Here is a 57,671-nt window from a genome sequence, read left to right as displayed (position 1 = left end):
CGTCACCGGTGTAGTGGGCGCCGAATTCATCGCCACCATGGACAAGCGCGGCTTTCGCATCAGTAAGCTCAAGGCGCTCGCCAGCGCCCGCTCCGCCGGCAAGACGGTGTCGTTCCGTGGCCAGGCCATCGTCATCGAGGAGCTGACCGAGCGCGCCTTCGAGGGCGTCGATATCGCCCTCTTCTCCGCCGGCGGCAGCATTTCGAAGAAGTACGCCCCGCTCGCAGTCAAGGCCGGCGCCGTCGTGGTCGACAACTCCTCCGCCTTCCGGATGGACCCGAACGTGCCGCTGGTGATCCCCGAGGTCAACGGCAACCGCATCCGCGACCACAAGGGCATCATTGCCAACCCGAACTGCGCGGCGATCACCGCACTGGTGCCGCTCTGGCCGATCCATCAGAACAACCGCATCAAGCGCGTGATCATCTCGACCTATCAGGCTGCCTCCGGCGCCGGCGCCGCTGCGATGGACGAGCTCGTCGAGTCCACCCGCGCCAACCTCAACGGGCAGGTCTATACGCCCAAGGTGATGCCGCACCCCTACGCCTTCAACCTCTTCAATCACAACACCGCCGTCGACCCCGAGACCGGCTACAACGACGAGGAAACCAAGGTCATCAAGGAAACCCGCAAGATCTTCGAGGACGAGAAGATCGCAATCGGTGTCACCTGCGTGCGCGTGCCGGTGTTGCGTGCCCATTGCGAGGCCATCACCTTCGAATGCGAGAAGCCCATCACCGAGGACCAGGTTCGCGCCATCATGGCGCAGGCCCCGGGCGTGAAAGTCGTCGACGATCGCGTGAAGAACTACTTTCCGATGCCGATCGACGCCTCGGGCCAGAACAACGTCCTGGTCGGCCGCATCCGCAAGGATCTCAGCGATCCCTCAGGGCATTCGATCTCGATGTTCGTGGCGGCCGATCAGCTGCTCAAGGGCGCCGCGCTGAATGCGGTGCAGATCGCAGAGCTGTTGCTGGGCCTGTAATCAGGCGCAGGCCGAGCCGCTGGGGGCCTGTCGTGCGCTGACCGTTTTACGCGCAAGTTTTGCAGGTTCTTGTCCATAGCTTTGTGCATCGGACATTGCCCTCGTCCGGGGCAGGCGAAGCCCTCGTGCCATCATACTCGGCGCGTCGGCCTCGTGTGCTGGCCACGCGCGAGTTTCATATTGAAAAGGCCGTCGAAACACGAAGCGCTCGATCTCGCCAAGATGCGCCGGCAGATCACGGCCCTGCGGTCCCGGCATGCGGAAAATCTACGCAACACCTACCTGTTGAATTGGCTGCTAATCAAGGTGGCAGATCTCAGTGAACCGGAGAGCGCAGCTCACGCGAAGCAGCTGGGCGAGCGTTCGCCAGAACGATGGCTAAATATCCAGAAGCGCGTCACGAAGAACGCCGGCAAGCCATCGGGTAAGGCTAACAAGTAGATCACCTTGCACAAAGTGGTCGCCGGGTCGACGCCACGTGTTTAGCCGCGGAGGTGCGCATGTATCGCGTAAACGCGGCCCGCGGCTAGGGGCTGCTGCCGTAGCAAGCGGCGGCCCCGCCATGAGAAGCCTAGCCCATCTTATTCGCCAGAGGGCGCCTGAGAGGCTGGCGAGCGTGGTGTAAAGAGCTGATGCGGCGTAGGATTCGGTTGCTGAAGCCAACCCCATCACCTTCAACCGCGAACGCCACGCCCGCCATGACTGATGATACGATTCTGCCGTTCTCGTTTCCAGCCGTTCAGGCCAAGAAAGTCACAGCAGCCTTCGATGGCGGGCGCCTGACCTCGAATGGGGGCGTGATGCTTCTGGCGATCGCCGAGCGGCGTCTCGGCTTGGCCGAAAATTTGGCCCGGGCGGTCCCTGATCGGCGCGATCCGACTTCGCCGCCTGGTACGGCACATCCGCACGCGATGGCACAAGACGCGAATTACGTTCCGTGGCGACGGGCACTATGCTCGGCCGGAGGCGATGAATTGGTGCGAGAACAATGGCATCGACTACATCTTCGGTCTGTCCGGTACCAAGCCGCTCGCCAGAAAAGTCGACGAGGTCGCCGACGACATCCGCACCCGACGCGCCATCGAGAACCTGCCTGTTCTGCGCGGCTATACCGAGACGCGCCACAAGGCAAAGTCCTGGGATCGCGAACGGCGCACCGTCGCCCGTATTGAGGCGACGATGCTCGGCCTCGACATCCGCTTCGTCGTCACCAGCCTCGATGTCGGCTCGGCCGAGTGGATCTACGACAGCCTGTATTGCGCGCGCGGCCAGGCCGAGAATCTGATCAAGCTGCATAAGACGCAGCTTGCCTCCGATCGCACCAGTTGCCGTTCGGCGCTCGCCAACCAGGTCCGTCTCGTCCTCCATACCGCCGCTTATTGGCTGATGCTGACCGTGCGCGACGCCATTCCCAAAGTCCGGGAATTGGCCACTGCCGAGTTCGCGACGCTGCGTCTTCGTCTCCTGAAAATCGCCGCCCGGGTCGTCGAGACCGCGAGCCGCATTCGCCTCGCGTTCGCCGCGGCATGCCGGGAAGCGGACCTGATCCGCTGCTTGCCCAGCGCGCTGCTGCCGCTCGGTCCTTGACCGGCGGGGCCTCCGCCTCCGTTCGCCCAACCCATCCCTCAAGCGCGTTGCAAAGTACGGGTCGTCAGGCGGTGAAAAGCCGAAGGCAATCCTGTGCGCCTCGTCAAAGGAGGTGTTGCAGCCGCATCAATCGGACCAAAAAACCGCACTCTCACGAATAGGACGGGCTAGTAAGCGCGCCGCACTACTCTGCGTACAGAGGGGAAGTCTCCGAGAAAACCGGTGGGCATCTTCGTGCCGATCGGCGATGAAACCCTACCCGCACCTGCTCCAGAGACTCAGCCGGCAGACACAAAATGTCCTAATTGCGCACCTTCGCCGGGTTGAGGGGCTTCCCGGCGTGCGGCAGTGTTGGCCCGGCTGACCGCCAGGAATCAGCAAAGGCCCGGCATGGCTGCCGAGCCTTCTACTGTTGAACTGTGAATGTCGGACTTAGAAGTCCATACCACCCATGCCACCCATGCCACCTCCACCCTGAGGCATGCCAGCCGCACCGGTGTTCTTTTTCGGCACTTCAGCCACCATCGCTTCCGTGGTGATCAGCAGCGCTGCGACCGAGGCCGCGTTCTGGATCGCCACACGCACCACCTTGGTCGGGTCGATGATGCCCTTGGAGACGAGATTGACGTAATCGCCGGTCTGCGAGTCGAAGCCGTACGCGTAGGTCTTGTTCTCGAGGATCTTGCCGACGATCACCGAGCCGTCTTCCCCGGCGTTGATCGCGATCTGGCGGGCTGGGTAAGACAACGCCTTGCGCACGATCTCGACGCCGGTCTTCTGGTCATCGTTCTTGGTGCGCAGGCCCTTGAGCTGATCGGAAGCACGGAGCAGGGCGACGCCGCCGCCCGGGACGATGCCTTCTTCCACAGCCGCGCGGGTCGCATGCATCGCGTCATCAACGCGATCCTTGCGCTCTTTCACCTCGACCTCGGTTGCGCCGCCGACGCGGATCACCGCGACGCCGCCAGCGAGCTTGGCGAGACGCTCCTGGAGCTTCTCACGGTCGTAGTCCGAGGTGGTTTCCTCGATCTGCGCCTTGATCTGGGCCACGCGCGCCTCGATGTCGGCCTTCTTGCCGGCGCCGCTGACAATGGTGGTGTTCTCCTTGTCGATCATCACCTTCTTGGCGCGACCAAGCATGTTGAGCGTGACGTTCTCGAGCTTGATGCCGAGGTCTTCCGAGATCGCCTGGCCACCGGTCAGGATCGCGATGTCCTGCAGCATGGCCTTGCGGCGATCGCCGAAGCCCGGAGCCTTGACGGCCGCGACCTTCAGGCCGCCGCGTAGGCGGTTCACGACCAGGGTCGCGAGCGCCTCGCCTTCAACGTCCTCGGCGATAATCACAAGCGGCTTGCCGCTCTGCACCACGGCTTCCAGCAAGGGAAGTAATTCATTCAAATGGGATAGCTTTTTCTCATTGATCAGGACGTAGGCATCTTCCATTTCAACGCGCATCTTGTCGGCGTTGGTGACGAAGTACGGCGAGATGTAGCCGCGGTCGAACTGCATGCCTTCAACAACCTCGAGTTCTGTTTCGAGCGACTTGGCTTCCTCGACGGTGATGACACCCTCGTTGCCGACTTTCTTCATGGCGTCGGAGATGAACTTGCCGATCTCGGCGTCGCCGTTGGCCGAGATGGTGCCGACCTGGGCGATTTCCTCGTTCGAGGTGACCTTCTTGGAGTTTTTAACGAGGTCGGCGACCACGGCTTCCACAGCCATGTCGATACCGCGCTTCAGGTCCATCGGGTTCATGCCGGCGGCAACCGACTTGGCGCCTTCACGGACGATCGCAGCGGCGAGCACGGTCGCGGTGGTGGTACCGTCGCCCGCCGCATCAGCGGACTTGGAGGCGACTTCGCGCACCATTTGGGCGCCCATGTTCTCGAACTTATCGTCGAGTTCGATCTCCTTGGCGACGGTGACGCCGTCCTTGGTGATGCGAGGGGCGCCGAACGACTTGTCGAGGACGACGTTGCGGCCCTTCGGACCGAGCGTGACCTTCACGGCATTGTGGAGGATGTCGACACCCCGCAGCATGCGGTCGCGGGCGTCGACGCCGAATTTGACTTCTTTGGCTGACATGTTGGTTCCCTGGGTTTGCTTAGTCTCACTCACCCTCGGCAAGGCGCCCGGCAGGCGCTCCTCGGCGGTGAGCGGTACGAGCGGTGATTAGGCGGCCTTCTTCTTGGCCGAAATGTCGGTGAGAACGCCCATGATGTCGCTTTCCTTCATGATCAGCAGCTCCTGGCCGTCGATCTTGACCTCGGTACCCGACCACTTGCCGAACAGCACGCGGTCGCCGACCTGAATGTCGATCGGGATCAGCTTGCCGCTCTCGTCGCGGCCGCCCGGGCCAACGGCGATGACTTCACCCTGGGAAGGCTTTTCCTTGGCCGTGTCCGGAATGATGATGCCGCCAGAGGTCTTCTCTTCTGCGTCGATGCGCTTGACTACGACGCGGTCGTGAAGCGGACGGAATTTCATGCAGTCCTCCTTTGTCGCTTTTATTTTGGATCGAATAGCACTCGAAGCTAGCGAGTGCTAACCATTGTGAACATAAGCCGGCTTGGCCGGCATACAAGACAAAGCCGCGAAGGATTTCGAAAATACCTCGTCCTCATGGCTCCGCGGAGGGCCATTCAGAGCCCACCTAAGGGCCCCCTGGATGAAATCTGGGCTGGTTGGAGCAAGCCGCTGGGAAGGGATCGGCATTTACCGCGCGCCGACGTGTTTGTTTGGCTAGTCATCTGGTCGCTAGTCGGGCCGCTTTGCGTCCTGCGGTTTAGCCCGCTCAGGTATGAGGGGGCCGTTTCCAGCGGCAGTCTTGACCCGCAACGGTACGCGGAGAAGCCGGAGCATCCCGTCCCTCTGGCCTACTGAGAGCATCTGAGATGCAGCGGTGGAGCAAACTTTTTCTCTAGATTCTCTCCTCCATAGAAAACCAGCCTCCATAGAAAACCAGGATCAGAAAAGCTTCCAAGGTTGCGCAACGCAGTCGAATCCGCTTGTCGGGTTTTACGGGTACCGAACTGTGGAATTTGTCCACTGATAAGCTTTGCGACCAAACGTTTCGAAAGCCCCCATAGGACCGCCCTCGATGATCCCGTATGTTTCCGCAGCTCAATGGCACGGGCGATGGTTATGCGAGTGGAGATCTCCGACCGCAGTTATGCCCTGGGCTGCTTTGAAAGCGTCTGGAGCCCGGCTTTGATGGCGGCGATGTCCTGCTCCACCTGAGCGATCCACGACCATCGCGGGATGCAATGGAAATGAGAGCGTGATCGAGGAGCGAGTCCGAGCGACCGCGATTACAATCCAGGCAGCGGTAGCTTGCTAGCCCACCGCTTAGTCGTTCATTCGAATCCGGCCGTCCCAGGGATGACCTGACGAATAAGCCCGGCATTTGCGCCGGGCTTATCGCTAAGTGGTTCAGGTTCTTAGCACCGGACGCATTACAGAAGAGTCCTCGGGTCTCGTCGGTGCGGCTTCTGACATTGCGATGCTTGCTACGAGCTTCGCATATTCGTGTTGGTAGCATTCGAAACTGATATGAAGCCTAAAACCGAGAAGACCGCGTGCCAAACTGGGCAGCAGAGCAGGAGCCGTGAACTAACTCGGCGGCGAGACCGGCGTCTATTCCGGACAGAGCGGTCGCCGATCTCTGTTCGACCTTGCCCCTTGAAAAACAGCAACGAGCCGGCCACCTTCCCAAAGCTCGACGTAGTGCTCGCCGTGTATTTCCTCAACTCGACGTCTAGCCGCCTGCTCGTCAATGCAATCAAGCTTTGCGGCGCAGATCACTCGCCGGCTGCTGTCCATCACGAACACTTTGTACCGCATGATGGCAGTCCGATGCAAAAGGGGACTGTCATCGTAACCGAAAGTCGTTCTAAGGCAGTGCCAAACAAAGTGCAGGCGCGCGGAACCTTTGTACGTGTGGTAGTTCGGCGACACCAGCGTGAACTCATCGATCGCGGTGGCCGCGTCAGGTAACCTGCCCAGTGTAGCGCGGCCTCAGTGGCACAATCTCACCGCGTGCTGGAGCGTGCGGCTCGAGCTTAAGATCGAGATGCCCCCCAGCGTCATCAACAGCACACCTAGCCAGGTTACCGTCCAGGTGCGCGCCTCGTCGCGCACCGCTTCATTGCGCGCGCCCATTGGCATAGCTGGAGGTGACTCGGCTCGCGCGGCTGAGGCAAGCTTCTCCACGTTGACTTGGGGCGGCATGAAGTGCTCGGGCGTGAGCTGGCCGCTGGGAAGAGCCGTAACGGGTGCCGCCGGCATCACGGCCTGCGTGTCGCCGTCGGAAACAGAAGCGGCGTCAGCCACCTTGACTTCGCGTCCCGGCGGCGTCGGCGCTCGGCCGACGAAGAGCCTAGCAACTCCGCGCGCGCATCGATCACCGGGCTCCGCGCTTGCCGCGAGGCCTCGTTCTCGTCGGAACTGGCGGCGCGGTTGGCCACACGACCAGGAACCGGTTTTCGCACCGTTACGATGCCCTCGGCCAAAAACCAGCATTTGCGGTGGCCGTCCCGCCGATACACCCAGTGCTGGCTTGGGCCAGGCGAATTGGCGGGCCGCGGCAAGCATTCCGGCTGCACCGAGAAGGTTGCAGCCGGCTCGTGAGCAGCAATATTGAATAAGTCAGTAAAACGGTTGGAGCACGAAGGTGCCGTCGAAAGACCTCCAACAAGGACCAAACTGGCGAAGTAAAATCGCAAATGACCGGACGTCCAAAACTCCCGGTGTTGCGCCCCACCCGGCACGAACCTTCGCGGCGACATGGGACTCCATGCGACTTAAATCTGGCAGCGTGATGGATTAATTATGCTCCTAGCCATCCGAATTAATGGCCCGTCCAGCACTCTTGGGCGTCAACACGTGACAGCGCACTCAAAATTGATAGAGCGCTCTTCAGTGGTGCAATACTGACGCCGCGATTAGGCTTATCCCGGAGATCGGCCGCGGGTTTGGTTGTAGATCCGGCGATCATTCGAAAAGCCTTTCCAGGCTCTACTGCAAAAACCCGCCGTCCAGATGCGCTCGAGCTAAATGATGCCCTTGTTCGTGACCCGAAGCTACGAACGTAATACCCTTATCGCTGAACGGGTGACTTGATCTCGTCGCTTACTTTGAGAATTCTTCTTCTGCTCTTGCGCCACTTGTTTGCAGCGTAAGCCTCGAGTATCGCGGAGCCTGTGCTTAGAACGAACAGGTCACGCTTTCCATTGCGATAGACATCAAACAATTTTCGCCCGCGCTAATCCTGTCGAAGTAAACACGATATATGTTTTGATCATTCTGATCGAGCAGCTTACTACCTCCGGCGGCTGTGCGGGCTGCAAATGTGCAACGCTCCGCGACTTCTGCTTCGCGACGCGCCAGGCGAGCGAACACTCCGTCGAACATCCTTGCCAACTCAGCAGCGGGCCATTTCTAGGTGTGCTTGAGTTTAGCTTGGTTGTGCCGCTAAGCTAGCACTCGGCACCATCGTAACTTGCATCTTGACGTAGAAGTAGCGAGCTCCGTGCTTGAGCTCATCAAGTTGGGCGAAGAGACCAAGGCCTGTACAGAGATCGCCGCATTGGAGATCGTGTTCACACAGATGCTCCGCCAATATCAGCAAATCTTCGCAGTCGGCTACGGCAGAGGAACTTAGCTCGTCGGGCAACGATTGTGACTGACGGTGCAAGACCGAGCAATAGCCGCGCGAACGGCGCTTGTCGTCGGCGCAGATAAGTTTGATCGGCTCTCCGTGCCGTCCGGCCCGACGAAAGTGGGCGGCGACATCCTCAATGTCTACGCACGAGACAGGGATGCCGCGGCAGAGATGGAAGACGAGTTCACGCTGTACGTTTCTTTGCTTTCAGCAGCCGCGACCGAGTGGTCGAAACTGAAATGCTGCCAGCGGGTCAAACAGGAAAGTGACAGCCAATCCAACCCTTTTCCGTCTGCGCGCTGTGAGCGGACATGATGGAGCTGGTTCGCAGGTTAGCTCCACCAAAAGCCGCCCTCCATCAAATGCAGTTTTCTCCTTCCCGGCTCCGGACGGCATCCAAGACGTGTCGGCGGCGAGATCCTGATGCTAAATTTCCTAGGTCTCATACCGGACAGGAGGACGACATGGCTGATAGCGTCTACAAGGTCATTGAACTGGTCGGTACCAGCAACGACTCATGGGAGAAGGCGGCCGCGAATGCGGTGGAGCAAGCTGCAAAATCTCTCCGAGATCTTCGCATAGCAGAGGTCGTCAAGCTCGATATGCAGCTGGATGACAAGGGAAACGTCGAGGCCTATCGCGCCAAGCTCAACGTATCGTTCAAGTTCGAAGGCTCCTGAGCCTCAGCTCCTCGCCCCGGCTTGCAGGGCGTGGAGGACTCATTGGAAGGCCCGTTGCGCGGTCCGCGCGACCGGACACCGTGGCCCTTCTCGGAAGTTGACCCTAGTCCGACTGGGACCGATATGCTTTGATGCTTTGATGCTTTGATGCTTTGATGCGTTGATGCGTGTGGCGCGTGGTAGCCTCATGTACATGGTTATTCGCAAGTACACCAAGGTTCGTTCGGTAGCGGACGCCGCTCGCCGCGCCAAGAGCGGCGTCGGCCAGATCCTAAGGCAATCGCACGGATTCAGATCTTACCACGTGCTGGATGCGGGCGATGGTGTTGGTATCGCCGTCATGATATTTGACGACCGCGAAAGTGCCAATGCAGCGAACGCCAAGATAGTGGCGTTTGTTCAAGCAAGTCTACATGACCTCGACCTTGGAGTTCCCGAAATCACCACCGGCGAGGTTTTGGTGAACATAGAGCCGAACGAGTCCTCGGGCATAAAGTAGCCGAAAATCGCTGCCATTTGGGTGGCGGATGCCGCCCGTTGCTCATGTCCTCGACCTGATGCCCCCGTCGCGTTTGCAGTGATCGCGCCCTGGACACGCGCCGGCCTTCCGTCAGCAATATGCGAGTGCGCGTAGTTTTCGAGGAGCAGTAGCAACATGAAGCGACACACCTCCGAAGCATTTTCCACCACAACGATCTACTGGACACCGCTCGTGGTTATGGGCACCGCGATGCCGCCAAGAGATCCCGATGAAGACGAGGAGGACGAAGACGACGAAGACGAAGACGAAGATGATGCCGACGAGCCGCCGGTCGTACGCGAGCCGGACGAAGACTAGACTAGCGTGTTCGGCAGTCGACGCTATAATATCTCCCCATGGGCTGGGATGCGAAAGACATTGCGCTCCTCAACAGGCTCTGGTCCGCAGGACAGAGCGCCGCGCAGATAGCGCGTCGTCTCGGGTGCAGTCGTAATGCCGTCTGCGGCATGCTGACCCGTCTGGGCCTGAGGCGCGGCCACAAGCCGCCGACAGCAACGCCCAAGATAAGGCCGCCCCCAAAGCTGAGGCCGACGTCGTCGGCAGCCTGCGCCAGTCCAGTCGCACGGAAGGTGTCGCGGAACACAGCGGAGAGGCGACAGCCCAAGGAATTCAGCAAGCAGCAGCTCTACACCATGCTGGCGGAGGCGGTCAGAAACACTGGCTAAGAGCTCACCGCGAGCGGTTGCGCTCCCGTCAGTGCCTGGCCCGTCATCCGTGGGGCTGAGGCGATGTCGATGCGGCGCTGGATCTGGCGTCGTTGCTTGACCACCTTGACTGCCAGCTCACGGCTCCCAGCGCGCCGCCGGCCTCAGTTCGGCTCCGTGTAGCTGTCATGCGATCGTGCCGGCTCATTTCAGCGATCGGGCCCCTCATATTCCGCCCAACAATCCGTCGTCTCGTAGACCCTCACGATCGAGAGTTGCGCTAGGCGCGCTTTCGTGCGCTCCCAGATCCAGATGGCGATATTTTCCGCTGTCGGATTTTCCAATCCCGGAACTTGGTTCAGGCACTGGTGATCGAGCTTCCTTAGAACGATGCCGAACGATTCTTCTAGGTCGAAGAAATCGGCTACGAACCCGGTGTGCGGATCGACTGGACCGTACAACACGATCTCGATCCGATAGGAGTGACCGTGCATCCGATGACAGCGATGTGTCTGTGGGACACTTGGAAGCCAGTGGGCTGCCTCGAACTTAAATGCCAGGGATATCTTCATCTGATGCCGAGATGCCCTCTTCACGTTGAGCCGCCATTCCGGATGAGCCAGCCAGTACGCGCCGGCTTGCCGCGTGTCCTCGACCACTCGGGGCCGTCCATCAGTGAAGCAGCGAAATCGTTCAAGCGCGTCTCGTCGAACCCGTCCGGCAGGGCTTCCGCTGTGGATACACGAGTTCGTGTTCGTGTCCGCAAGTAATGGCCAGCGCGGCGTTCCATTTCTTGGGCCTTGCAAATCCAACCGATGCCGGCCCGCACCGGCAGCGCGCCTTTCGTCTCGATCGGGGTGCGGAGACCGAGGTGATGGAGCGGTTGCGGGAGATCGTCGCCGACCGGCCGAAATGCGTTCGGCGGACCAAGTCGCGGAGGAGGAACATCGGCCGGGTGAAAGCGATCAGGCGTCGAGATTCTGCAGGCGCTGGCGATTGCGCAGCACGATCTGGCGAGCGCCACAAAAGCCGAGAATGCCCTCGACATGAAGCTGTGAGAGGGCACGCGACACGGTTTCGAGTGTGAGGCCGAGATAGTCACCCACGTCGCGCCGGCACATCGGCAGGGCCATCATGCCGGCGACAGCGAGGCGGCGATCCATTTCGAGCAGGAAGGTTGCAACACGCTCCATTGCGGTTTTGCGTCCGAGCAGCAACATGTGATCTTCGGCGTGACGCAGCTCGCCCGCCGTCATCTCCCAGAGCTTGCGGGCGACCTTTACGTCAGTGCCGGCGGCCCTTTCCAGGCTGGCACGCTTCACGAGGCGCACGCTGGTGTTGATGATCGCTTCGGCCGCAAGGCGATGCGTCTGGCCGGATTCGAGGCCGAATACGTCACCGGGAAGATGGAAGGCGCCGATCTGGCGGCGGCCGTCGGACAACATCCTGTAGCGGCGCACAGCTCCGAATACAACTTGATAGACATATTGGGCGGGCTCCTCCTCGCCATAGATCTCCTCACCCTTGCGATAGGGGAACTCGGTGGCAACGAGGCCGACATGTCCGGCGATCGCGCCGAAGTGGTCACAGACCAGATGCGCGGGGGCGATCTTGCCACCTATTTGGGTGTTGATCGCCTGGGGCTTGAGCGTCTGGATCAGCATCTGCGCCATCTCCGTTATGATGGAGCATTGCTACGCCGGATCGTTCGGTTCGAAAATTTCGAGCGATATCTTAAGGAGGTTTACCTAAGGAGAATCCCGTAGGTCTGTAGCAGCGCCTATCCTGAAGGCGCGGCGGATGCATTTCGCCAGGCTTTCATCGAAGAGCGGCTTGAAAATCACGTGCTTGACGCCGGCCGCCGCCGCCCGTGCCGAGATATTTCCATCCGGATAGCCGGTGATCAGGATCACAGGTATGTCGACGCCGGATTGGCGCAGCCGCCAAGCCAACTCGATGCCGTTGATGTCAGGCATCTTGTAGTCGATCACGTAGCAGTCCGCGCCCGGTGGGGTCGTCGTATTGAGCAGCGCCGTCGCGCTTCTGAAGGTCCGCACGGCAAAGCCCTCGATTTCCAGCAGGAAGCTCAGGGACGCCAGCACAGCGGCGTCGTCATCGACCACGTAGACGGTGGGCTTTGCGGATTCCCGGCTTGAGAGCCGCTGATGGTGCGCGCCGATTTCAATCATGTGGCCTGGCTACCATAGGCCGGCGCAAGCGCATTGACCTGCCTCAATCCTTCAGCATGCCAGTGCGCATCGCCAGACGCAAAAGTTCCGAGAGGCTATTGGCCTGCATCTTGGTCATCACGTTGGCCCGGTAGACCTCGATAGTGCGCGGGCTGATGTCGTATTCGCGGGCGATCAGCTTGTTGGAGAGACCTGCGACCAGCCCCTCCATGACCTGGTGCTCGCGCGAGCTCAAGGAGGCGACACGCGCGGCGATGTCCTGCGCGATGGCCTCTTTCTTGGCGGCTGGCTCCCCCTCGCGAACCGCGGATTCGATCAAGGTGATGAGGCGGTCGTCCTCGAAGGGTTTTTCCAGGAAGTCAACCGCACCAAGCTTAATCGCTCCGACCGCGAGCGGCACGTCGCCGTGACCCGTCATGATCACGATCGGAAACGCACTGTGCCGCGCCTTCATGCGCTTGAGAAGCTCGATTCCGTCAAGGCCCGGCATCCGTATGTCGGAAACGACGCAGCCGAAGGCGAGGTCGGGCAGTGCCTCGAGGAAGCATTGCGCGTTGTCGAATAACGTGACGATGAAGCCGGAGCAATCCAGGAGGAAGTTCAGCGAGTCTCGCATACCCTCGTCGTCGTCGATGACATAGACATGTCCCTTGGTCGTCATGGATCAATTCTCATAGGCTGCTGGCAAGGTGAAACGGAACGTCGCCCCGCCCGATGCATTGCTCGCGGCCCACATGCGGCCGCCGTGAGCCTCGACGATCGAGCGGCTGATGGACAGTCCCACGCCCATGCCGGTTTCTTTGGTTGTGAAGTAGGTCCGAAACAGATTTGGAACGACGCTTTCCTGAAAGCCGGATCCGGTGTCCGACACCTCCACTTCGATCATATCATCGGCGACGCGGCGGTTGGTGAGGACGAGCTCGCGCCGCGGCGACTGCGCCATTGCTTCCAGCGCATTGCGGAACAAATTGACCAGCACCTGCTGGATTTGCACCCGGTCGGCGAGCACCAGATCGGCCCCGGGATTGCAATCAAAGAGGATCTGCACGTTCTGTTCGCGAGCGCCGGCAAGCCCGAGCGCGCTGGCCTCCTCGACCAGCTTGGACAGGCTCTCCATTCGTTTCTCCGACTCGCCGCGGGAGACGAAATCGCGTAAACGCCGTATGATCTGGCCGGCGCGCAATGCCTGCTCGGCGGCGCGGTCCAATGCGCTCTCGATCTTTGGCGTGTTCGGATCGCTGCTGCCGGCGAGCAGCCGTCGCGAGCCCTTCATGTAGTTGCTGATCGCTGCCAGAGGCTGGTTGAGCTCGTGAGCGAGCGCGGAGGCCATTTCGCCCATCGCGGTCAGCCGCGAGACATGGACGAGCTCGGACTGCAATTCCTCGAGTTGCGCTTGGGTCTGCTGATGCTCGGTCAGGTCGCGGACGAAACCGGTGAATAAAGGCTCGCCGGGTGAACGCATTTCGCCGATTGACAGGTGCATCGGAAACGTGGTGCCGTCGCGCCGCTTGCCGGTCACGATGCGGCCGATGCCGATGATGTGCGGATTGCCGCTAGTGCGGTAGCGGACGATGTGGCTGTCGTGGCGGGACCGGTCGGGCTCCGGCATCAAGATGCTGACATTCTGCCCGGTGGCGTCTTGCTCGGACCAGCCGAACAGACGCTCGGCCGCCGTGCTGAAGAGCAGCATCCTGCCACGGCCGTCGATGACGATCATCGCATCGGGGATGGTCTGAAGGATCGAGCGCAGCAGAGTATTGCGACGGCGCAGCGCCTCTTCGACCAGCTTCTCCTCGTCGATGTCGAGCAAGATGCCGCTGAGATGTCGGGCGGCGCCGGCCTCGTCTCGAATGAGACCCGCCCGGGCGCGAATCCAGCCCAGGCCCGAGGCACTGGGGACTCTGAAGGATACGTCGAAGCCGCCGCCGCGCTCGGTAACGTCCTTGATCGCGTTCTCCACTCGCTCGCGGTCCGCGGGCGCAAGGCGCGAGAGAAGGAATTCATAGCTTGCCGGTTGATCCCGTTCGATGCCCAGCAGCACTCTTGCGGTTTCCGACCACTCCAGCTCGCGTGTCCTCAGATCGAGATCCCAGGTGCCAACGCAAAAACCCTCGATACGCTCGTCAAAATGCTTGCCGCGACTGTCGGCTGGCGGATGGGTCACGCGTGTCGGCGCCAAACTATTGCTCCCATTCTCATGCGGTGGGCCCTCTGCTGCGAACGTGGCGGCAATTTCGTCCAAGGCCGGGCCGGAGGCAAGTTCGGATGTCCGGCATTATTGACGGACTTCTTTCGGCCGTTGCGACGAAATTTGATCTACCTCATTCCAGCGTTGCGTCGGCGCAGCTAGATTCTGTCGCATCTCGCTGCCCGGAGGCTCCCGATAACATATGCGACAGTGATGGTCAGCCTGGCGCTCGATCACGCGAACGACGGGTGTCTTCAGGTCCCAGACGGCTCCGGCTATTCGCGGTGCCGCGAGTTGATCCTCGGCCATCAAATAGCATCTGTTGACGCAATCCGCCCCCTGCGTGTTTCTGTCGCACCGACGGCCAGCGAACCCAGACAAAGCGAGGAGAACGCGCCGTGTACAAGTTTCTTGATCAGACCGTCGACGGCTACATGACACGCAAAGTCCAGACGGCCAAGCGAGATTTCGATCTGCTCGAGCTGAGCGCGATGTTCGAGCGCGACGATTTCAACAGCTACCCGGTTGAGGATGATGGGCAGGTGGTCGGCGTCGTCACCAAATTCGACATTTTGAAGTGCTTCGCCTTTACTCCGAGCCAGATGTTGCCGCGTTATCGTGATCTGATGAGCCGCAAGGTTGGCGACGTGATGTCGCCAGAGTTCATCTATGTCAGTCCCGAAACGAGACTGACGCGCGTGCTCCAGATTATTGTCGAGCACCGCATCAGGAGCGTCATTGTGCTCAACAGCCTCCAGAAGCTGGTTGGAATCATCGCCCGCGAGGACGTCATCGCGTCACTCAAGGCCACCGCGCGCGACTGAAAGGAGTTCGCGAGTTTCGCGAGTTCATGGCTCCGTGCGTTACGGAGGTTGCTCCCGTTCGCTTGTCACGCCGGTGGTCAAGGGGAGAGGCACTTGAACTGACGACGTCGAAGACGTTCAGGGGAAAACCAGAAGATGTTCGCCGGATTGGCAGAACTCAACGGCATATTTTGATTTCAATCAATTCCCCGCGAGGGTGAATGTGGTTTCTGGCCTCGTGTTCTTTCGAGAGAGAATCCGCGATGCGCCAGCCCTCGAATTCCAAATCCATGACCATCGGTGAAAGCGGCCTGGCGGCAGTGTTCGCGATCACCGCCTATGTCTGCGTGATCGCCTCGGCGAAGGCGCTCGATGCGCCGTTCGCCCTCCACGCCGCGCTCGGTGCGGCGGGGAGCCTGGCTGCGGTTTTCTGCATCGTCAACCGCTACTTCGACCGCCCGGCGGCGCTGCCGCCGGCCGAGGTGAATGGCCGTCCCAACTACAACATGGGGCCGATCAAGTTCTCCTCCTTCATGGCGGTGTTCTGGGGCATCGCCGGATTTCTCGTGGGCCTCATCATCGCCTCGCAACTGGCCTGGCCCGCGCTGAACTTCGATCTGCCCTGGACTAGCTTCGGCCGCCTACGGCCACTGCACACCTCCGCCGTGATTTTCGCCTTCGGCGGCAACGTCCTGATCGCGACGTCCTTCTACGTTGTACAGAAGAGCTGCCGCGTGCGCCTAGCTGGCGATCTCGCGCCCTGGTTCGTCGTCGTCGGATACAATTTCTTCATCCTGATCGCCGGCACGGGGTATCTGCTCGGCGTCACCCAGTCCAAGGAATATGCCGAACCGGAATGGTACGCCGATTTCTGGCTGACCATCGTCTGGGTCACCTATCTGCTCGTCTTTCTCGGCACCGTTATCAAACGCAAGGAACCGCATATCTTCGTCGCGAACTGGTTCTATCTCGCCTTCATCGTGACCATCGCGGTTCTGCATCTCGGCAATAATCCCGCGCTGCCGGTTTCAGTATTCGGCTCGAAGTCCTACATCGCCTGGGGCGGCATCCAGGATGCCATGTTCCAATGGTGGTACGGCCATAACGCCGTCGGCTTCTTCCTGACCGCCGGCTTCCTCGCCATCATGTACTATTTCATCCCGAAACGGGCCGGGCGGCCGATCTACTCCTACCGGCTGTCGATCATTCACTTCTGGGCGCTGATTTTCCTCTACATCTGGGCCGGCCCGCACCATCTGCATTACACGGCGCTCCCGGACTGGACGCAGACGCTGGGCATGACCTTCTCGATCATGCTGTGGATGCCCTCCTGGGGCGGCATGATCAACGGTCTGATGACGCTGTCCGGTGCCTGGGACAAGCTGCGCACCGATCCCGTGCTGCGCATGCTCGTGGTCTCCGTCGCCTTCTACGGAATGTCGACCTTCGAAGGCCCGATGATGGCGATCAAGGTGGTCAACTCGCTCAGCCACTACACCGACTGGACCATTGGCCACGTGCACTCCGGCGCGCTCGGCTGGGTCGGCTTCGTCTCCTTCGGCGCGCTCTACTGCCTGGTGCCATGGGCCTGGAATCGCAAGCAACTCTACAGCCTGAAGCTCGTCAACTGGCACTTCTGGATCGCCACGCTCGGCATCGTTCTCTACATCTCCGCGATGTGGGTGTCCGGCATCCTTCAGGGCCTGATGTGGCGCGCCTACACCTCGCTCGGCTTCCTCGAATATTCCTTCATCGAAACCGTCGAGGCGATGCATCCCTTCTACATCATCCGTGCCGCCGGCGGGGCGCTGTTCCTGATCGGCGCGCTGATCATGGCCTATAATCTCTGGATGACCGTTCGCGTCGGCGAGGTGGAAGAAGTCCAGATGCCCGTCGCGCTTCAGCCGGCGGAATGAGGAGCTCCAGCATGTCGTTCTGGACACGCCACCAAGTCTTCGAAAAGAACTCGATCATCCTGATCGTTGCCATCCTGCTGGTGATCGCAATCGGTGGTCTCGTCGAGATCACTCCGCTGTTCTACCTCAAAAGCACGATCGAGGTGGTCGATGGCGTCAGGCCCTACACGCCGCTCGAACTCGCCGGACGCAACGTCTACGTTCGCGAGGGCTGCTATCTCTGCCATTCCCAGATGATCCGGCCCTTGCGCGACGAGATCGAGCGCTACGGCCATTTCTCATTGGCGGCCGAGAGCATGTTCGACCATCCGTTCCAGTGGGGTTCGAAGCGCACCGGGCCTGATCTGGCTCGCGTCGGCGCCAAATATTCCGACGACTGGCACGTCACCCATCTGACCAACCCGCGCGCGATCGTGCCGCAATCGGTGATGCCGGGCTATCCGTTTCTGGCGCACACCGAGGTCGATCCCGACACGATCGCCGATCACATGCGCACGTTGAGGACCGTCGGCGTGCCCTATACCGACGACCAGATCGCCAACGCCGGTGCCGACATGAAGGCTCAGGCCGATCCGGACAATGCCGGCTCCGACGCCTTCACCAAGCGCTACGCCAAGGCGGTGGTGCGCAATTTCGACGGCAAGTCCGGGACGCCGACCGAGATGGACGCGCTGATCGCGTACTTGCAGATGCTCGGCACGCTGGTCGACTTCAAGATCTACAACGAGAAAGCCAATCTTCGCTGAGAAGGCATCAACGATGAAAGTCATCCTGACACTCGACAATCTTGCGTCCGGTCTCGTGACCACGATCTGGACGCCGGTCTTCGTCGCGATCTTTCTCGCGATCATCGCCTACGCACTCTGGCCCCGTAACAAGGCTGCTTTCGACGAAGCGGCACAGCTGCCGTTGCGGGAGGAGTAAAAGATGATGAACGATCATCATGACGAAATCGATTCCGTCTCCGGCAGGTCCACGACCGGCCACGAGTGGGACGGCATCAAGGAGCTCAACACGCCGCTGCCGCGCTGGTGGGTGATCACCTTCTACCTCACCATTGTCTGGGCGATCGGCTACTGGATCGTCTATCCGGCCTGGCCGCTGATCTCCAGCAATACCACGGGGCTGTTCGGTTACTCGATACGCGCCGACGTCGCGGTCGAGCTTGCCAAGCTCGAGAAGATCCGCGGAGCCAAGATGGTGGCGCTGGGCGCGGCCTCGCTCGCCGAGATCGAGAAGGACCCGGGGCTGCTGGCGCTTGCACGCGCCAAGGGCAAGACCGTGTTCGGCGACAATTGCGCGCCATGTCACGGCAGCGGCGGCGCCGGCGCCAAGGGCTATCCGAATCTCAACGACGACGATTGGCTGTGGGGCGGGACGCTCGACCAGATCATGCAGACCATCCAGTTCGGCGCGCGCTCCGGCAACGCCAAGACGCATGAGGGCCAGATGCTCGCCTTCGGCAAGGACGGTGTGCTGAAGCCGGACGAGATCGTCACGGTCGCCAACTATGTCCGCTCGTTGTCGGAACTCCCGACGCGGAAGAACTACGATGGCGCCAAGGGCGAAAAGATCTTCGCCGAGAATTGCGTCGGCTGCCACGGCGATGGTGGCAAGGGCAACCAGGAGCTCGGTGCGCCCAACCTGACCGACAAGATCTGGCTCTACGGCTCGGACGAGGCGATCCTGATCGAGACCATCAGCCAGGGCCGCGCCGGCGTCATGCCGGCTTGGGAAGGGCGGCTCGATCCCGCCACCATTAAGGCGATGGCGGTCTACGTCCACTCGCTCGGCGGCGGCAAATAGTCGATTTGGGTGCGGACGGGGGCGAACAAAATGTCCCCGCTTGCGCTGGATCAACCGACGCTTCGGCGCCGGGCCTAGGTTGAATCGCACCTCTCGAAAAACTCCAGGCGATGAACAAGACCGTGAACCCAAGCGAGCTCACATCGGACGACGATCTCGCGCCACTCTACGCCGCCCGCAAGAAGGTCTATCCGCAGAGCGTCTCCGGCGCGTTCCGTCGGATCAAATGGGGCCTCATGGCGTTCTGCCTCACCGTCTACTACTTCCTCTCTTTCGTGCGCTGGAACCGCGGCCTGGGCGCCCCGAGCCAGGCGGTGCTGATCGACCTGCCCAACAGCCGCTTCTATTTCTTCTTCGTCGAGCTGTGGCCGCAGGAGGTCTATTACTTCACGGGCCTGCTGATCGTCGCCGCGGTGGCGCTGTTTCTGATGAATTCGGTCGGTGGCCGCATCTGGTGCGGCTATCTCTGCCCGCAGACGGTCTGGACCGACCTATTCTACGCCGTCGAGCGTCTCATCGAAGGCGACCGACGCGAACGGATGCGCAAGGACAAGGCGGGCGGTGCGCTGACGCTCAAGCGCGTCTCCGAGATCGCCCTCAAGCATGCGATCTGGCTGATGATCGCCTGGTGGACGGGCGGCGCCTGGGTGCTCTATTTCAACGATGCGCCGACGCTGGTGAAGCAGCTTCTCACGTTCCAGGCGCCAATGATCGCCTATATCTGGATCGGCATCCTGACGGCGACGACGTATGTGCTCGCCGGCTTCATGCGCGAGCAGGTCTGCACGTATATGTGCCCTTGGCCCCGCATCCAGGCCGCGCTCACCGATGAGTGGGCGCTCAACGTCACCTACCGCTACGATCGCGGCGAGAAGCGCACCTCGGTGAAGAAGGCCGCGGAGCTGCGCGCACTCGGCGAGCATGTCGGCGACTGCGTCGACTGCTATCAATGCGTCGCGGTCTGCCCGACCGGCATTGACATCCGCAACGGGCCGCAGCTCGAATGCATCCAGTGCGGGCTCTGCATCGACGCCTGCGACAACGTCATGACCAAGATCGGCCGGCCGAAGCGGCTGATCGGTTATGACAACGACATCAACATCCAGCGCCGCCTGGACGGAAAGGCGCCGATCTATCGCATCGTCCGCGCTCGCACCATCGCCTACAGTGCGATCATCGCGGCCGTCGGCGGCATCATGCTCTACGTGCTGGCGACCCGCACTCTGCTCGACCTCAACGTTCTGCACGACCGCAACCCGGTCGCGGTCAAGCTCAGCGACGGTTCGATTCGAAACGCCTATACGGTACGGCTTCTGAACAAGAGCGGATATGATCGCGTCGTCGCGATCGATGCGGACGGCCCGGCCAATCTGACCATACATGTCGTCGGTGCCGATTCCGTGACTCCGGACCGCCCGATGATCGTGATCCCGCGCGACTCCACCAGCGAGCTGCGGCTGCTCGTCACCGCGCCGGCTGACAGCAATCCGGAGAAATCGATCCCCGTGCGCTTCCACGTCACCGATATCGGGCTCGGCGAGGTTGCCACCACCACCGACAATTTCGTCTCGCCGTAACACCAGGAGACTGCGATGGCCACCAAGCCGCTGACCGGAACCAAGGTGTTCCTGATGCTGGTCGCCTTTTTCGGCGTCGTCATCGGAGTCAACGTCACCATGATGAAGCTCGCGATCGCGACGCTGCCCGGCACCGACGTCGACAGCCCCTATGCCGCGGGCCTCACTTACGATCGCGAGATCTCGGCGGCACAGGACCAGGTCGCGCGCAACTGGAAAGTCAGTGCGCATATCGAGCGGCGCGCCGACGGCCATGCCGTGCTTCAGCTCGACGCGCGCGATGCGGCGGGCCAGCCTCTGACCGGATTGAAGTTCGAGGGCCGGCTGGAGCGGCCGACCGATAAGCGCGCGGACCTCGCGGTCGAGCTATCCGAGGCCGGCAGCGGCATCTATCGCGGCGATGCCGCATCGGTCGCGCCGGGTCAGTGGGATCTCGTCATCGAGGGCGATGCCAAGGGCGACCGCGTGTTCCTGTCGCGTAACCGCGTGATCCTGAACTGAGATCCCACCATGCAGATGACACGCGATTTCTCTCACTATGTCCGCGCCGCAGGCGCGGGCCTTCAGCACATCGACCTCGCGGTCGAGGGCGTTCACTGCGCCGGTTGCATGGCCAAGATCGAGCGCAGCCTGTCGGCCATTCCTGATGTCACGCTTGCGCGGCTGAACCTCACCGACCGGCGCGTCGCGCTGGAATGGAAAGAGGGCACGCTCGACCCTGGCCGCTTCATCGATCGGCTCGAGGAGCTCGGCTACAAGGCCTATCCGTACGAGACCGAGAGCGCGGAAGCGAGCGAGGTCGCGGAATCGCGCTTCCTGCTGCGCTGCCTCGGCGTTGCTGCGTTCGCCACCATGAACGTGATGATGCTGTCGATCCCGGTGTGGTCCGGCAACGTCTCGGATATGCTGCCCGAGCAGCGCGACTTCTTCCACTGGCTCTCGGCGCTGGTCGCGCTGCCGGCGGCGGCCTATGCCGGCCAGCCGTTCTTCCGCTCGGCCTGGCGCGCGCTGTCGAACAAGAGCACCAACATGGACGTGCCGATCTCGATCGGCGTGTGCCTCGCGCTCGGCATGTCCGTGGTCGAGACCGTCCACCACGCCGAGCACGCCTATTTCGATGCGGCGATCATGCTGCTGACTTTCCTGCTGGTCGGCCGCTTCCTCGACCAGAACATGCGGCGGCGGACCCGCGCGGTCGCGGGCAATCTCGCGGCGCTAAAGGCAGAGACCGCAGCCAAGTTCGTCGGGCCCGATGAAATCTCGCAGGTGCCGGTCGCCGCGATTCATCCCGGCGACATCGTGCTCTTGCGGCCCGGCGAGCGCTGCGCCGTGGACGGCACCGTGATCGAGGGACGTTCCGAGATCGATCAGAGCCTGATCACCGGCGAGACGCTCTATGTCACGGCGGAGCACGGCACGACGGTCTATGCCGGCTCGATGAACATCTCCGGCACGCTGCGGGTGCGGGTCTCGGCCGCCTCGGAAGCCACGCTGCTCGCCGAGATCACGCGACTGCTCGACAACGCGCTCCAGGCGCGCTCGCGCTACATGCGGCTCGCCGATCGCGCGTCGCGGCTCTACGCACCGGTGGTGCATGCGACCGCGCTCATCACTATTCTCGGCTGGGTCATCGCCGGCGCGAGCTGGCATGATGCGATCGTCACCGGCGTTGCGGTCCTGATCATCACCTGTCCTTGTGCACTCGGGCTTGCGATTCCGACGGTGCAGACGATCGCCTCGGGCGCGATGTTCAAATCCGGCGTGCTGCTCAATTCCGGCGATGCCAACGAGCGCCTGGCCGAAGTCAACCATGTCATCTTCGACAAGACCGGCACGCTGACGCTGCCGGCTCTCGAAGTCACGAACGCGGCCGACATTCCCGCTGATATCTTCCAACTCGCCGGCCGGCTCGCGTTGTCGAGCCATCATCCTGTCGCGGCTGCCGTCGCGCAGGCTGCGGGTGCCAAATCGCCGATCCTCAATGCGGTCGAAGAGGCCGGGCAGGGCGTGCGCGCCACCATCGACGACGTTGAGATCCGCCTCGGCCGTCCAACCTTCTGCAGCGTAGAAGCGTTGGTCAGCGGGAACATCCTCGATCCCGAGGCCTCCATCGTGGCCTTCAGCAGGGGAAGCGAAAAATTCATCTTCTCCGTGCGGCAGGGCCTTCGCCCGGACGCCCGAGCCGTGATCGCGGCGCTGAAGGCTTGCAATATCGGCATCGAGATCCTCTCCGGCGATCGCGAGCCCGCTGTGATTGCGGCAGCCCATGCGCTCGGCATCGCCGAATGGCGGGCCGGCGTCACGCCGGCCGACAAGATCGCGCGGATCGAGGATTTGAAGCAGCGCGGCGCAAAGGTGCTGATGGTCGGTGACGGCATGAACGACGCGCCGTCGCTCGCGGCAGCCCATGTCTCGATGTCGCCGATCTCGGCCGCGCATCTTAGCCAGGCCACCGCCGATCTCGTCTTCCTCGGCCGGCCGCTGGCGCCGGTCGTCGTCGCCATCGATTCGGCACGCAAGGCGTTGCATCTGATGCGGCAAAATCTCTGGCTTGCGATCGGTTACAATGTGCTGGCCGTGCCCGTTGCAATCAGCGGCGTGGTGACGCCTTTGATCGCGGCTGCGGCGATGAGCGGATCCTCAATTCTGGTCATGCTGAACTCGCTGCGGGCGCGCAGCCGCTCGCGGGAGATCGTGTGATGGAAATCCTGGTCATCCTGGTCCCGCTGGCCCTGGCCCTCGGCGGAGCCGGTCTCGTCGCCTTCCTCTGGTCGCTCCGCAGCGGCCAGTACGACGATCTCGACGGCGCCGCCTGGCGCGCAATTGCTGATGACGAGCCGCCGTAGAAAGCGCCGGCTAAGCCCTAGAGCGATAGCCTTCCGCTCGAGCAGCGGTGGCCTCCTCTGAATGGGAGAATCCCTGTCGTCAGCTTTCTTCCGACGGCAGGTTTTTGTCACCGCAGCCGGTGCATTGATGCGAACGAAATCAGCTTAACTGAACGAATGGGCGTGGCGGCAGTCAGGCGTTCGTGTCGCGCAGATGCTTGCGAATACGCAGCACGATCTGGCGCGCTCCAGAGAAGCCGAGAACGCCTTCGATGTGAAGCTGAGACGGGGCGCGCGAAACCGTCTCCAGGGTGAGCCCGAGATAGTCGCCGATGTCCCGGCGGCACATCGGAAGCGCCATCAGCCCGGCGCCGGCGGTCCTGGAATCCATCTCGAGTAGGAAGGTCGCGAATCCTCTCCAGAGCGTTCTTGCGGCCGAGCAGCAGCATGTGGTCCTCCGCGTGCTTCAGCTCGCCGGCTGTCAGGCTCCAGAGCTTGCGCGCGACCTGAATGTCGGCGTTGGCTGCCTTGTCCAGGCTTGCCCGGTTCACTAGGCGCCCCCAGGTGTGAATGATCGCTTCGGCGCTGAGACGATGGGCGGCGCCGGATTCAAGCCCGAACACGTCGCCCGGCAGAGCGAAGGCACCGATCTGACGACGGCCAAGGACAGGAGCTTGTAGCTCCGGACGGCGCCGGAGACGACCTGATAGATATATTCGGAGGGCTCGCCCTCGCCGAAGATCTCTTCGTCCTTGCCCTATGCGAATTCGCTGGCGACGAGCGCCGGCTGGCCGACCAACCCGCCGAATGCACTGGACGGCACAGACGGGCAGCGGTTCGAGGAAGCCCGGGTGGCGTTGAGTGTGGCCGCAAGCATCTTCCATCTCCTTTTCGATGGCTCGATGATGCGGGAAACTGCGACACCATAGAATTCGGTATCTTCGCTTAGGGGAACTTACGTACCGTAGATCTACGGAATCCCAGTCACTCGGGTCGGTCGCTCTCCAGGTCGCTTCAAAGCGCTTGCATTGTCGCAGCGTTGAGGCAGTAACCTTCCAAGTCTCTGGTCTCCACCCCGATCTCAATATCGTTGTTGCACTGAACCTTCCGTTCGCATTGGCTGCAGACCCGCTCCATGTCGCGCATCACTGCCGGCTTCGATCGCGAGACGTCCGCCTCGTCGATGCCGAGAACCTTCAGTAGGCTGGACAATTCGTCAGCCGCATGCGTTCCTTGATGGACCAGCGTATCGAGGTCTGCAGGCGCGACGCGCAGATCGCGCGCTATTTTATCCAATGTGCCGCTATCGAGTTGACGCAACTCAAGGATTTCACGGCGACCTGAGCCAGTCGGCGAAAATGTCCAGCCGAGCATCGAGTATGGGGTCGGTCTTCTCAACGTTCTATGTGATCCGCTCGCAATTCGGGTGTCCTGCTGTCGTATCAAGCCATCGGCGGAAGTTGTTGCGCCAGCGAAATATCCTTCGAGCGAGTCTCAGCCCTCCGCGATCGTAAGATTTCTGCGCCCGGCCATGGAGCGCATGGAACCAAAATGTCGCCCAACGCTTGCCTCGGGCTCACCTTCCCCCGATAGACGAAAGCCGATCGGACCTCCTGATCGGCCGCATCCGCAAGCTCCCGCTGCAACGGTCTGCCGCATCCCCGAGGAAGCAAAGGCCGGCAGCCCGGTCACAAGGGCCTGCATGGCCTTGCTGAACGCTTCGTCATAGGAATCGACCCCACGACAGTGTGCATCACTTCTTGCAGCATGTAGCCGCGAACGAGGCTCCTCAGCATGATAAGGCGTTCTCGACGGCTTCGCCGCACAGCCCGCATTCGGCGAGGACCACTGTCATCAGGGCATGCAGGCTTCGATCAACCTGGTGCCATTCGGGAAATCCGGCGGCGGTCCAGAACGACGCGGCAGATAGAGGCGGCCTTTCAAGCGCGTAGGAGCGCATCGCGCGGGCGATTGCTATCATGGCGTCTTCGGCGATTCTTTTTGCGCGAGCCTCCCATAACCGCGGCAGCAATTCCCGGTAACCCTTGACGGCAAGAAAACGGCGCATCTCGGCGAACGTTTCGCGCCTGTCGCCCGTGCAAACCTCGATCTCCTGGGCGAGATCTTTCGCCAGCTTCCGGTCCCAGGCGCTCGCGAGTAGCCCCAGCGGCTGCTGATCCTGCTCACCGACGGCAAGCCGAACGATGTCGATCACGACGAAGGGCGCTTCGCCATCGAGGACACGCGCAAGGCGGTGCAGGAGGCGAGGCGCCTCGGCACAGCCATATTCCGGCATCCTGTCGCGATGGAGCTTAACCTTGCAGCCAAAACTCTATCGTCATCTCGACACATCGTGTGCCGCCACGCCTGCGGTTGATCGGGTTGCGCACGGAGAGCGACCATGGAGTTGCAGCGCGGATATGCAGCTGAGAGCTTTCAAGCAAATATCCGACGCCGATAGGTGCCGGATACGCGAGCTCGTAGAGCAGCAAGTGCCCTCCGACTGCTCGGTGAGACCGAGCGGGAACCGAAGGACGCAGCCTGGTTTGGGCACTCGGCGAAGCGCTTCAAACTCCGCGGCTGTTGACAGCCGCAGATCGGGCCAGATGAGCATCGAATGCGGATGCCACGCTGCGTACCAGAAACTCCGCGCCATCCGGGACGAACAGTCGCTCCTCGCCTTCCATTGTCACTGCGCCGTCCGCGATGAGGCCCTCTAGACGGGACCGATCGACGATGGCCGTCTCCGGGGCGCAGCCATGGGAACGAGCAATCTTCGACAGATCGACTGCCATGTCGCACATCACCCGCTCAATCAAATCGGCCCGGAAGCGGTCGTCAGCCGTGAAAGCGCAGCCCTTCGCCGTGGCGAGCCGGTCCTCGGCGATGCGCGCCAGGTAGTCGCGGGTCGCCACGACATTCTGTACGAATCCTTGCGGCATCCGACCGATGGCGCTTGCGCCGAGCCCGATGAGCGTTTCTACGGCGTCGTCGGTGTAGCCCTGGAAGTTCCGGCGCAGCCGCCCCTCGTGCTTCGCCGCGGCGAGACTGTCGTTGGGCAGGGCAAAGTGGTCGAAGCCGATGCGCACGTAGCCGGCGTCAACGAGCGCCTGCGCGATCGCTTCGGATTGCAGGTGCCGCTCGATGCTGGCGGGAAGGGCGTCTTCATCAATCTTCCGCTGATGCTTCTTGAACGACGGAACGTGTGCGTAACCGAACACCGAGAAGCGATCCGGACGAAGTTCGATGCATTTGGCGACCGTGTCCAAGCACGATTGTACCGTTTGAAGCGGCAGACCGTAGAGAAGATCGAAGTTAAGCCGGCCAACCCCGGAACGCCTCAGTTGCTCGACACCCTTAGCGGTCTGCTCGAAGCTCTGCAGACGGTTGATGGCGCGCTGCACAGCCGGGTCGAAACTTTGTACGCCGAGACTGGCGCGGGTGACCCCGCTGTAGCCCAGGGCCTCGGCCATTGCCTCCGTCAGGGTGCGCGGATCGATCTCCACGGCGAGTTCGGCGTCGGGCAGCACGAAGTAGGAGTAGCGGAGCGCGCCGACGAGATCCGCAAAGGCCCCGGGCGTCATGATTGTTGGTGTGCCGCCGCCGAAATGAATATGGGAGATCGGCAGGCGGTGACCGATGGTTTGGGCGACGAGGTGCGCCTCGGTGCGCAGGCCCGAGGTGTAGACGGCAATCGGATCGTCCTTCTTCGTGACCGAGGTGTGACAGTCGCAATAACAGCACATGGACCGGCAGAAGGGGACGTGCAGGTAGATCGATGCGGATTTCCGGGGCGAAAGCGACTTCAGCCAATTTCGATAGTCGGCTTCCCCGGTGGCCGGAGAAAAATGTGGTACGGGAGGGTAGCTCGTGTAGTGGGGGAGCCTGTCCTGTCCGTACGAGTGCGCCAGATCGGATCGCATTCTCTGTCTCCTTCTGATCCGGATTGCTTACCGGCATCGTGAGAGAAGGACCTTGCTCTGGCGCAATTAGATCGATGCTGGATCAGCTTCTCCCGAGCAAGGTGGAGATGCTGCGGGCAATGCCGGCAACGGCGGGGCTCCGATGGCTCGATGACGAGCCGGAAGCCAAGATTGGGGCGGAACGTCCGCCGCGCAGCTCCCCGTTTTGGCATCGCGGATGAAGTCGATCATGTAGGCGCGATGGGCGCCTTCCACGACGCGCACGCCGCAGTTGGGGTTCGTGATGCGCTCGCGGCCGTCATGGAGGGCGGCGCAAGTCTCGGTCCATTCCCGGGCGTTGCCGCCAAGATCGTCCAGTTCTTTGCTGTTGGTGCCAAACGCGCCGCCCGACTGGGGGTCGCAGCCTGTGGACGATCCCGAGAAGATTCGGCATCGTAGCGGACGAGATCGAGTCCTGCGCGGGGTCGGACGGGCCAACGAGTGGCAAGACCTCGTCGCGCGCCTTCTAGCCGGCGGCGAAGGCAGCCAATCCGCTGCGAATCGCAAGGGCACATGAGACCCCCTTGGTGCTTGGCCGATCTGCACCTTCCTGAATCTCGGGAGCAGAACCGCAACGGTGGTCACGCCCGGAATGGGCCGGGCACTCCCTGGCTAACCCGATCGAGCGCGTGGCAGACGGCGCGCTATGGCTCACCGAGCCGCAGCCAGCGTCCTGCGGATGGTTTTTGTGGCGCGTCCAATCCCCGCGCCAAACGAAGGAGCGGTTGACCAAAGTAGCCGGCAGGCAAGGCCGAGATCGCGCGATCGGTGCACTGCATCAAACTCTGCACGTCAGGAGCGAGCGGGGGAAAATCGACCACAGCGAGCGCTGGGCCATTGTTTCTCGCCAGGATGCGGTCGGTATCAGGCTTTGGGCAAAATCACTTTTTTTGGGGGCCAGATGTGGAAGGGGCTTCAGCGCCGCTTTTATTCGACCATGTACTTTCTCGGTAAGTCGCCGCCGGCATCTGCCGAGATTGACGCAGCGTTCGAAAAGCTAGAGCGGGAAACGGTCGTCCCGGCCGACGATCCATTGTGCGACTGTCAGGTGATCGCGGGGCGCACCACCATCGAATGCAAGACACGGAGAACGTCAGTCTGTGAGGCGATGGGTGAGATCAGGGTCGACGTCAATACGGTGCCGCACAAAGTGGGCTTCTGTGCCAGTTTGCGGGAGGGCGCGAGGCGAGGGAGATAGTGCGACAGCGGACCGTCTGCCTCTGGGTATTGTTTTCTGGCGTTTGGCTCTCTGGATGTGCCACGGCGGTTCCTAACTTCGACATTCCGGTCGATCAAAATGGACCGACGATACATTCCATCTCGCGTCGCGTAAGCTGCGAGCTGGTCCAGCTGATCGAGCGGGGCGACGCGATCTCAGATGCTCTGCTTGGTGACGACGTGGAGGTCGCTGTTCAGTTGAACCTGACTGTCAACGATACGGGAGGCCTCAGCCCGTCGCTGACTTATGCCAATGCGCCCTTTGCGTTCAGTCTGGGCAGAACGCTCAGCCAATCGCGGGAGCAAAATTTCACGCAGAAGTTCTATTACTCGACGCGGGCGCTGTGGAAAGAGGCCGAGGCCGTGAGGAGGGCGGACGGCAGTCTGGCGGAATGCTGGCCGATTGATACAAATCTCGCGGGTGAGCTGGGTCTGAAGAGAACCGTCGAGCTTGCCTTTACCTCGCAACATGTTGATTGGGGTAAGAAGCTTTCCGATGACGGCGGTGTCTTCGGAAGGTACGTCAATTTCGTCGTGACGAAAAATGTAAACGGCGGGCCGACCTGGACGCTGACCAGCTTTATCGGACCTGGGAGCAATCTTGGGTCCTTCTCCGAAGTCAACACTGACAAACTGACGTTTGCGTTTGCGCGCGGCGACACGGCCGGAACACCATTCCGGACGTCTGGCAGAGCGAAGGCGGATCGGCTCATCGAGCAGATCAACATTAATCAACTTACAACGCAGTTGTCGGGAGTCCGCCCGCTGAGATGATGTCATTGCGCAGGGTACGTCAATGAATGAGATCTTTTTTACTTCAAAGGGGCCGCGGAGGGGGTCGCAAGTTCGGCAAGTCCGGGGCGGAACGCATGTACGCCAGACCGATCGGGGTTGGGAATTACGAACATTCCGGACCGACGCGTGGACATCCATCGACCACGAGGCCGCGGTCGAAGTGGCGGCGGCGCCGGGAGGATGGCAGTCGTGGTCTAGCTGGACAAACCGGTCTGCACAGCCAATCGCCTCATTTGTGGCGCGATGGACGGTGCCCGCACCTCCAGCCGTCGCGAATGGTCAGACGATTTACTTATTCAGCGGACTGCAGGATGCAGCCGGCGATCATATCGTTCAGCCGGTGCTCCAATGGGGGCCATCTCCGGCTCGCGGCAGCACCAATGCGTGGGGGCTCGCGAGCTTTTGGGTCGGAGGCCAGAACGATCTGATGTTTACGACGCACTGGGAAGAGGTCGCTCCGGGCACGGTCGTGATCGGTCGCATGACGCTTACGGCGCAAAACAATGGGCTATTCAGCTGCACAGCTGAATTTGATGGCTATCCTGCCACGCAACTGACGTCCGAGAACCTTCCGGCCATGGTCGATTGCGTATTAACTTTGGAAGCATACGGTACGGGACCCAATGCGCCTTATCCTGAAGTCTCAGTCACGGAATTCAGTGCAATATCAATTGCCCCGGACTTCGTGGCGGCAAATGTGCGGTGGGCGGCGAGTGGAGGAGCGGTGATAAAGCGGGACGGTGTACCGAGGCTTGTATCGATGTCGCCTATCCGGTGGCCGGCGCATAATGAGGACCGCTTTGCGGATTTCGACACGAGCGACCGTCGGGCAAAACGGCTGTTCGTCAGCGGCGAGAATGCGCGGCCCTGACACGATCACGGCTCAGGCGACGCGAGCAAGTTCTCGGCGTTCCCACTGAGCTAGGCGATAAAGTCAAGCCGGCGCCGACCTGAAGGGTCTTAAGCTCGGGATCACGGCGCCGGGGTTATCGACCGACACCATGGCGCGTTACTACATCAAGAAATCAGGATTGGGCCCGCGCGATGTGAACATCATCGCAGTCGGCAGCGGCGCTCCAGGCTTGGATCAGCGTCTGGGCCATCGCGACACGCTTGCGCTGCCCGCCGGACAATTGATGCGGATAGCGCTCCTCGAACCCTTTCAGGCCGACTTATCTTCAAACCCTTCGGCCAGCCGTCGTATTCGATGATCAGAGACCAAGCGCCGTCAGGGCCGGATAGCTATCCGGAGGCAACGCAACCTCAATCATCTGCCAGCACCGGGCTTCGCCTCCGCATGTACCGCCTCGAGCAAATGCCGACCGTGGTGAGAGCTTCGGAAGTCGCGGGAAATCCATACCTGAAGCACACCGTACGCTCCAGCTGCTTCTCACGGCCTGTACGGCGGAGATGGTGGCGACCCCTACAATCTGCCGTGTGGCTTGTTGCTCGATGACAAAAATGTAGACCTTGTCGGGATCCTGAATCAGGCGACAAGGCCGCCTGCTTCGCGTCTTCAAGGCTGAACTCTGGTCCGGGGCCACCTAGTTCGGAAAGTAGCTTTTCGACCGCTTCTGCGATCGTGTCCTCATCTCCCGGCCGGCCTTTGCGCATAGCCGTGCCCGCGTGGAGCAGGCCTTGCGCTTCAGCGCCAATACGAACACCCGCCGCGTTAGCCCCTCTTGAGGAAAGTCATCGTCAGAAAGATACAGAAAACGCAATTGAGAGCAACTATCAACCTCGGTAGGGAATAGGACCTCCGCACTCGGTATAAGCAACACAGGTGAAGAAAGTGCAAGCTGTTGCCGTTCTCAGAATCGACTGCGACTTGATCAGCTGAGAACTCGTTGTGGACTTTCTTCGATTGGAACATAAATCCACCAGACCGTACATTCGCGCGTGGACAGCCCAAGCGATTGCCGACCGTCGCTCACGAGCGGCTCCATGCTGTAGACCTTGCACCATGATATTCGCCGCGGCCATAGGCGCATCAGCTCGGCGCGTCGGAATGTGAGATGCCCCAAGTCGCGTGCGTCACCCGTACAAAGTTGCGCGAAGTCCACCAGGTGTCATACGCGTGCGCCGACAAAATCGTGTGAACAACATCGCGAAAGATTTTGCACGCTAATGCACCATCTTAAGCTTACCTCGAAGAATCGAAAGATAATGCCAAGCACAGCTTGTTTGGACCTTCGCTCCTCGTTTAAGGGACCATCACGGAACGGGAGTGGTTGCGATGGGGCATGGGCAGGCCGAACTTGTCGGACGAAAACCTGTAATCTTCGGGCACCGTAAGGTGCGGCCGCGAGCGTGCGTGGCGGTCGGAAAGCGGCATCTGCGCGCCTTTCTTCGGGATGTGCTGGAGGGTATGGGGTTTGTTATCAGCGAATGCGGCACTGCTGACGAGTTGTCGCACGTACTCTGCACGGAGTTCCCTGATCTGATCCTGCTCGGCATTGGCTCGGATCGCATCGAGCCTGGACGATTGCTCGAGATACTCGTACGCGAAGAATTTGCGGGCAAAGTGCTGGCGTTCGGCGCCCGCGAGTCGATCATCATCACGGCAGTGCAACAGGTCGGGGGCGAATATGGACTTGCTATGCTGCCGCCACTGAGAACGCCGTTTGCAGCTGAGACGTTGCGCGATCGGGTCGCCATGCTCTTGCCCAGAGAGCCGGCGCCCCGTCCGGCGGTCCATGTCGGAGAAGCCTTACACGCTGGCTGGCTTGAGCTCTGGTATGAGCCGAAGTTTGACGCGTGTACCCTCAGCCGCCGCGGCGCCGAGGCGCTTGTGCGAATGCGGCACCCGACCTGGGGCGTTGTTCCACCGGCCTATTTCATCCCGGAGCCTCACGATCCGCATTTTAGGGAGTTGTCGCAGTTCGTGATCGACCGCGCCATCAAGGATTGGCACTATCTTCTGGAGCACCAAACTTCCATCGATCTCTCCGTCAATCTGCCGGCCGCATTCCTGATTGACCCGCAGGCGGTACGTGATCTCTGTCAGCGCATGCCGTCGCACCCGGATTTCGGCGGCTTGACGATTGAAATCGAGAGCAAGGAGGCCATCCAGAACCTAGATCTCCTGATCGAGGTCGCGCGTGAGGTTCGCTTTCACAACATTGGCTTTGCAATCGACAATGTCGGCACCAATTGGCCGCAGCTCATGGGGGTGGAAAAATTCCCGTTCATGAAGTTGAAAGTGGAACGGCAGTTCATCGCTGGTTGCGGAAATGGGGCCCTGAAGCGAACCGTGTGCCGCCATATCGTTGATCTAGCCAAAGAGTACAGTGTGCGCACTGTCGCCGAAGGTGTGGAGAGCGAGGCCGACCTGATTGCTGTGACCGAACTCGGCTTCGACCTTGCGCAGGGCCATCTGTTCGGAAAGGCCATGCCGCTGAAGCAATTTGCACAATCATCCTTCAGCCCTTCTCCACTTCGTCCAAAATAGTTGCACGACAGGTGGCTAAGCACGGTCAGGCAAAGCGGACCAGCGCTCGTCCGCACTGCTGCGCCTAGTCGGTACCAGGCGTGCTGACAGGCGGTCACTTTGCAAAGCCAGCGTCGCTCCTCCCAGCGCAACTTCATTTCTCTCCGAAGCCACGCGTAGCGTTTTGTAGCACAGACTGTTCTTGGCCAGTCTCAGCCAGTTCCGCGGAGATAACGTTGCAGCCATCAGCGAGGTTTGCACAAAACCTCCGGTCAAGGCGTGTGACCGAAGGTCTGCCGAGATCCGGCGTAGACGCGCGTTGGCTCGCGGCTTTTAGTCGCGCCGCCGGTTCGTAATCGTCGAGCCTCGCTTGGTCCCGCGCTGCTGTGATAGACAAACCTGGCAGCGCGCAGCGGATGAGTCGCGAGTGGCTCTCGGAGTAGGGCCCGAGGGCTCGTATCGCTCGAAATTAAGGCGGCCTGTTGCTGTCGCAGACGCAACATGGTCTCAGACCCGGGCAGCACAATTGCGCGAATTGCCCAGCATTGAGCGCGTCCGTTTGGCACGGCCCTTGAAAGGGATCGCGAATGGCATCGTTCGCCCAAAGGAGTCGGAAGGTATGGCTTACAAGATCGTCGCTTCGCAATGTACGGTTTGCGGTGCATGTGAGTTCGAGTGTCCCAACGCGGCGATCAGCCTCAAGCGCGACATTTACGTTATCGACGCCAAGAAGTGTACGGAGTGCGAGGGCCATTGCGACACGCCGCAATGCGCGGTCGTCTGTCCGGTGCCTGACACCTGTGTCCCGTCTAAGACAGCATAACCAACCCGCGTCGAGAAACCTTCATCGCTCGATTTCGCCTAAGACCGTCATAGCCGACCTAGTACGGCTCGCAATGACTTGGGCAACACGCAGCCAGGCTCGGTGGGTTGACGCATCGAGCCCCGTCCGCAAAATGCCGGAAGTCGTGGTCTCCGGTTTGATCCGGAGCTAAGAGGGAAGCCGGTGTAATCCCGGCGCTGCCCCCGCAACTGTGAGCGGCGAGCCGCTGTCCAACGAAGTCACTGAAGCCAGGCGGCTTCGGGAAGGCCGGACAGCAGCGACGACCCGCGAGCCAGCAGACCTGCCTCGACAAGATATCGTCCACGGGCGGGGTGTCCCGGTGGTGCACCTAACAGCTGTCGCTCACGCGACATTCGCTGCACGCGTCCGCCATGGCCTTTGCCCCAATCATGGGGTCTAAGCTATGTCTATTCGTTCGCTTCCCGTTGCCACACTGGGGACGTCACGCATCGGCCCACGACGCGAGCTCAAGTTCGCGCTCGAGAGCTACTGGGCGGGAAAGTCCAGCGCAGCCGAGCTCCTCGAGGCGGGAAGTGGACTTCGTGCCGCGAATTGGGCACGGCAGAAATCCCGCGGCGCGACCGTCATTCCTTCGAATGACTTCTCGCTCTACGACCATGTGCTCGATACTAGCGTAATGGTCGGCGCCATTCCCGACGTATACGGCTGGACCGGCGGTCCTGTGTCGCGCAAGACCTACCTCACCATGGCATGTGGCGCTCAGGATGGTGGTCACGCTCAGCATGGGCCTGGCGTAGCCGCGCAGGAGATGACGAAGTGGTTCGATACCAACTACCACTACATGGTGCCGGAATTTCAACAGCATCAAATCCTTAGGTATTCCTCTCGAAAGCCGATCGAGGAGTATGAGGAGGCAAAAAGTCTCGGCTCCCAGGGTCCCGTCCTGGTTGGCCCAGTCACTTTCCTGAAGCTCGGCAAAAGCTCAAATCCAGCATTCAATCCGTTGTCGTTGCTCGATCGGCTCCTCCCAGTCTATGTCGATGTTCTCCGCGAACTAGCCTCGCGCGGTGCTGAATGGGTTCAGCTCGATGAGCCATTCCTAGTGATGGACCTGGATGAGGCATTTCGGGCGGCTGTCCGCCGGGCCTATGCTCATTTCGCAAAGGCCGTGCCGGCGCTTAAAATCATGCTGGCCACTTATTTCGGGGCCATCGGCGACAATCTTGAAACAACCTTGGCCTTGCCCGTTGCCGGGCTTCATTTGGACCTGGTTCGGGCGCCCGAGCAGTTGGACACAATTGTGGCCACCGCCCGTAGAGATCTCGTGGTCTCGTTAGGCGTCGTCGATGGGCGCAACGTGTGGCGCTCCAATCTTCCGTCGCTGCTCCGCCACTTGCCCCTCTGGTCAAAAACCTGGGCAGGGACTGTGTTCAGGTTGCTCCCTCCTGCTCGCTGCTTCATGTTCGATCGACATTGAGCTAGAGACCGATCTCGATCCCAATCTGAAGACGTGGCTGGCGTTCTCAGTTCAGAAGATCAAGGAACTTTCGATATTGGGCAAAGCGCTGGCCGGCCATGCTGTCGAGGTGGCCGATTCACTTGCGTTCTCGGAGGACGCCGCCGTCACGCGCGCAACATCCCCCACGATCCACAACGCGAACATCGCCGGACGAATGGCCGCGATCGACGATAGCATGCGTCGCAGTCGCAGCGCATTCACCCAGCGCGCCCACGTCCAGCGCGCCGCGTTCGCATTGCCGATGTTTCCAACGACAACCATAGGATCCTTCCCGCAAATGACCGACGTCCGGAATGCGCGTGCGGCTCATGCACGGGGAGCGCTGAATGACACGCAGTACGAGCACCTTCTGAAAGCGGAGACAGCCCGTACCGTGCAGCGGCGGGAAGATATCGGCCTGGACGTGCTCGTCCACGGTGAGTTCGAGCGCAATGACATGGTTCAATACTTTGGCGAGCAGCTGTTGGGCTTCGCTTTCACCAAGCACGGCTGGGTTCAGTCTTATGGCTCGCGGTACGTTCGTCCGCCTATTCTGTTCGGAGATGTCTCCCGGCCGAAGCCCATGACCGTTGAGTGGTGGCGCTATGCGCAGTCTCTGACCAAAAAACCCGTCAAAGCTATGCTGACCGGACCGGTGACGATCCTGAACTGTTCGTTCGTCCGTGACGACATCCCGCGGAGCGAGACATGCCGACAGATCGCTCTCGCGATCCGGGATGAGGTCATCGAGCTTGAGGCAGCCGGAGCGAGCATGATCCAGATCGATGAGGCTGCGTTGCGCGAGGGATCGCCGCTACGCAAATCGCAGTGGAAGAACTAGCTCGATTGGGCAGTGGACAGCTTCCGCGTTTGCTCCTCGGCGGTCGACGACCGAACTCAGATCCATACCCACATGTGCTATTCCGAGTTCAACGAAATCATCGATGCGATCGCAGCAATGGATGCCGACGTGATTTCAATTGAGACCTCGCGTTCTAAAATGGAATTGCTCGATGCCTTCCAGAGCTAGAAATATCCCAATGAGATCGGGCACGGCTTCTATGACATTCATTCACCGCGCATTGCCGCAGCGGCGGAGATCAAGCAGCTGATTATGTTGGCGCGGCAGCGAGTTTCCGATCGGCAGCTCTGGATCAATCCCGACTGCGGACTTGAAACGCGAAGGTGGGAGGAGGTGCGTCCCGTGCTCGTCAATATGGTGTCCGCCGCACGCAAGTTGCGGGCTGAGTCATGGTGGTGCGGAGCGTTTGGTCAACGCGTTTGTGAATACGCTTTGGGAGCTTGTGACGCCCGCGGGCTCCCAAGGATTCCAGCGCCCGGCAATGCCAGCGGGCGTTGGCGGAGACGGTAGCATACAGCTGGCGACAAGCTCGAGTCTCGATCCGACGGCCGACAGCATGCCGGCGATGCCGATCAGGTGACATGTTCCGTTGTCATTAACGCTGGACGCGAACCGCAGCCCGACTGTTTCATTTATCCATCGCGTGGATGCGTGCCATCACAACAATCAATTTTACCGCCCTTGCGGAATGTCATACGAAATTGGCGGCTTGGCACGATGCTCGGGAAAGGTAATCGAGCGCCGTTGGTGTTTGGCGGTGCCAAATGCTGCTGCGCCACGCAAACGGTGGCTTGAGTTTCAGGGCACGGCACCGAAACCGCTTGCGCGAAGGATCCCAGCTTGAGCAAGGCACTGCCTTGCCAACCGGACAGCGGGCGAGTGGTGGTCAAGTCCTGAGGTTTTCCCACAGGAGTGGAAGGCAAGCGGCTCCAGATTTCGTGCGGAGCGATATCCGCTCCTCGTTGCTTGACGGCGAATGCCCTCGCCGTAAATCGATCGCCGGTAGTCCTCCCTACCGACGAAAGCTGGTGCGATTCATAAAGCGGCGTCGCTCCAGCGTGACTTTCGCCCGGCCTCCCGAGGAGGCCGGGCTTTTTTGTGCCTTCACGAGATCAGTCATTGGCCTCATTGCAGGGCGCCGGGTTGTTGTCGCATCTGCGACGCCAACGTATGAGGCCGGTGCGTTGACCTATCTTCTATAGAAGGCTTTGGTGTGGTGTTCGTACGCCTGGGTAGTCTCGGATACTCGATCTTAGGCAGCCCGCCCGGTCAGCGAATTTAGAAACGCTACGATATCGTTCTCTTCCTCATCGCTAAGCTTGGCGCCGAGCTGGACTTCACTCATCAGGGCAACAGGTTGATTCCAAACCTGGCCCGAATGGAAGTAAGGGGCTCGCAAGGCGACGTTCCGCAACGGCGCCGCGCGGAAGACATATTCGTCGATGTCACCGGCAATGGCAACAAGACCCGAATGGTGCCGGTGCTGCAAAAACGTGTTGGCGCTGATCCACGAATATGTCGGGATGTGCCCGCATACGCTGCCGCCGGAAGGACCGATCTTCGTCGGCGCGCGCGGCGGTCCGTTGAGCCCGGGCATCATCCAGCTCGCGATGGAACGGCTGCGCGGCGCGCTTGGACTGCCCGACAGCGCCACGCCGCACGCGCTGCGGCATTCTTTCGCCACGCATCTGCTGTCGCGCGGCGGCGATCTACGCGCGATCCAGGAATTGCTCGGCCACTCCTCGCTCTCGACAACGCAGATCTACAGCGGCATCGATTCCGAGCGGCTGCTGGAAGTCTATGCGAGCGCGCATCCCCGGCGCTGACACACTGACGTCACAACTTGCTTGCCTCTTGCGTAGGCCGCGCGGTTCGGTCAAGGGTGGGGCATCGGGGCAGGAGGGGAAATCATGAGCGCACATGAAAGCATGGAGCATGCCGAGCATGCCGAGCACGCATCCGGCGAGAACAGGAAGATCGCCCTTCTGATCGCCGTGCTGGCACTGTTCCTGGCAATCTCGGAAATGCTCGGCAAGGGCGCCCAGACCGAATCGATCAGCAAGAACGTCGAGGCCTCGAATTTCTGGGCCTTCTTCCAGGCCAAGAACGCCCGCCGCACCGTGGTGCAGACCGCGGCCGAGGGAGCCAAGCTGATCACCACGCCAGACGATGCCACCAAGGCCGCGGTACAGAAGCAGATCGAGGACTGGCAGAAGACCGCGGCGCGCTACCGGTCCGAGCCCGAGACCGGCGAAGGCACCGAGCAGCTCGCCGAGAAGGCCAAGCATGCCGAGCATGAGCGCGACGAGACCACCGCGAAATATCATCACTTCGAGCTAGCCTCGGCCGTCTTCCAGATCGGCATCGTGCTGGCGTCGGCGACCATCATCACCGGCATAGTCGCGCTCGCTTATATCAGCGGCCTGCTGACGCTTGCCGGCCTCGTGATGACCATACTCGGCGCGTGGTGGCCGCATCTGCTGCATCTACACGGGTAGGGGCTTCGTACGAGGCGACAAGCTCGTCCCACAAACTCAGCTGTCATGCCCCGGCTTTGACCGGGGCATCCAGTACGCCGCGGCTTGTCCGTAACCAATTGACGTCTCTGGAATACTGGGCGGATTCAACCGGCCGTCGCAACACTTGTATGACTTACTAGGGTCTGTTTGGATTCAGGAGTCTCATCCGGGCTTGATTGTGATTCAAGCTTGGGATGCAGCGATTCGTTTTGACTGATGCCCAATGGGCGAAGATGGAGCCGCTTTGTCTCGGCAAGCCGGGCGATCCCGGCCGGAGCGGCAATAACAACCGGCTGTTTGTCGAAGCAGTGTTGTGGATCGCCCGTACGGGCAGCCCGTGGCGCGATCTGCCGCGCGCCTTCGGCAACTGGATGAGCGTGTACACGCGTTTCCGCGACTGGGCGAAGGCGGGCGTTTGGAAGCGTCTGTTCGACGCAGTCTCAGACGAGCCGGACATGGAATACGTCATGGTCGATGCCACCATCGTCAAGGTCCACCGCCACGGACAGGGCGCAAAAGGGGGACGCAAAACCAGGCCATCGGCCGCTCTAAAGGCGGTATGACCACCAAAATCCTGGCACTGACCGACGCGCTCGGCAATCTCGTGCGTTTCGTGCTGCTGCCCGGACAGCGTTTCGACACGGTCGGCGTCCCGCCGCTGATCGAAGGGCTGGCCTTCGATGCCCTGATCGCAGACAAGGCGTTCGACAGCAACGCCATCATCGCCGACCTCGACACACGCGGCGCCAAGGTCATCATCTCCCAGCACCCGCGGCGCGCAAAACCTCTCGCCATCGACCAGGAAATGTACAAATGGCGGCATCTGATCGAAAACTTCTTCTGCAAGCTCAAGGAATTCAAGCGGATCGCCATGCGTGCCGACAAAACTGACATCAGCTTCGGAGCAATGATCAACCTCACCGCCGCCGTGATAAATTCAAGATGAATCCAAACAGACCCTAGCCCATCTTATTCGCCAGAGGGCGCCTGAGAGGCTGGCGAGCGTGGTGTAAAGAGCTGATGCGGCGTAGGATTGGGTTGCTGAAGCCAACCCCATCACCTTCAACCGCGAACGCCACGCCCGCCATGACTGATGATACGATTCTGCCGTTCTCGTTTCCAGCCGTTCAGGCCAAGAAAGTCACAGCACCCTTCGATGGCGGGCGCCTGACCTCGAATGGGGGCGTGATGCTTCTGGCGATGGCCGAGCGGCGTCTCGGTTTGGCGGTCAAATTGGCGCGGGTGTTCCCGGATCCGAGCGATCCTTCAATGTCTTACCGGAAATGCTGATGCACAGAGCGACTTCGGCGGTCTCACAGAACGCGAATCCCTAATCACGCAAAGGCACGTCGGATACGGGCCAGGCGGCTTTAAAGCCCAATACGCGGTGTTCGAAGTCGATCCGGCCGCCTTGGTGACCGCGAACCGGCCCCGTCGGCGTCCGGAAGCACTCTTGGGTCCGGCTTTTTCATCACGCGAATGGGAAGTAGGCCTGTCCACCGACATTGATTCCATTGTGGCAGGTGGAGCACCCCTTCTCCATAAACAGCGCCAAGCCTGACTTCTCCTGATCGTTGAGAGCATGTGTATTGCCCTCCAGATACTGATCGAATGGGACCGCAGGCGTAATGAGAGTTGCTTCAAAAGCCTCGATTGACTTTGCAAAGTTTTCGAAGGTGACCGGTCTCGCTTCGTTTGGGAAAGCGTTTTTGAACAAGTCGACATAGCTGGCCATTGAGTTCAAGGTGTCGAGCACATGATCCGGAGTCGCATTCATTTCGGCACTCGCCTGCACAGGCCGGTGGCTTGCGCCTTGAGGTCCACGGCGCGTCCGTCCCAGAATTGCGCCGTATTGAACACTGCGTTGTAGACGGTGGGGGCCCGACGTAGGCCGACCTTCCAGCCGTGACCGACGGAGGTCGGACCGGCATCGACTCCGCCGGTGGCGAGATTGTGGCACGTATTGCAGCTGATGATCTCGCTTGCCGATAGCCGCGGATCGAAGAACAGCATCTTGCTGAATCGTTTCATGCGTGATTGGATTGTTCTTTACCTCAGGAATGACTGAGGGAATCGGATGGAAGATCTCCTTGGCGGTTCTCATCAGATCATCGTCGGCGTTAGCTCCTGAGGACATCAGCAGCCCAATCACGAAAACAGATGCTTCAGCTAAAAGCCGAAGCTCCCGGATCGATTTGTTCATACCCCACTCATCAGTTCTGATTGTTAATCTAGGGAACAGTCGACAGCGATGCGAGCCCCCGTTCCCTCGACGGGCCGGCGCAGCATGCACCGGATCTTCTGACGCGAGGCTGCATCAAACTGTGCGTGTCGAGGTGCTCGCTGCCGGCGTTCGCCCACGAAGCATTCGGCCCTTATTTGATTGGCGAGTTCGCTTTGAGCTAGATCACGACGTCGTGTTGGTAGATCAGACTAGTCTTGGTGGTCGATCTGACAACAACAGGTGTGCCGCAAAAGAGTAAGCTGTCCGGTGGTCGCATCGGTGCTCCATCAAGCGATTGGGTGGCCAATACGCTCCCGCAAAGCTGATGTATCCGTCTTACACCGCTGGTCGCACTCAGCGCTCACGGTGTTACTGGACAATAGCAACTGAGATGCCAGTTGCATCTGACGTGCAAGCTGCTGATTTAGTTGTAGAAGGAGTCCGGGCGAACAAACAAAGTCGGATGTCCTGGTTTGATGACTACATTCAGTGTCCCAAATGCGACAAGCGCCAGTCCCGGTTAGACACCATCGCGCAGGGACTTTTGTGATGAGATCAAATTGCCGGCTTGCGGGCCGCACGCATGACGGCGGTAATAAGATCTGCGCACGAGACACTGAGCCGAGGCGCCCAGCGGTTCGCATCGCTCACGATTTCGCCGAGCCCTGCCGACTAAAGTCTCTCCGACTCATGTCCGGCCGCTCTAGCGCGCCGCCGCCGCGAAGTCCCGCTCGTTTGTAACAGACGAGCCCCGAGTCTGAACATGGCTTGTCTTCAATCCCACCTGAGGTTCGCTGGCATGGCAATTGCTGATCTCAAATCGGAAAGGCGCGGTTGCCCAGAGTTGGATGGTGCGACCGTCCGATTACTCGTACTCCCATTCGACACCAGCTTGAGTGGGCGGCCTGACACCTGATCTGGCCGCGTGTTGGTTGGCATAAGATAGCCATTCGGCCACTCACGGGCGAACGGCAGCTTTTGAAGTCCTGCGCGTTGATGGCAAAAAAAGCTGAACTTCTGCAGAACGAGCCGTCACTTCGTGCTCTTGCGTTGAAAGACGTCGATACAAGAGAACATGCTGGGAGCAAATCGTTACATCATGTCCGCAGATGGCCAGATCGTGAGATCTCATCGGCGTCTTACCGAGGAAGGACGTGATTGTCGAGTTGTCCGTGGCTGGTTCAAGTTGGATACGGTATCCGTGATGACTTCGATTGACGATCGCTTGAATGAGATCAGATACGTGCGGAATGACATTTGGCGCTGTCGCAGAAGGCTTCAAAGCGAGCTAAGTGATCTTGAGCGTAAGATCCTCGAAGAGCGTCTGCTTGAACGTCAGTCTGCCTTTGAACGGCTCCTAGCGACCACGTTTCCTTTTACATTGACACTGAAGCGAAATTCGGGACCTGTGCCGCGGGTCATTGAAGCGGAAATGGCATCCGCCCACAGAACGCCTGCGCCTGCGTCAGGAGCGTAGCGCTGCGGCGCCGCGGGTCGTCGCACCCCTCGCTGCCGCTGAGCTGAAAGGCATCGGTCCATAGCGTTGGTTCACCGACGTGCTGGCTGCGCGCCGTGAGCGCCGCAGTGAAATGGTTCGGGCACCCATCCAGGGGCCAGGGGAAACCGCTCGCCTCGTTCTACGACACCGCGGTCACGGTGAGTGTCGTTCATCCGACAGAGCGATCGAAGAAGCTTGAATCGGCCGTAGCGTCAGATTGTACAGAGCAGGCGAACGATATTCCAGACCAGGTGCAGCCGCATGATAAAACCCGTTCTCGCTTTTCTGTTATGTTCCGCTATCGAGTTGTTCGGGCCAAGCACGGGCGCGGTTGCGGATACAAGGCGGTACGCGTGCACGATCACCGCCGCCGATCGAGAGCCCGTCGGAGTTCGGAATGAGCGGGTCGTTCTCACGGTTCAATATGGCTGTCGGATCGCGGATGGCATCTTGGGCGGCGCGGGGATTACAGCGGTGTCGGTCAGCGAGTGGGCTGCTGACAAGGGAACATACTTGGCGTCCCTGGAATTTCACCGCGCGCTGGAGGGAGTTGCAATTGGGCAACTCTCCGAGGCGACCGGCTTCTCTAGCTTAGAAGGCGAGCAAGGAATCGCGGTCGCAGCTTCCGGCACAACAGTATTCAACTTCGCATCTGGCTCATTGGCCGCCCTTTCAGGGAAGACTCTTAAATTTACGACCAAACTCACTGGCCTGCGTAGCTTCGAGTTGGAGTTCACAGATTGGCCAGAAACTCTTCTATGGAAGTGATCCGTGTCCTACGCTGATCTCAGCAGGCGCTCGGACGCGCGAATTACTGTCAATACTCTTAGCGTCATACAATACGTGCTCCCGGCCTGTGTGCCGTCCTCCAAGACGAGCACACCCGCAACAAATTGAGCTAAATCTCCGAAGGCACTCGAGCCCGGTAGAGCGTTCAAATTGACCTCCGCCCGAGCCGATCAGCAGCTCTTTAGAGCGCTGATCAGCGTCAGGACCGAACTGGCCTCGCAGAAGGGCATCTCTTCGGCAGCGCCTGCGCGACACCGAAGCTATCCACAAGGAAAAAGCCAGCCTGATGATGAGCGCGAAGAAGAAGCTGCCCGCCCACAGTCGGCGCTCCGGCAACATTTTTACTGGTCTCGGCCTGCCGAATGCTCAGGAGCACCAACTCAAGGCAGCCCTCGTCGTACAACTGAAGCGGTTGATGGCGGAGCGGGAGATCACGCAGACCGAAGCCGCGAAGCTGGTGGGCGTGAAGCAGCCCAACCTGTCCAAGCTGCTTCGGGGCCAGTTCAGGCTGGTTTCGGTCGTAAAGCTGCTGCGTATGCTGACAGCGTTCGACCAGGACGTCGAAATAACGGTAAAGCCACATCGGAAGCGCGGCAGAGCGGGCCGGATCACGTTTATTCCGGCCGAGGAGCTGCCGAAAGGGGAGGGGGCATGACATCTAACGCGACGGCGGCCAAAAGCGCTCATGAACCCACCCTGCAGTGCCCGATCTGCAACCATGGGATTGGGCTAATCGCCGTCCCTCTTTTCACCGAGACCCGCCAGCGGTTCCAGGAACACCTGGGCGAGCAAGGACGCGGAGGTCGGCCCGAGAGACCGAAGCGCTCCAGCAGGAGCGCGAGAAGGTCAAAAGGGGTCGTGAGCAGGCCGACGCGAGGGTGTGAACCGACTGGCGGCTGAGTGCAGCCAACTCGTCGCTTCAGAAGCGAGGAAGGCGCGCAATGCAGCTTGATGGACACGGCTGATTCCACCGGGCTCCCGCTCTTTCGAAGGCGAAGATCTCGGCTTGCAAGACGGGCGGCTTCCATCCGGAGCGCAGATCGTAATTGGACATCGTTGAGCCGGATCTCCGGCTGGAGTCTTCGCCAGGCCGGGTGCCGAATGCTGTGACCTGGCGGCCAATGCCGATTCCAAAGACAAATCAGCGCCCGCACGAAGAACCCAAGCCAGCCGAGCACGGCGGAGCCAAGGACGACGTTCAGGATGGCCAACGCCCAGGCGTAGTGATGCCGAAAATTGAAGGCGATGATGGTTGGCAGAAAATACGCCGCGGCCAGCGGGATCATTCAGAGCAGTCCGACGGACATGCTCATCAAGCGGAAAGCGCGCCGTTGGCAGCGATGAGTCCAATCCCGAAATGCCGGTGCTCGGTGATGTTCAAGGTGAGCGATGTCTCCTAGGCGATATCTTTCTTCGTCCCTGACTCAACCTTTAATGCGGCGAATAACCTATCTTTGGCGGCGTCGATTTCGCGGAGAGCGCAACTGATTGTTTTGTTTCAGACAGGGCGTTAGCGGGTACGCCTGTCGGTGCCAGACAGGGTCAGGTTTCCAACAATCCGCATCCTGCCAGCTATCTAGCTCTACAGACGTGGGTTTTTGTATTGAGCCAGCGCTGGCACATTCGTTGCACACCCCTGCGCAAGAGGCGGCTGTTAGCCCTTTGCATCAACATGCAGAGGGACACGCCCCTGATGGCAGGCAGTGAGTAAAGAAGCCGATATGACCAACCGCTGGAGAGCAGGCATGACTTCACCGAGACGCGTCGTGGTCAGCGATCCCGTCGACAAATCAACAGCGTCACACACACGGCGCTCGCAAGCGCTCAGCGGAGACGAACTACAAGATCGTGGACGACCGCTGCCGCATGATCCAGAAGGCCGCGAAGTTGCGATCGGTAGGACCGGTCACGGAGATTGCACGCTGTACACCTGAACGCCGGATCGGAAATCCGTCGGTCTATCGGAAAAGCGTCGCTTCTTGATTTGAGGCGACAATCGAAAGGAAATTTGTATGAGCCGAGCAACTACCCAGAGCGTCGCTGAGATCAAGGCGCGCAACAAGCAGCTAATCGATGAGGTGTTGAAGGTCTACCCAGAGAAGACCGCCAAAAGGCGCGCCAAGCATCTCAGTGTTCACGAGGCGGGAAAGTCGGATTGTGGCGTCAAGTCGAATATCAAGTCCATTCCGGGCGTGATGACCATCCGTGGTTGCGCCTACGCAGGTTCCAAGGGCGTGGTCTGGGGACCGATCAAGGACATGATCCACATTAGCCACGGTCCGGTCGGTTGTGGTCAGTACTCATGGGGATCGCGGCGCAACTACTACGTCGGCACGACCGGCATCGACACCTTCGTGACACTGCAGTTCACCTCCGATTTCCAGGAAAAGGATATCGTGTTCGGCGGCGATAAAAAGATTACCAAACTCATCGACGAGCTCCAGGAGCTATTTCCTCTCAACAGGGGCATCACCATTCAGTCCGAATGTCCGATCGGTTTGATCGGCGACGATATCGAGGCGGTCTCGAGAGAAAAGTCAAAGGAATATGGCGGCAAAACCATCGTGCCGGTGCGGTGCGAGGGGTTTCGTGGCGTGTCACAATCGCTCGGCCATCACATCGCGAACGACGCCGTTCGAGACTGGATCTTCGACAAGAGCACCCCAGAGGCCAGCTCTACATTTGAGTCGACGCCATATGACGTTGCGATCATCGGCGACTACAACATCGGCGGCGATGCCTGGTCGTCTCGGATCCTGCTCGAAGAAATGGGCCTGCGCGTCATCGCCCAGTGGTCCGGGGATGGATCTCTCGCTGAATTGGAGGCGACGCCGAAGGCGAAGCTCAACATATTGCATTGCTATCGCTCGATGAACTACATCTCACGGCACATGGAGGAAAAATTCGGAATTCCCTGGTGCGAGTACAACTTCTTCGGGCCGTCCAAAATCGCGGAGTCGCTGCGTAAAATTGCAAGCTTCTTCGATGACAAGATCAAGGAAGGCGCCGAGCGGGTCATCGCCAAATATCAGCCGCTTGTCGATAAGGTGACCGCGAAATACCGTCCGCGGCTCGAAGGCAAGACCGTAATGCTGTTCGTCGGCGGCTTACGTCCTCGCCACGTCATCGGCGCCTACGAGGACCTCGGCATGGATGTTGTCGGCACAGGCTATGAGTTCGCCCATAACGATGACTACCAACGCACCGCTCAGCACTACGTCAAGGATGGCACGCTGATCTACGACGATGTCACTGGCTACGAATTTGAGCGATTCGTTGAACACATCCGGCCAGACCTCGTCGGCTCCGGTATCAAGGAAAAATACGTCTTTCAAAAGATGGGCGTGCCGTTCCGCCAAATGCATTCCTGGGACTACTCGGGTCCTTACCACGGCTATGACGGCTTCGCGATCTTCGCCCGCGACATGGACATGGCGATCAACTCCCCGATCTGGGGAAAGACCAAGGCACCTTGGAAGGACGCTCCGCGGCCGAGCCTCATGGCGGCGGAATAGGAAAGCCGGCGCCTGGACCCTTTCTTCCGCGGAGGAGGGGAGGGGCAGGAGAACGAACACAAGAACCTAAAGAGTGCCATGATGACACAGAACGCCGAACACATACTCGACCACTCTGAGCTTTTCCAGGGAGACGAATACCAGCAGATGCTGGCCAACAAGAAGGCGCTATTTGAGAATCCGCACGATCCCGCCGAAGTCGACCGCATCAGAGAATGGTCCAAGACGCCCGAATACCGCGAAAAGAACTTCGCCCGGGAGGCGCTAACCGTTAATCCGGCGAAGGCTTGCCAGCCGCTCGGTGCGGTGTTCGCCGCGCTCGGGTTCGAGCGCACACTGCCGTTCGTCCACGGCTCCCAAGGCTGCGTCGCGTATTATCGCAGCCATTTGTCACGGCATTTCAAGGAGCCGACCTCGTGCGTCTCCTCGTCCATGACGGAAGACGCGGCCGTGTTCGGGGGGCTCAACAACCTGACCGACGGGCTTGCCAACAGCTATAACATGTACAGACCGAAGATGATCGCGGTCGCCACGACCTGCATGGCGGAAGTCATCGGGGACGATCTCAACGCCTTCATCAAAACATCCAAGGAAAAGGGTTCAGTCCCCGCGGACTACGACGTACCATTCGCTCACACTCCTGCATTCGTCGGCAGCCACGTTACCGGCTACGACAACGCGCTCAAGGGCATCCTCGAGCATTTCTGGGATGGCAAAGCCGGGACGGCGCCAAAACTCCAGCGCAAGGCGAACGGTACGATCAACTTGATCGGCGGATTCGACGGCTACACTGTCGGCAACATCCGTGAGATGAAGCGCATCTTCGAGCTGATGGGGATCGGCTACACGATCCTCGCGGATAACAGCGACGTGTTCGACACCCCCACGGATGGCGAGTTCCGAATGTACGATGGCGGCACCACACTAGAGGATGCAGCGAACGCAGTCCACGCGAAGGCAACGATTTCCATGCAGCAATATTGCACGGAGAAGACGTTAGCCTTCGTCAAGGGGCACGACCAGGAGGTCGTCGCCTTCAATCACCCGCTGGGCGTCAGCGCCACAGACGATTTCCTGATGACGCTGTCGCGTATTACCAACAAGGCAATTCCAAATGCGCTGGAGCAGGAGCGCGGACGTCTGGTAGACGCAATGGCTGACTCTAGCGCGCACGTTCACGGCAAGAAGTTCGCGATCTACGGCGATCCCGACCTCTGCTATGGCCTGGCCGCATTCTTGTTGGAGCTCGGCGCTGAGCCGATCCACGTGCTCTCGACCAATGGGAGTAAGGCCTGGGAGCAGAAGATGCAGGCACTGTTCGCGAGTTCGCCGTTCGGTAAGAACTGTCGCGCCTTTCCGGGCAAGGATCTCTGGCACATGCGTTCGCTTCTGTTCACAGAACCCGTCGATTTCCTGATCGGTAACACCTATGGCAAGTATCTCGAGCGTGACACTGGAACGCCGCTAATCCGCATCGGGTTTCCCATCTTCGATCGCCATCATCACCATCGTTATCCAGTGTGGGGCTATCAGGGTAGCATGAATGTGCTGGTCAAGATTCTCGATAAGATCTTTGATGAGCTCGATAGAAAAACCAGCTCGGTTGGCAAGACAGACTACAGCTTCGACATCATACGCTAACGCGAGCGCCCCGCCTCATCGTCCGCAGGAACAGCGGCGCTGTGGCGGGGATCACATGTTATCCGCCGGCCATCCTCTTGGTCTGTGCGGTGTGTTGACATCCCTGAAAGAGACACCATGAGTTCGCTTCCCACGATCATACAGGACGTCTTTAACGAACCGGGCTGCCCCAGGAACGCGAGCAAGTCGAAGGTCGAGCGCAAGAATGGATGCACCAAGCAGTTGAAGCCGGGCGGCGCCGCCGGCGGGTGTGCCTTCGATGGCGCCAAAATCGCACTGCAGCCCTTCACCGATGTCGCCCATCTTGTGCATGGTCCAATTGCCTGTGAGGGCAATTCCTGGGACAATCGCGGTTCCGCCTCCTCCGGCTCTGATCTGTGGCGCAGAAGCTTCACCACTGACATGAGCGAGACCGACGTCGTGTTCGGCGGCGAGAAGCGGCTGTACAGGGCAGTCAAGGAGATCACAGAGAAATACGATCCACAGGCCATCTTCGTCTACCAGACGTGCGTGCCCGCGATGATCGGCGACGACATCGATATGGTCTGCAAGGCGGCCTCCGCCAAATTCGGCAAACCCGTCATTCCCATCAATTCACCGGGATTTGTGGGGTCGAAGAACCTGGGTAACAAGCTCGCGGGCGAAGCACTGCTGGAGCACGTCGTCGGTACCGGAGAGCCGGATTACACCACGCCGTACGACATCAACATCATCGGCGAATACAACCTGTCCGGCGAGCTCTGGCAGGTCAAGCCGCTGCTTGATGAGCTCGGAATCCGGATCCTTTCGTGCATCTCAGGGGACGGCAAGTATCGCGAGGTCGCTTGTTCGCACCGAGCCAAAGCCGCGATGATGGTCTGTTCAAGAGCGATGATCAACGTCGCACGCAAGATGAGGCAGCGCTACGGCATCCCGTTTTTTGAAGGCTCGTTCTACGGTATTGAGGATTCCAGCGATTCACTGCGCCAGATTGCGCGCATGCTGATCGAACGTGGCGCGCCGGCTGAGCTGATGGAACGAACGCAAGCCCTGATCGCACGCGAAGAGACCAAAGCCTGGACTGCGATCGAACGTTTCAAGCCGCGCTTTGCCGGCAAGAGGGTCGTTCTCATCACCGGTGGCGTGAAGTCCTGGTCGATGGTGGCCGCTTTGCAGGAGGCCGGGCTCGAAATCGTAGGCACGTCCGTGAAGAAATCGACCGAGAAGGACAAGGAACGCATCAAGGAATTAATGGGCCAGCACGCCCACATGATCGAGGACATGTCACCTCACGAGATCTACAAGATGCTAAAGGACGCAAAAGCCGACATCATGCTCTCGGGCGGCAAGTCGCAATTCGTTGCACTAAAGGTGGCGACGCCATGGCTCGATATCAACCAGGAGCGCTGCCACGCCTATATGGGCTATGTCGGGATTGTCAAGCTCATGGAGGAGATCGAGAAAGCGCTCTACAATCCGATATGGGATCAGCTCCGCCAAGCCGCGCCCTGGGATGAGCTCGATTGGAAGCGTCAGGCAAAGACGGTTGCGCAGATGCATGCGCAAGCCGTTGATCCAGTTCGGGGCGCGAACACGAACGGCGTCAAGACGATAAGTTGTTCCAACAAAACTGAGATCGGCGATGGTGAGAGCGCGATTGCGGCGCATGGCCCGAACGTCGTCGAGCCCGCCAAGCCGTGCACCGAGTCCACCGCAAGGAGCCTTGCTTGTAAGGACATTTGTTCCGATCTCCAGCCCCCAGCGCTGCAGGCGGCTGAGTAGGAGAACGACATGGCGATCGTCACTGCCTCGAAGAAAGCCTGTTCGGTCAATCCGCTCAAGATGAGCCAGCCGATCGGCGGCTCATTTGCCTTCATGGGCCTGCGCGGCGCGATGCCGCTTTTGCACGGCCCGCAAGGTTGCGCCTCGTTCGGGCTGACGCTGTTCGTGCGCCATTTCAATGAAGCCGTGCCGATGCAGACGACCGCCATGAGCGAGGTTGCCACCGTGCTCGGCGGTCACGAGAATCTCGAACAGGCGATCCTCAACATCTACAATCGCGTCAAGCCCGAGATCATTGGTATCAATTCGACTGGCGTCACCGAGACCAACGGCGATGACGTCGAGGCCTTCATCCGGTTGATCCGTCAGAAGCATCCGCAGCTCGAAAAGCTTCCCCTTGTCTACGTCTCGACGCCGGATTTCAAGGATGCCTTTCAGGATGGCTGGGGCAAAACAGTGGCGCGGATGATCGAGGTGCTCGTGGCTCCCCTCGACGCAGGCGGACCGCGCGATGGCTCCCGCGTCAATGTGCTACCTGGCTGCCATCTCACGCCCGGCGATCTCGACGAGCTTCGCACGATCTTTGAGGATTTTGGGCTCAAGCCCTCCTTCCTGCCGGACGTTGCCGGTTCGCTGGATGGCCACATCCCCGACCAATTCACGCCGACCACGATCGGGGGCATTGGAGTGGACGAGATCGCGACCATGGGGCAGGCGGCCTGGACGATCGCGATCGGCGCGCAAATGCACCGTGCGGCCGAGATCATGCAGGCGCGGACAGGCGCGCCGTTCCGTCTGTTCGAGCGGCTCTGCGGCCTTATTCCAAATGACGAATTCATCGCGTTTCTGAGCGAGATCAGCGGCCGGTCGGTGCCCTCGAAATATCGCCGGCAGCGTGGACAGCTGGCAGACGCCATGCTGGATGCCCATTTTCATATCGGCGGCCGCAAGCTCGCGATCGGCGCCGAGCCGGACTTGTTATTCGATCTCTCCAGCTTCCTCCACGAGATGGGGGCGCAGGTAACGGCTGTGGTGACGACGACGAACTCACCGGTGCTTCAGCGGGTCAGGACCGAGGACGTCCTGATCGGCGATCTGGAGGATCTTGAAGAGCTTGCCAGGTCACGTGACTGCGACCTCTTGATGTCGCATTCGCATGGTCGCCAGGCCGCTTCGCGACTCAATGTTCCGTTCCTCCGGGTGGGCTTTCCGATGTTCGATCGCCTTGGCGCTGGGCACCTCACGACCGTTGGCTATCGCGGCACGCGCGATCTGATCTTTGATATCGCCAATCTGATCATCACCGACCGCGAAACCAACCATGGGCCGACGCCCGACACCTGGCCATCAGCTGCGGTGACCTGCAGGTCCATCCGCCCCAGTTGCATTGAGCAGGGAGAGAAAAAACACGGATGAAAGTTGCATTCGCCACTCAGGACTTGAAGCACGTCGATGCGCACTTCGGCTGGGCCAAGAACATCGCGATCTACGAAGTCGGCCCGGACGGGCATCGGTTTATTGAGGCAGTTCAGTTCAGCGGTGATCTCACCGAAGACGGCAATGAGGATAAGCTGGCGCCGAAGATCGACGCGATCAGGGACTGCGCAATCCTCTATGTTGCGGCGATCGGCGGCTCGGGTGCTGCGCGAGTCGTCGCGAGCAACATCCATCCGATGAAGGTGCTGCAACCAGAGCCCATCGACGACCTTTGCGTCAAACTCGAAGCCGTGCTGAAGGGGTCGCCGCCGCCCTGGCTACGGAAGCTGCTCACTAAAAGCCCGGAACGTACGGTGGATTTCGAATCCTGAAGGAAAGAGGATGCCCGATCAGTCTGAAATCACTCCAGCCGCCGCCGCGGCGGAGCGGCCATTTCTCAAAGAGCTCATCAAGATCTGGCGCGCCCAGGACACCCACGGCGCCTGGGAGGGCACGAAGGACCTCGACCTGCTAGAACCCTACATTCTCGATAAGCGCAAGCGCCGCGCGCTGCCGATCGTCGGCAATCCCGACCCCGACACGACATGGCGACTGCAGTTGTTCTTTGACGCCATTGCGCTCTCGATCGAGAAGGCGACGGGTGTGATGATCTCGCCAATGCTGAAGATGCATCATGAAGGGTTCGGCCGGATCGTGCTGATTGGGGGCCGGCTCGTTGTCGTGAGTAAGCAGCTACGGGACGTGCATCGCTTTGGTTTCAACAACCTCTCTCATCTTGCCGAGCAAGGCGACAAAATCGTCAGCAGTGGTGTTGAGATGATCCGCGAGTTCCCGGAAGTGGCGAATTATTGAGGCAAGTATGAGCGATGTTGAAAGCCTGAAAGCGGAAATAAAGAAGCTGTCGGCCAAAGCGACCCAGGCCAAGATGGACCTCCACGACCTCTCCGAGGATCTGCCTGTCAACTGGACCGCGATCCTGAGCGTGGCGCAGAAGGCCCACGACGCCTTCAGCGAGCTCGAAAGCAAGCGCCAAGATCTCCAGGCACTACACAAAGGATAACGGACCTCAAGCCATGTCATTCAGGACCCGCGACGGCCGCGATTGGAGGCCGGACTACCTGGTTTGGATCGATCCAAACAAGTGCATCGGCTGCGGCCGCTGCTACAAGGTCTGCGGCCGCGAGGTCATGACGCTGAAGGGCCTGAGCGAGGATGGCGAGATGATCGATCTCGATGAGGACGACGATGAGGTCGAAAAGAAGGTCATGATGATGAAGGACGAGGGGGCCTGCATCGGCTGCAGCGCCTGCGCCCGGGTCTGCCCGACAAACTGTCAGACCCACGCGCCAGCTGCTTGAACCGACGTTTCTCTCGCTATGAACAGGGGTGGTTTGTCAGAGACAAACGTAGCGGGAGATCCGGCATCGAGCGACGACATGTACGGCGCGAAGCCTTGAACCCCGTCGAAAGTGCGCGTCAATGCTAAGCTTGCAGTGAATCAAGGTCAAAAAAGGTGTGCCGTTGAAGTCGCGGATTGAAAGGCCAACGGCCTCGGCTCCAGATGATGATCCCTATCTATGGTTGGAACAGATCGAAGGCGGACGGGCGTTGAACTTCGTCGAGCGGCAGAATAGCAGAACGGGTGCGGGTGTTCGGCGGAGCGGCGTTCGAACGCGACCGCGATACGCTCGCAGCGATCTACGATCGTCCGGACAACATTCCGTATGTGGGACGGCGCGGCGGCTATCTCTACAATCTCTGGAAGGACGCCAACAACCCACGCGGGCTGTGGCGGCGAACCACGCTCGCGGAGTTTCGCAAATCCAATCCGGCGTGGGAGATCGTGCTGGATATCGACAAACTTGCGGCCAGCGAGGGCGAAGACTGGCTGCTGAGCTTGATCAGCTCGCTGCCGGGACACTCGCGGGCGATCCTGAGCTTCTCGCGGGGCGGCAGCGACGCCGTCACCTTGCGTGAATTCGACGCGGATACCAAGAGCTTTGTCGCCGACGGCTTTACGCTGCCGGAAGCCAAGGGCGGCGTCGATTGGCTCGATCCGGACACGCTGCTGCTGTCGAGCGCGCACGGCGAGGGCATGGTGACGACATCAGGCTATGCACGAACCGTTCGCCTGTGGCGGCGTGGCGAGAGCGTGGATCAAGCGCAGATCATCCTCCAGACCGCGGCCGATCATATGGGGATCTTCGGCAGCGTGGACGATACCGGCGCGAAGCCGCGCGCCTGGATCATCGACCAGATCGACTTTTTCAATTACGGCATCTGGCTGCGCGACGAAGCCGGCACCACGACGAAGCTCGACCTGCCGACCGGCATCTGGATGCAGGCGCATGGCGACTGGTTTGCGATGAAACTGCGCACAGACTGGCCGGTCGAAGGACGAACCTATGCCGCCGACGCCCTGCTCGGCATCTCGCTCTCATCGTTCCTCGCCGGCAGCCGCGACTTCACTTCTCTGTTCGAGCCCGGACCGCGGCGAGCGCTACAGGGTTTTTTCTGGGCCGCGGGCAAGCTGGTGCTGTCGATCCTCGACGAGCTGAAGCCGCGATTCGAGATCCGCACGCCATCCGCCGCGGGCTGGAGCCGCGAGACGCTCGGCGGTCTTCCCGAGATCGGCGTCGTCGATGTCTGGCCGCTCGATCGCCATTCGTCCGAGAGCAATGGCGACCTGCTCGCCAATGTGCAGGACCCGCTGACGCCGCCGTCGCTCTTGCTGATCGAGCGCGGCGTCGAAAGTCCGACGGTCTTGAAGCAGGCGCCGAGAACGTTCAACGCCGACGGCCTCGTGGTGTCGCAGCACGAGGCGATCTCGGTCGACGGCGAGCGCATTCCCTATGTACAGACCGGCCCGGCGGGCGAGACCGGCGATGCGCCGGTCTATATGAGCGCCTATGGCGGCTTCGGTCTCGCGGTGAAGCCGCACTACGATTCGTCGCTTGGCAAGCTCTGGCTGGAGCGCGGCGGCACCATCGTGCAGGCGAATCTGCGCGGCGGCGGCGAGTTCGGCACGCGCTGGCACGATGCCGGTCGTTTCGCCGGCAAGAAATTGTCGCATGATGATTTCGCAGCCGTTGCCGCCGATCTCGTGCGCCGCGGCGTGACGCAGCCAAGGCGCATCGCCGCGCAAGGCGGATCGAACGGCGGCATCCTCATCACCAACATGCTGACGCGATACCCTGAGCGCTTCGGCGCGCTGTTCTGCACCATCCCGCTGATCGACATGCGCCGCTACACCAAGCTGCTCGCGGGCGCGAGCTGGATCGCGGAATATGGCGATCCCGACAAGCCCGAGGAATGGGAGTGGCTGAAGACCTACTCCGCCTATCACAATGCAAAACCAGGTCAGCCCTACCCGCCGATCCTGATCGCTACCACACGACGCGACGACCGCGTCCATCCCGGCCACGCGCGCAAGATGGCGGCGAAGCTGCAGGCGATGGGCTACGAGGCCTGGTTCTACGAGCCGGCCGCCGGCGGCCACGGCTACGGCAAGGACAACAAGGAGCGCGCCGGCTTCCAGGTGCTCGGCTTTGAATTTCTGAAGAGCAAGATTGGCTGGCAGGACGGGGAGGCGTCACCGAGCTAACGCAATTGCCAAATGACATTCGTACGATATCGACCAGGGCGAGGGCGATCTGACCGACGTCCAGTCCTCCCGCACGACCGATTCGAGATCCTGGCGCTTGAACCAACGCATGGTGGAGTTAGTGTCTCGCCGGGACTTTGATAAGGACGGTTTCTCTTCACCAACTCTATGACCTCACTTGCGTGCTGAATCTCATCCCGGTGCTGCGCGTGATCTTCCAGGACTGTGACTGGACTGCGTCTTGTCTGCCCTTTAGAATGTATCCTCACAAAGGCTCGCCATTCAAAGTTCGAACCACCATTTGTAATTTGCGCAGACGCTCAATTCGGCTACTGGATTATCTTCCAGCGGCGGCAGCCGCGGTCGCACTTTCCTTAGGAAGCAGGAACACCGAGTAGGAGGAGCGCAATCAGACCAGCAGAGCGAGCGAGGCTCATACTCACAGCTATTTGCCGGTTCCGGACCCCGGCTTACGGCCGCGATCATCCAAACGTCAGGTGCGATCGTCATGATGGACGGGACACAAAACGCCACGGCTCGAAGCGCACAACCCGCGTCTGATGTCTGACATCGAACGAGACCGCCAGCTACAAACGCGCCGTCGTGTTGAGCCGCCGAGGGATTTTAGACCGGATCAGGTGCGTGATGTTCGTTGCTGGCGTTGGCACGGCCATTGCTGCTGGGATTGAGCACGGTGTCAGGGGGAGTGGATGCAGACGCGCTCTCTCGTTCATTGAACTCGTGCCCCGTTTCTTAGAGACAAACGAGCTTGCGCATACGATCGCGCGAAGGTGTGGGAATAGCTTTGGAGAACAACGTGATCCTTCGTATGGAGTCGCCAGCTCCTCCGATCAGGGTGGACAGCTGGGTACGTGGCGAGCCCCTCACCAACTTTAAGCTGGGTACGCTGTATATTGTCGAGTTTTGGGCGACTTGGTGCGGCGGATGTGGGGCGGAGATTTCCCATCTCGCGCAGCTGCAAGAGAAATACAACCATAGCGCAGTTGAGGTCATTGCAGTTGCAGCTTCCGAGCGAGGCTCAACGGCCGAGGAGGCGCGAACAAGCTTGGACGCGTGGTTGACCGAGAAAGGCTCCAAGCTGAAATTTCGGATCGCGTTCGATTACGCCGGAAAAATGAAGGAGCTCTGGATGGCGCCCAGTTTTTCTACCACTATCCCCACCTCATTCGTCATCGACCGCGACGGTCACGTCGCCTTTATCGGTCACCCGATGCAACTGAATGACGTGTTTTCAAAAATCGTAAATGGCACTTGGCGCACCAGCGATGAAGCCAAAGCCGCGGATGCGGAGCGAATCGCTAAAGCAGAATCTAAAATGCGCGAGAAAGCCCGGATGCAAGCGTTCTGGGGCAAACTTGGACCGGCGCTGAAGGCGCAGGATTCGTCGACGACGCTTTCGGCCGCTAAAGAGGGCGTCGCAGTGATGCCGGACGACATCAACGTTCGCCTCGTTCATGCGGATCTGCTCCTGCACAAAATCCATGACATGCGGACGGGGTTACCCGTTGTGCGTCAATTGGTTGGCGATGCGATCGAAAAACAATCCGAGTTGTGGAAGGTGCAAGCGATCCGCCAACTCTCTAATCCAGCGGAGGACAACTCTGATTTCCCGCATTCTGATCGCTTTGCGATGACCAAGGAGTTGGCCGAACACATCCTCGCGCTGAACTCTCCAGAAGGCCGCGGCCGCCCCAAGTTTCTGTCCTATGTGGCGGTCGCTCAGTATTATTTCGAAAGCGGCAACAAGGATCGTGCGGTCGAGTTAGTCGAGTCGGCGGTGAAGTCGCTGGACGGTCCGAGGCCAATGGGGGCTGAAGAGAAGGCGCACTGCCTGCGACTGTTACTTAACGCCTTCGCCAAGTACGAGGATGAGGAGGCAAAGCCGTTCTCGGGGACGGAGAACGTCTTGGCCTGAATTCTTGGCCTGAATTTAAGAAAATGCGGCTCGCAGCGGACGAGCGGTGGCCCAAAACCGGGTGCCGCGGGACGCCCAAGGTGCGCCGAAGATGGCGGTGAGGCAGCTTGCCGCATGGAGAGGACGAGGACATGAACGGGTCGCAATTCGAGCGCGCAAACATCGTGGCAGAAGAGCTGTCGGCGGTCGCCTCGAAAACGACCGACCCGATGACCGATTCGATTAGTGATTCGATTCAAGAGCACAATTCGCGCCCGCCGGCCGAAGGCCTCTACGATCCGAGCCTGGAGAAGGATTCCTGCGGCGTCGGCTTCATCGCCAACATCAAGGGCAAGAAGTCGCACGCGATCGTCTCGGACGCGCTCAGCATCCTCTGCAATCTCGAGCATCGCGGCGCCGTCGGTGCCGACCCGCGCGCCGGTGACGGCGCCGGCATCCTGGTGCAGATCCCGCACGCCTTCTTCAGCCGCCAGGCGAAAGAGCTCGGCTTCGCGCTGCCGGCGCCCGGCGAATACGCCATCGGCGCGCTGTTCATGCCGCGCGACACCGCCTGGCGCAACGTCATCAAGAGCATCATCGCCGATCAGATCAAGGCGGAAGGCCTGACCCTGCTCGGCTGGCGCGACGTGCCGACCGACAATTCCTCGCTCGGCGTCACCGTGAAGCCGACCGAGCCCGACTGCATGCAGGTGTTCATCGGCCGCAACGGCACCGCCAAGACCGAGGACGATTTCGAGCGCCGGCTGTATATCCTGCGCAAGTCGATCTCGCAGG

General features: G+C 60.4%; 50 protein-coding genes, 9 pseudogenes and 1 riboswitch (1 of these 60 running past the window's edge). Of the genes and pseudogenes, 40 read left to right on the top strand and 19 right to left on the bottom strand.

Annotated features, from left to right (window positions below):
• From ABIC09_RS33365 to ABIC09_RS33355, 4 genes and pseudogenes are all read left to right on the top strand, one after another.
• A protein-coding gene (locus ABIC09_RS33365) for an aspartate-semialdehyde dehydrogenase (protein ID WP_354111920.1) crosses the window boundary here: on the top strand, nt 1-985 show its 3' portion. The gene continues 44 nt to the left of window position 1, outside the view; only the last 985 of its 1,029 coding nucleotides appear in the window; its start codon lies off the left edge, out of view; its stop codon occupies nt 983-985.
• Between the two features lie 180 nt (nt 986-1,165).
• Complete coding sequence (locus ABIC09_RS33360; RefSeq protein WP_354111919.1) at nt 1,166-1,426, top strand: hypothetical protein; 261 nt, start codon at nt 1,166-1,168, stop codon at nt 1,424-1,426.
• Between the two features lie 191 nt (nt 1,427-1,617).
• Nucleotides 1,618-1,806 (top strand): annotated as a pseudogene (locus ABIC09_RS37500) (hypothetical protein); the annotation flags it as partial.
• A gap of 55 nt (nt 1,807-1,861) precedes the next feature.
• Nucleotides 1,862-2,572: pseudogene (locus tag ABIC09_RS33355) on the top strand (IS1380 family transposase); the annotation flags it as partial.
• A 432-nt stretch (nt 2,573-3,004) separates the two neighbouring features.
• Here the strand turns inward: ABIC09_RS33355 and groL are convergent.
• The 3 genes from groL to ABIC09_RS33340 form a co-directional block, all read right to left on the bottom strand.
• The gene (gene groL / locus ABIC09_RS33350; protein ID WP_354111918.1) at nt 3,005-4,657 is read right to left on the bottom strand and encodes a chaperonin GroEL; all 1,653 of its coding nucleotides are present in this window, start codon (nt 4,655-4,657) and stop codon (nt 3,005-3,007) included.
• 87 nt (nt 4,658-4,744) lie between these two features.
• Nucleotides 4,745-5,059: a co-chaperone GroES gene (gene groES, locus ABIC09_RS33345; protein WP_354111917.1), complete on the bottom strand. Its 315-nt coding sequence runs from the start codon at nt 5,057-5,059 to the stop codon at nt 4,745-4,747.
• Between the two features lie 1,530 nt (nt 5,060-6,589).
• Entirely contained in the window at nt 6,590-6,904 is a 315-nt protein-coding gene (locus ABIC09_RS33340; protein WP_354111916.1) for a hypothetical protein, read from the bottom strand.
• A gap of 1,357 nt (nt 6,905-8,261) precedes the next feature.
• Between ABIC09_RS33340 and ABIC09_RS33335 the strand changes: the two genes are divergently transcribed.
• From ABIC09_RS33335 to ABIC09_RS33315, 5 genes are all read left to right on the top strand, one after another.
• A complete protein-coding gene (locus ABIC09_RS33335; RefSeq protein ID WP_354111915.1) occupies nt 8,262-8,549 on the top strand; it encodes a hypothetical protein in 288 nt (95 codons plus the stop codon).
• A 149-nt stretch (nt 8,550-8,698) separates the two neighbouring features.
• Nucleotides 8,699-8,914 carry a dodecin family protein gene (locus tag ABIC09_RS33330; protein ID WP_354111914.1) on the top strand — a complete coding sequence of 72 codons (216 nt, stop codon included), beginning with the start codon at nt 8,699-8,701 and terminating at the stop codon, nt 8,912-8,914.
• 187 nt (nt 8,915-9,101) lie between these two features.
• A complete protein-coding gene (locus ABIC09_RS33325) occupies nt 9,102-9,413 on the top strand; it encodes a hypothetical protein (protein ID WP_354111913.1) in 312 nt (103 codons plus the stop codon).
• A 156-nt stretch (nt 9,414-9,569) separates the two neighbouring features.
• Nucleotides 9,570-9,752 carry a hypothetical protein gene (locus ABIC09_RS33320; RefSeq protein WP_354111912.1) on the top strand — a complete coding sequence of 61 codons (183 nt, stop codon included), beginning with the start codon at nt 9,570-9,572 and terminating at the stop codon, nt 9,750-9,752.
• A gap of 38 nt (nt 9,753-9,790) precedes the next feature.
• Complete coding sequence (locus ABIC09_RS33315) at nt 9,791-10,120, top strand: GcrA family cell cycle regulator (RefSeq protein ID WP_354111911.1); 330 nt, start codon at nt 9,791-9,793, stop codon at nt 10,118-10,120.
• 188 nt (nt 10,121-10,308) lie between these two features.
• On the opposite strand, the gene queD is transcribed toward ABIC09_RS33315, so the two are convergent.
• The 5 genes from queD to fixL all read right to left on the bottom strand — a co-directional run bounded on the left by queD (nt 10,309) and on the right by fixL (nt 14,467).
• The gene (gene queD / locus ABIC09_RS33310; RefSeq protein ID WP_354111947.1) at nt 10,309-10,671 is read right to left on the bottom strand and encodes a 6-carboxytetrahydropterin synthase QueD; all 363 of its coding nucleotides are present in this window, start codon (nt 10,669-10,671) and stop codon (nt 10,309-10,311) included.
• A 393-nt stretch (nt 10,672-11,064) separates the two neighbouring features.
• Entirely contained in the window at nt 11,065-11,763 is a 699-nt protein-coding gene (locus tag ABIC09_RS33305) for a helix-turn-helix domain-containing protein (RefSeq protein ID WP_354111910.1), read from the bottom strand.
• A gap of 84 nt (nt 11,764-11,847) precedes the next feature.
• On the bottom strand, nt 11,848-12,288 hold the full coding sequence (locus ABIC09_RS33300) for a response regulator (RefSeq protein ID WP_354111909.1): 441 nt from the start codon (nt 12,286-12,288) through the stop codon (nt 11,848-11,850).
• 43 nt (nt 12,289-12,331) lie between these two features.
• Complete coding sequence (gene fixJ, locus ABIC09_RS33295; protein ID WP_354111908.1) at nt 12,332-12,949, bottom strand: response regulator FixJ; 618 nt, start codon at nt 12,947-12,949, stop codon at nt 12,332-12,334.
• A 3-nt stretch (nt 12,950-12,952) separates the two neighbouring features.
• A complete protein-coding gene (fixL, locus tag ABIC09_RS33290) occupies nt 12,953-14,467 on the bottom strand; it encodes a sensor protein FixL (RefSeq protein WP_354111907.1) in 1,515 nt (504 codons plus the stop codon).
• Between the two features lie 407 nt (nt 14,468-14,874).
• Between fixL and ABIC09_RS33285 the strand changes: the two genes are divergently transcribed.
• From ABIC09_RS33285 to ccoS, 9 genes are all read left to right on the top strand, one after another.
• Nucleotides 14,875-15,300: a CBS domain-containing protein gene (locus tag ABIC09_RS33285; protein ID WP_354111906.1), complete on the top strand. Its 426-nt coding sequence runs from the start codon at nt 14,875-14,877 to the stop codon at nt 15,298-15,300.
• 242 nt (nt 15,301-15,542) lie between these two features.
• Nucleotides 15,543-17,195, top strand: a complete 1,653-nt coding sequence (ccoN, locus tag ABIC09_RS33280; protein WP_354111905.1) for a cytochrome-c oxidase, cbb3-type subunit I — start codon at nt 15,543-15,545, stop codon at nt 17,193-17,195.
• 11 nt (nt 17,196-17,206) lie between these two features.
• Nucleotides 17,207-17,941 (top strand): cytochrome-c oxidase, cbb3-type subunit II, encoded by a 735-nt coding sequence (gene ccoO, locus ABIC09_RS33275; RefSeq protein ID WP_354111904.1) that lies wholly within the window; start codon nt 17,207-17,209, stop codon nt 17,939-17,941.
• Between the two features lie 13 nt (nt 17,942-17,954).
• Nucleotides 17,955-18,119, top strand: coding sequence for a cbb3-type cytochrome oxidase subunit 3 (locus ABIC09_RS33270; RefSeq protein WP_354111903.1), 165 nt, complete (start codon nt 17,955-17,957; stop codon nt 18,117-18,119).
• 6 nt (nt 18,120-18,125) lie between these two features.
• Nucleotides 18,126-19,001, top strand: coding sequence for a cytochrome-c oxidase, cbb3-type subunit III (gene ccoP / locus ABIC09_RS33265; protein WP_279691530.1), 876 nt, complete (start codon nt 18,126-18,128; stop codon nt 18,999-19,001).
• Between the two features lie 110 nt (nt 19,002-19,111).
• Nucleotides 19,112-20,578 (top strand): cytochrome c oxidase accessory protein CcoG, encoded by a 1,467-nt coding sequence (ccoG, locus tag ABIC09_RS33260; protein WP_354111902.1) that lies wholly within the window; start codon nt 19,112-19,114, stop codon nt 20,576-20,578.
• A 15-nt stretch (nt 20,579-20,593) separates the two neighbouring features.
• A complete protein-coding gene (locus ABIC09_RS33255; protein ID WP_148752186.1) occupies nt 20,594-21,079 on the top strand; it encodes a FixH family protein in 486 nt (161 codons plus the stop codon).
• A gap of 9 nt (nt 21,080-21,088) precedes the next feature.
• The gene (locus ABIC09_RS33250; protein ID WP_354111901.1) at nt 21,089-23,278 is read left to right on the top strand and encodes a cation-translocating P-type ATPase; all 2,190 of its coding nucleotides are present in this window, start codon (nt 21,089-21,091) and stop codon (nt 23,276-23,278) included.
• On the top strand, nt 23,278-23,424 hold the full coding sequence (gene ccoS, locus ABIC09_RS33245; RefSeq protein ID WP_354111900.1) for a cbb3-type cytochrome oxidase assembly protein CcoS: 147 nt from the start codon (nt 23,278-23,280) through the stop codon (nt 23,422-23,424). Before ABIC09_RS33250 ends, ccoS begins: the two co-directional genes overlap by 1 nt.
• 172 nt (nt 23,425-23,596) lie before the next feature.
• On the opposite strand, the pseudogene ABIC09_RS33240 reads toward ccoS, so the two are convergent.
• From ABIC09_RS33240 to ABIC09_RS33215, 6 genes and pseudogenes are all read right to left on the bottom strand, one after another.
• A pseudogene (locus ABIC09_RS33240) lies at nt 23,597-24,280 on the bottom strand (helix-turn-helix domain-containing protein).
• Between the two features lie 137 nt (nt 24,281-24,417).
• Complete coding sequence (locus tag ABIC09_RS33235) at nt 24,418-24,777, bottom strand: hypothetical protein (RefSeq protein WP_354111899.1); 360 nt, start codon at nt 24,775-24,777, stop codon at nt 24,418-24,420.
• A 415-nt stretch (nt 24,778-25,192) separates the two neighbouring features.
• Nucleotides 25,193-25,699, bottom strand: a complete 507-nt coding sequence (locus ABIC09_RS33230; protein ID WP_354111950.1) for a hypothetical protein — start codon at nt 25,697-25,699, stop codon at nt 25,193-25,195.
• Between the two features lie 16 nt (nt 25,700-25,715).
• Nucleotides 25,716-25,895 carry a hypothetical protein gene (locus tag ABIC09_RS33225; protein WP_354111898.1) on the bottom strand — a complete coding sequence of 60 codons (180 nt, stop codon included), beginning with the start codon at nt 25,893-25,895 and terminating at the stop codon, nt 25,716-25,718.
• Nucleotides 25,896-25,970: 75 nt separating this feature from the next.
• Nucleotides 25,971-27,326, bottom strand: coding sequence for an oxygen-independent coproporphyrinogen III oxidase (gene hemN, locus ABIC09_RS33220; protein ID WP_354111897.1), 1,356 nt, complete (start codon nt 27,324-27,326; stop codon nt 25,971-25,973).
• 66 nt (nt 27,327-27,392) lie between these two features.
• Nucleotides 27,393-27,878, bottom strand: coding sequence for an SUMF1/EgtB/PvdO family nonheme iron enzyme (locus ABIC09_RS33215; RefSeq protein ID WP_354111896.1), 486 nt, complete (start codon nt 27,876-27,878; stop codon nt 27,393-27,395).
• 684 nt (nt 27,879-28,562) lie between these two features.
• Here ABIC09_RS33215 and ABIC09_RS33210 point away from each other — a divergent pair.
• Nucleotides 28,563-29,357, top strand: a complete 795-nt coding sequence (locus tag ABIC09_RS33210; RefSeq protein ID WP_354111895.1) for a hypothetical protein — start codon at nt 28,563-28,565, stop codon at nt 29,355-29,357.
• Between the two features lie 448 nt (nt 29,358-29,805).
• Nucleotides 29,806-30,249 carry a hypothetical protein gene (locus tag ABIC09_RS33205; RefSeq protein WP_354111894.1) on the top strand — a complete coding sequence of 148 codons (444 nt, stop codon included), beginning with the start codon at nt 29,806-29,808 and terminating at the stop codon, nt 30,247-30,249.
• A 214-nt stretch (nt 30,250-30,463) separates the two neighbouring features.
• On the opposite strand, the pseudogene ABIC09_RS33200 reads toward ABIC09_RS33205, so the two are convergent.
• Nucleotides 30,464-30,550 (bottom strand): annotated as a pseudogene (locus ABIC09_RS33200) (ABC transporter ATP-binding protein); the annotation flags it as partial.
• 1,064 nt (nt 30,551-31,614) lie between these two features.
• Here ABIC09_RS33200 and ABIC09_RS33195 point away from each other — a divergent pair.
• The 3 genes and pseudogenes from ABIC09_RS33195 to metE all read left to right on the top strand — a co-directional run.
• A complete protein-coding gene (locus ABIC09_RS33195) occupies nt 31,615-32,829 on the top strand; it encodes an EAL domain-containing response regulator (RefSeq protein ID WP_354111893.1) in 1,215 nt (404 codons plus the stop codon).
• A gap of 598 nt (nt 32,830-33,427) precedes the next feature.
• Nucleotides 33,428-33,631, top strand: a complete 204-nt coding sequence (locus ABIC09_RS33190) for a 4Fe-4S binding protein (protein WP_247804211.1) — start codon at nt 33,428-33,430, stop codon at nt 33,629-33,631.
• Nucleotides 33,632-33,760: 129 nt separating this feature from the next.
• Nucleotides 33,761-33,954, top strand: a riboswitch (cobalamin riboswitch).
• Between the two features lie 101 nt (nt 33,955-34,055).
• Nucleotides 34,056-36,363, top strand: a pseudogene (metE, locus tag ABIC09_RS33185) (5-methyltetrahydropteroyltriglutamate--homocysteine S-methyltransferase); the annotation flags it as partial.
• A gap of 242 nt (nt 36,364-36,605) precedes the next feature.
• Here metE and ABIC09_RS33180 read toward each other — a convergent pair.
• Both ABIC09_RS33180 and ABIC09_RS33175 read right to left on the bottom strand, forming a co-directional pair.
• Nucleotides 36,606-36,863: a hypothetical protein gene (locus tag ABIC09_RS33180; protein ID WP_354111892.1), complete on the bottom strand. Its 258-nt coding sequence runs from the start codon at nt 36,861-36,863 to the stop codon at nt 36,606-36,608.
• 235 nt (nt 36,864-37,098) lie between these two features.
• Nucleotides 37,099-37,414: pseudogene (locus tag ABIC09_RS33175) on the bottom strand (hypothetical protein); the annotation flags it as partial.
• Here ABIC09_RS33175 and ABIC09_RS33170 point away from each other — a divergent pair.
• From ABIC09_RS33170 to ABIC09_RS33155, 4 genes and pseudogenes are all read left to right on the top strand, one after another.
• Nucleotides 37,403-37,799, top strand: a pseudogene (locus ABIC09_RS33170) (tyrosine-type recombinase/integrase); the annotation flags it as partial. The pseudogenes ABIC09_RS33175 and ABIC09_RS33170 overlap by 12 nt on opposite strands.
• A gap of 84 nt (nt 37,800-37,883) precedes the next feature.
• Nucleotides 37,884-38,471 carry a DUF4337 domain-containing protein gene (locus ABIC09_RS33165; RefSeq protein ID WP_354111891.1) on the top strand — a complete coding sequence of 196 codons (588 nt, stop codon included), beginning with the start codon at nt 37,884-37,886 and terminating at the stop codon, nt 38,469-38,471.
• Nucleotides 38,472-38,686: 215 nt separating this feature from the next.
• Nucleotides 38,687-39,438 (top strand): IS5 family transposase gene (locus tag ABIC09_RS33160; RefSeq protein WP_354111890.1). Its coding sequence is split into 2 segments (ribosomal slippage): nt 38,687-39,017 and nt 39,017-39,438, totalling 753 coding nucleotides; the frame shifts between segments, so codons are not numbered across the junction.
• A gap of 140 nt (nt 39,439-39,578) precedes the next feature.
• A pseudogene (locus ABIC09_RS33155) lies at nt 39,579-39,761 on the top strand (transposase); the annotation flags it as partial.
• 202 nt (nt 39,762-39,963) lie between these two features.
• On the opposite strand, the gene ABIC09_RS33150 reads toward ABIC09_RS33155, so the two are convergent.
• The gene (locus tag ABIC09_RS33150) at nt 39,964-40,695 is read right to left on the bottom strand and encodes a cytochrome-c peroxidase (RefSeq protein ID WP_502917725.1); all 732 of its coding nucleotides are present in this window, start codon (nt 40,693-40,695) and stop codon (nt 39,964-39,966) included.
• A 1,780-nt stretch (nt 40,696-42,475) separates the two neighbouring features.
• Here ABIC09_RS33150 and ABIC09_RS33145 point away from each other — a divergent pair.
• Together ABIC09_RS33145 and ABIC09_RS33140 are read left to right on the top strand one after the other, a co-directional pair.
• Nucleotides 42,476-42,982 (top strand): hypothetical protein, encoded by a 507-nt coding sequence (locus ABIC09_RS33145; RefSeq protein WP_354111889.1) that lies wholly within the window; start codon nt 42,476-42,478, stop codon nt 42,980-42,982.
• A 307-nt stretch (nt 42,983-43,289) separates the two neighbouring features.
• The gene (locus tag ABIC09_RS33140; protein WP_354111888.1) at nt 43,290-43,658 is read left to right on the top strand and encodes a helix-turn-helix domain-containing protein; all 369 of its coding nucleotides are present in this window, start codon (nt 43,290-43,292) and stop codon (nt 43,656-43,658) included.
• A 28-nt stretch (nt 43,659-43,686) separates the two neighbouring features.
• Here the strand turns inward: ABIC09_RS33140 and ABIC09_RS33135 are convergent, their stop codons facing one another.
• Entirely contained in the window at nt 43,687-44,289 is a 603-nt protein-coding gene (locus ABIC09_RS33135; RefSeq protein ID WP_354111887.1) for a superinfection immunity protein, read from the bottom strand.
• A gap of 726 nt (nt 44,290-45,015) precedes the next feature.
• On the opposite strand from ABIC09_RS33135, the gene nifD reads away from it, so the two are divergent.
• The 11 genes and pseudogenes from nifD to ABIC09_RS33080 form a co-directional block, all read left to right on the top strand.
• Nucleotides 45,016-46,518 carry a nitrogenase molybdenum-iron protein alpha chain gene (gene nifD, locus ABIC09_RS33130; RefSeq protein ID WP_354111886.1) on the top strand — a complete coding sequence of 501 codons (1,503 nt, stop codon included), beginning with the start codon at nt 45,016-45,018 and terminating at the stop codon, nt 46,516-46,518.
• 81 nt (nt 46,519-46,599) lie between these two features.
• The gene (gene nifK, locus ABIC09_RS33125; RefSeq protein WP_354111946.1) at nt 46,600-48,159 is read left to right on the top strand and encodes a nitrogenase molybdenum-iron protein subunit beta; all 1,560 of its coding nucleotides are present in this window, start codon (nt 46,600-46,602) and stop codon (nt 48,157-48,159) included.
• 117 nt (nt 48,160-48,276) lie between these two features.
• Nucleotides 48,277-49,920 carry a nitrogenase iron-molybdenum cofactor biosynthesis protein NifE gene (gene nifE / locus ABIC09_RS33120; protein WP_354111885.1) on the top strand — a complete coding sequence of 548 codons (1,644 nt, stop codon included), beginning with the start codon at nt 48,277-48,279 and terminating at the stop codon, nt 49,918-49,920.
• Between the two features lie 9 nt (nt 49,921-49,929).
• Nucleotides 49,930-51,336, top strand: coding sequence for a nitrogenase iron-molybdenum cofactor biosynthesis protein NifN (gene nifN / locus ABIC09_RS33115; RefSeq protein ID WP_354111884.1), 1,407 nt, complete (start codon nt 49,930-49,932; stop codon nt 51,334-51,336).
• Nucleotides 51,333-51,728 (top strand): nitrogen fixation protein NifX, encoded by a 396-nt coding sequence (gene nifX, locus ABIC09_RS33110; RefSeq protein ID WP_354111883.1) that lies wholly within the window; start codon nt 51,333-51,335, stop codon nt 51,726-51,728. Before nifN ends, nifX begins: the two co-directional genes overlap by 4 nt.
• 10 nt (nt 51,729-51,738) lie before the next feature.
• Nucleotides 51,739-52,209 (top strand): NifX-associated nitrogen fixation protein, encoded by a 471-nt coding sequence (locus ABIC09_RS33105; protein ID WP_354111882.1) that lies wholly within the window; start codon nt 51,739-51,741, stop codon nt 52,207-52,209.
• 7 nt (nt 52,210-52,216) lie between these two features.
• Nucleotides 52,217-52,417 carry a CCE_0567 family metalloprotein gene (locus tag ABIC09_RS33100; protein WP_027515606.1) on the top strand — a complete coding sequence of 67 codons (201 nt, stop codon included), beginning with the start codon at nt 52,217-52,219 and terminating at the stop codon, nt 52,415-52,417.
• Nucleotides 52,418-52,430: 13 nt separating this feature from the next.
• The gene (fdxB, locus tag ABIC09_RS33095; protein WP_354111881.1) at nt 52,431-52,715 is read left to right on the top strand and encodes a ferredoxin III, nif-specific; all 285 of its coding nucleotides are present in this window, start codon (nt 52,431-52,433) and stop codon (nt 52,713-52,715) included.
• Between the two features lie 290 nt (nt 52,716-53,005).
• A complete protein-coding gene (locus ABIC09_RS33090) occupies nt 53,006-54,961 on the top strand; it encodes a prolyl oligopeptidase family serine peptidase (protein ID WP_502917729.1) in 1,956 nt (651 codons plus the stop codon).
• Between the two features lie 817 nt (nt 54,962-55,778).
• Nucleotides 55,779-56,897, top strand: coding sequence for a TlpA disulfide reductase family protein (locus ABIC09_RS33085; RefSeq protein WP_354111880.1), 1,119 nt, complete (start codon nt 55,779-55,781; stop codon nt 56,895-56,897).
• 131 nt (nt 56,898-57,028) lie between these two features.
• A pseudogene (locus ABIC09_RS33080) lies at nt 57,029-57,671 on the top strand (glutamate synthase subunit alpha); the annotation flags it as partial.

Source organism: Bradyrhizobium sp. S3.12.5, from assembly GCF_040548225.1.
Taxonomy (GTDB): domain Bacteria; phylum Pseudomonadota; class Alphaproteobacteria; order Rhizobiales; family Xanthobacteraceae; genus Bradyrhizobium; species Bradyrhizobium cytisi.
The sequence above is the reverse complement of the archived record's forward strand: the minus strand, read 5'-3'. Positions and strand labels throughout refer to the sequence as shown.

Coding starts and splice junctions, on each gene's coding strand:
- ABIC09_RS33255 (WP_148752186.1), top strand. CDS start 20,594: ATGGCCACCAAGCCGCTGACCGGAACCAAGGTGTTCCTGATGCTGGTC.
- ABIC09_RS33270 (WP_354111903.1), top strand. CDS start 17,955: ATGAAAGTCATCCTGACACTCGACAATCTTGCGTCCGGTCTCGTGACC.
- ccoG (WP_354111902.1), top strand. CDS start 19,112: ATGAACAAGACCGTGAACCCAAGCGAGCTCACATCGGACGACGATCTC.
- ABIC09_RS33250 (WP_354111901.1), top strand. CDS start 21,089: ATGCAGATGACACGCGATTTCTCTCACTATGTCCGCGCCGCAGGCGCG.
- ABIC09_RS33300 (WP_354111909.1), bottom strand. CDS start 12,288: ATGATTGAAATCGGCGCGCACCATCAGCGGCTCTCAAGCCGGGAATCC.
- ABIC09_RS33190 (WP_247804211.1), top strand. CDS start 33,428: ATGGCTTACAAGATCGTCGCTTCGCAATGTACGGTTTGCGGTGCATGT.
- nifN (WP_354111884.1), top strand. CDS start 49,930: ATGGCGATCGTCACTGCCTCGAAGAAAGCCTGTTCGGTCAATCCGCTC.
- ccoN (WP_354111905.1), top strand. CDS start 15,543: ATGCGCCAGCCCTCGAATTCCAAATCCATGACCATCGGTGAAAGCGGC.
- ABIC09_RS33205 (WP_354111894.1), top strand. CDS start 29,806: ATGTTTACGACGCACTGGGAAGAGGTCGCTCCGGGCACGGTCGTGATC.
- ABIC09_RS33140 (WP_354111888.1), top strand. CDS start 43,290: ATGATGAGCGCGAAGAAGAAGCTGCCCGCCCACAGTCGGCGCTCCGGC.
- fdxB (WP_354111881.1), top strand. CDS start 52,431: ATGTCATTCAGGACCCGCGACGGCCGCGATTGGAGGCCGGACTACCTG.
- ccoS (WP_354111900.1), top strand. CDS start 23,278: ATGGAAATCCTGGTCATCCTGGTCCCGCTGGCCCTGGCCCTCGGCGGA.
- ABIC09_RS33305 (WP_354111910.1), bottom strand. CDS start 11,763: ATGCTGATCCAGACGCTCAAGCCCCAGGCGATCAACACCCAAATAGGT.
- nifX (WP_354111883.1), top strand. CDS start 51,333: ATGAAAGTTGCATTCGCCACTCAGGACTTGAAGCACGTCGATGCGCAC.
- ABIC09_RS33315 (WP_354111911.1), top strand. CDS start 9,791: ATGGGCTGGGATGCGAAAGACATTGCGCTCCTCAACAGGCTCTGGTCC.
- ABIC09_RS33145 (WP_354111889.1), top strand. CDS start 42,476: ATGATAAAACCCGTTCTCGCTTTTCTGTTATGTTCCGCTATCGAGTTG.
- ABIC09_RS33105 (WP_354111882.1), top strand. CDS start 51,739: ATGCCCGATCAGTCTGAAATCACTCCAGCCGCCGCCGCGGCGGAGCGG.
- fixJ (WP_354111908.1), bottom strand. CDS start 12,949: ATGACGACCAAGGGACATGTCTATGTCATCGACGACGACGAGGGTATG.
- ABIC09_RS33100 (WP_027515606.1), top strand. CDS start 52,217: ATGAGCGATGTTGAAAGCCTGAAAGCGGAAATAAAGAAGCTGTCGGCC.
- hemN (WP_354111897.1), bottom strand. CDS start 27,326: ATGCGATCCGATCTGGCGCACTCGTACGGACAGGACAGGCTCCCCCAC.
- nifE (WP_354111885.1), top strand. CDS start 48,277: ATGAGTTCGCTTCCCACGATCATACAGGACGTCTTTAACGAACCGGGC.
- nifD (WP_354111886.1), top strand. CDS start 45,016: ATGAGCCGAGCAACTACCCAGAGCGTCGCTGAGATCAAGGCGCGCAAC.
- groES (WP_354111917.1), bottom strand. CDS start 5,059: ATGAAATTCCGTCCGCTTCACGACCGCGTCGTAGTCAAGCGCATCGAC.
- ABIC09_RS33330 (WP_354111914.1), top strand. CDS start 8,699: ATGGCTGATAGCGTCTACAAGGTCATTGAACTGGTCGGTACCAGCAAC.
- ABIC09_RS33230 (WP_354111950.1), bottom strand. CDS start 25,699: ATGCCGGAATATGGCTGTGCCGAGGCGCCTCGCCTCCTGCACCGCCTT.
- ABIC09_RS33235 (WP_354111899.1), bottom strand. CDS start 24,777: ATGCTCGGCTGGACATTTTCGCCGACTGGCTCAGGTCGCCGTGAAATC.
- ABIC09_RS33135 (WP_354111887.1), bottom strand. CDS start 44,289: ATGATCCCGCTGGCCGCGGCGTATTTTCTGCCAACCATCATCGCCTTC.
- queD (WP_354111947.1), bottom strand. CDS start 10,671: ATGAAGATATCCCTGGCATTTAAGTTCGAGGCAGCCCACTGGCTTCCA.
- ccoO (WP_354111904.1), top strand. CDS start 17,207: ATGTCGTTCTGGACACGCCACCAAGTCTTCGAAAAGAACTCGATCATC.
- groL (WP_354111918.1), bottom strand. CDS start 4,657: ATGTCAGCCAAAGAAGTCAAATTCGGCGTCGACGCCCGCGACCGCATG.
- ABIC09_RS33165 (WP_354111891.1), top strand. CDS start 37,884: ATGAGCGCACATGAAAGCATGGAGCATGCCGAGCATGCCGAGCACGCA.
- nifK (WP_354111946.1), top strand. CDS start 46,600: ATGACACAGAACGCCGAACACATACTCGACCACTCTGAGCTTTTCCAG.
- ccoP (WP_279691530.1), top strand. CDS start 18,126: ATGAACGATCATCATGACGAAATCGATTCCGTCTCCGGCAGGTCCACG.
- ABIC09_RS33150 (WP_502917725.1), bottom strand. CDS start 40,695: ATGAACAAATCGATCCGGGAGCTTCGGCTTTTAGCTGAAGCATCTGTT.
- ABIC09_RS33195 (WP_354111893.1), top strand. CDS start 31,615: ATGGGGCATGGGCAGGCCGAACTTGTCGGACGAAAACCTGTAATCTTC.
- ABIC09_RS33320 (WP_354111912.1), top strand. CDS start 9,570: ATGAAGCGACACACCTCCGAAGCATTTTCCACCACAACGATCTACTGG.
- ABIC09_RS33325 (WP_354111913.1), top strand. CDS start 9,102: ATGTACATGGTTATTCGCAAGTACACCAAGGTTCGTTCGGTAGCGGAC.